At 48.1% G+C, this 57,671-nt stretch carries 45 protein-coding genes, 1 tRNA gene and 1 pseudogene (2 of these 47 only partly in view); 29 read left to right on the plus strand and 18 right to left on the minus strand.

Annotation, left to right across the window (positions count from 1 at the left end; all coding sequences use genetic code 11):
• A protein-coding gene (locus CWE09_RS11355) for an IS110 family RNA-guided transposase (protein WP_126804156.1) crosses the window boundary here: on the minus strand, window positions 1-676 show its 5' portion. Its footprint begins 368 nt before the window's first position; the window shows 676 of its 1,044 coding nt (coding positions 1-676); its start codon is at window positions 674-676; the stop codon falls past the left edge of the window.
• Window positions 677-845: 169 nt separating this feature from the next.
• On the opposite strand from CWE09_RS11355, the gene CWE09_RS11360 reads away from it, so the two are divergent.
• From CWE09_RS11360 to CWE09_RS11380, 5 genes are all read left to right on the plus strand, one after another.
• On the plus strand, window positions 846-1,199 hold the full coding sequence (locus CWE09_RS11360) for a hypothetical protein (protein WP_126804157.1): 354 nt from the start codon (window positions 846-848) through the stop codon (window positions 1,197-1,199).
• Window positions 1,200-1,228: 29 nt separating this feature from the next.
• Complete coding sequence (locus tag CWE09_RS11365) at window positions 1,229-1,471, plus strand: hypothetical protein (RefSeq protein ID WP_126804158.1); 243 nt, start codon at window positions 1,229-1,231, stop codon at window positions 1,469-1,471.
• Window positions 1,472-1,560: 89 nt separating this feature from the next.
• A complete protein-coding gene (locus tag CWE09_RS11370; RefSeq protein ID WP_126804159.1) occupies window positions 1,561-1,932 on the plus strand; it encodes a GIY-YIG nuclease family protein in 372 nt (123 codons plus the stop codon).
• A 171-nt stretch (window positions 1,933-2,103) separates the two neighbouring features.
• Complete coding sequence (locus CWE09_RS11375) at window positions 2,104-2,358, plus strand: type II toxin-antitoxin system ParD family antitoxin (protein ID WP_126804160.1); 255 nt, start codon at window positions 2,104-2,106, stop codon at window positions 2,356-2,358.
• Window positions 2,358-2,666, plus strand: a complete 309-nt coding sequence (locus CWE09_RS11380) for a type II toxin-antitoxin system RelE/ParE family toxin (protein ID WP_126804161.1) — start codon at window positions 2,358-2,360, stop codon at window positions 2,664-2,666. Before CWE09_RS11375 ends, CWE09_RS11380 begins: the two co-directional genes overlap by 1 nt.
• Here CWE09_RS11380 and CWE09_RS11385 read toward each other — a convergent pair.
• Together CWE09_RS11385 and CWE09_RS11390 are read right to left on the minus strand one after the other, a co-directional pair.
• A pseudogene (locus tag CWE09_RS11385) lies at window positions 2,639-3,675 on the minus strand (IS3 family transposase); the annotation flags it as partial. The gene CWE09_RS11380 and the pseudogene CWE09_RS11385 sit on opposite strands and share 28 nt — an antisense overlap.
• Before the next feature lie 469 nt (window positions 3,676-4,144).
• Window positions 4,145-5,365 carry a DNA cytosine methyltransferase gene (locus tag CWE09_RS11390; protein WP_126804163.1) on the minus strand — a complete coding sequence of 407 codons (1,221 nt, stop codon included), beginning with the start codon at window positions 5,363-5,365 and terminating at the stop codon, window positions 4,145-4,147.
• A 128-nt stretch (window positions 5,366-5,493) separates the two neighbouring features.
• Between CWE09_RS11390 and CWE09_RS14365 the strand changes: the two genes are divergently transcribed.
• The 6 genes from CWE09_RS14365 (at window position 5,494) to CWE09_RS11425 (ending at window position 10,184) form a co-directional block, all read left to right on the plus strand.
• A complete protein-coding gene (locus tag CWE09_RS14365) occupies window positions 5,494-5,700 on the plus strand; it encodes a helix-turn-helix domain-containing protein (RefSeq protein WP_420808000.1) in 207 nt (68 codons plus the stop codon).
• A gap of 17 nt (window positions 5,701-5,717) precedes the next feature.
• On the plus strand, window positions 5,718-6,827 hold the full coding sequence (locus CWE09_RS11400) for a restriction endonuclease, SacI family (RefSeq protein WP_126804164.1): 1,110 nt from the start codon (window positions 5,718-5,720) through the stop codon (window positions 6,825-6,827).
• A gap of 455 nt (window positions 6,828-7,282) precedes the next feature.
• A complete protein-coding gene (locus CWE09_RS11405) occupies window positions 7,283-8,041 on the plus strand; it encodes a hypothetical protein (protein WP_126804165.1) in 759 nt (252 codons plus the stop codon).
• A gap of 153 nt (window positions 8,042-8,194) precedes the next feature.
• Complete coding sequence (locus CWE09_RS11410; protein WP_126804166.1) at window positions 8,195-8,476, plus strand: type II toxin-antitoxin system Phd/YefM family antitoxin; 282 nt, start codon at window positions 8,195-8,197, stop codon at window positions 8,474-8,476.
• A 105-nt stretch (window positions 8,477-8,581) separates the two neighbouring features.
• Window positions 8,582-9,436 carry a DMT family transporter gene (locus CWE09_RS11420; protein WP_126804167.1) on the plus strand — a complete coding sequence of 285 codons (855 nt, stop codon included), beginning with the start codon at window positions 8,582-8,584 and terminating at the stop codon, window positions 9,434-9,436.
• Between the two features lie 208 nt (window positions 9,437-9,644).
• Entirely contained in the window at window positions 9,645-10,184 is a 540-nt protein-coding gene (locus tag CWE09_RS11425) for a GNAT family N-acetyltransferase (RefSeq protein WP_126804168.1), read from the plus strand.
• Between the two features lie 562 nt (window positions 10,185-10,746).
• Here CWE09_RS11425 and CWE09_RS11430 read toward each other — a convergent pair.
• Window positions 10,747-11,574 (minus strand): MipA/OmpV family protein, encoded by an 828-nt coding sequence (locus CWE09_RS11430; RefSeq protein ID WP_126804169.1) that lies wholly within the window; start codon window positions 11,572-11,574, stop codon window positions 10,747-10,749.
• Window positions 11,575-11,763: 189 nt separating this feature from the next.
• Here CWE09_RS11430 and CWE09_RS11435 point away from each other — a divergent pair, with 189 nt between their 5' ends.
• Window positions 11,764-12,345 carry a thioredoxin family protein gene (locus tag CWE09_RS11435; RefSeq protein WP_126804170.1) on the plus strand — a complete coding sequence of 194 codons (582 nt, stop codon included), beginning with the start codon at window positions 11,764-11,766 and terminating at the stop codon, window positions 12,343-12,345.
• Between the two features lie 43 nt (window positions 12,346-12,388).
• On the opposite strand, the gene CWE09_RS11440 is transcribed toward CWE09_RS11435, so the two are convergent.
• From CWE09_RS11440 to CWE09_RS11455, 4 genes are read right to left on the minus strand one after another with little or no spacing between them, the layout of a single operon-like run.
• Complete coding sequence (locus tag CWE09_RS11440; RefSeq protein ID WP_126804171.1) at window positions 12,389-13,030, minus strand: polysaccharide deacetylase family protein; 642 nt, start codon at window positions 13,028-13,030, stop codon at window positions 12,389-12,391.
• Entirely contained in the window at window positions 13,008-13,598 is a 591-nt protein-coding gene (locus tag CWE09_RS11445; protein ID WP_126804172.1) for a YkoP family protein, read from the minus strand. The genes CWE09_RS11440 and CWE09_RS11445 overlap by 23 nt, the downstream gene beginning before the upstream one ends.
• 16 nt (window positions 13,599-13,614) lie before the next feature.
• Window positions 13,615-14,949, minus strand: a complete 1,335-nt coding sequence (locus CWE09_RS11450; protein WP_126804173.1) for an MGDG synthase family glycosyltransferase — start codon at window positions 14,947-14,949, stop codon at window positions 13,615-13,617.
• A gap of 10 nt (window positions 14,950-14,959) precedes the next feature.
• On the minus strand, window positions 14,960-15,676 hold the full coding sequence (locus CWE09_RS11455; RefSeq protein ID WP_126804174.1) for a TVP38/TMEM64 family protein: 717 nt from the start codon (window positions 15,674-15,676) through the stop codon (window positions 14,960-14,962).
• Window positions 15,677-15,951: 275 nt separating this feature from the next.
• Between CWE09_RS11455 and CWE09_RS11460 the strand changes: the two genes are divergently transcribed.
• The 13 genes from CWE09_RS11460 to CWE09_RS11520 all read left to right on the plus strand — a co-directional run bounded on the left by CWE09_RS11460 (window position 15,952) and on the right by CWE09_RS11520 (window position 37,921).
• Window positions 15,952-17,574 carry a methyl-accepting chemotaxis protein gene (locus CWE09_RS11460; RefSeq protein ID WP_126804175.1) on the plus strand — a complete coding sequence of 541 codons (1,623 nt, stop codon included), beginning with the start codon at window positions 15,952-15,954 and terminating at the stop codon, window positions 17,572-17,574.
• Between the two features lie 194 nt (window positions 17,575-17,768).
• Window positions 17,769-20,333: a bifunctional diguanylate cyclase/phosphodiesterase gene (locus tag CWE09_RS11465; protein WP_126804176.1), complete on the plus strand. Its 2,565-nt coding sequence runs from the start codon at window positions 17,769-17,771 to the stop codon at window positions 20,331-20,333.
• A gap of 74 nt (window positions 20,334-20,407) precedes the next feature.
• Complete coding sequence (locus CWE09_RS11470) at window positions 20,408-21,130, plus strand: VC0807 family protein (RefSeq protein WP_126804177.1); 723 nt, start codon at window positions 20,408-20,410, stop codon at window positions 21,128-21,130.
• A 3-nt stretch (window positions 21,131-21,133) separates the two neighbouring features.
• Window positions 21,134-22,486 (plus strand): hypothetical protein, encoded by a 1,353-nt coding sequence (locus tag CWE09_RS11475; RefSeq protein ID WP_126804178.1) that lies wholly within the window; start codon window positions 21,134-21,136, stop codon window positions 22,484-22,486.
• Window positions 22,487-22,552: 66 nt separating this feature from the next.
• A complete protein-coding gene (locus CWE09_RS11480) occupies window positions 22,553-23,911 on the plus strand; it encodes a M28 family peptidase (protein WP_126804179.1) in 1,359 nt (452 codons plus the stop codon).
• Window positions 23,912-23,920: 9 nt separating this feature from the next.
• Complete coding sequence (locus tag CWE09_RS11485) at window positions 23,921-25,246, plus strand: MFS transporter (RefSeq protein WP_126804180.1); 1,326 nt, start codon at window positions 23,921-23,923, stop codon at window positions 25,244-25,246.
• Window positions 25,227-26,402 carry a sensor histidine kinase gene (locus CWE09_RS11490; protein WP_241974364.1) on the plus strand — a complete coding sequence of 392 codons (1,176 nt, stop codon included), beginning with the start codon at window positions 25,227-25,229 and terminating at the stop codon, window positions 26,400-26,402. The genes CWE09_RS11485 and CWE09_RS11490 overlap by 20 nt, the downstream gene beginning before the upstream one ends.
• Window positions 26,403-26,463: 61 nt before the next feature.
• Window positions 26,464-27,816 carry a response regulator c-di-GMP phosphodiesterase, NosR family gene (gene nosR / locus CWE09_RS11495; RefSeq protein ID WP_126804182.1) on the plus strand — a complete coding sequence of 451 codons (1,353 nt, stop codon included), beginning with the start codon at window positions 26,464-26,466 and terminating at the stop codon, window positions 27,814-27,816.
• Window positions 27,817-27,821: 5 nt separating this feature from the next.
• The gene (locus CWE09_RS11500; protein WP_126804183.1) at window positions 27,822-29,921 is read left to right on the plus strand and encodes an EAL domain-containing protein; all 2,100 of its coding nucleotides are present in this window, start codon (window positions 27,822-27,824) and stop codon (window positions 29,919-29,921) included.
• Window positions 29,922-29,947: 26 nt separating this feature from the next.
• Window positions 29,948-30,970 (plus strand): extracellular catalytic domain type 2 short-chain-length polyhydroxyalkanoate depolymerase, encoded by a 1,023-nt coding sequence (locus CWE09_RS11505; RefSeq protein ID WP_126804184.1) that lies wholly within the window; start codon window positions 29,948-29,950, stop codon window positions 30,968-30,970.
• 10 nt (window positions 30,971-30,980) lie between these two features.
• Window positions 30,981-32,354, plus strand: a complete 1,374-nt coding sequence (locus CWE09_RS11510; RefSeq protein WP_126804185.1) for a GntP family permease — start codon at window positions 30,981-30,983, stop codon at window positions 32,352-32,354.
• A 189-nt stretch (window positions 32,355-32,543) separates the two neighbouring features.
• Window positions 32,544-35,693, plus strand: coding sequence for an amidohydrolase family protein (locus tag CWE09_RS11515; protein WP_420808001.1), 3,150 nt, complete (start codon window positions 32,544-32,546; stop codon window positions 35,691-35,693).
• A 197-nt stretch (window positions 35,694-35,890) separates the two neighbouring features.
• Window positions 35,891-37,921: a methyl-accepting chemotaxis protein gene (locus CWE09_RS11520; RefSeq protein ID WP_126804187.1), complete on the plus strand. Its 2,031-nt coding sequence runs from the start codon at window positions 35,891-35,893 to the stop codon at window positions 37,919-37,921.
• Window positions 37,922-37,958: 37 nt separating this feature from the next.
• On the opposite strand, the gene CWE09_RS11525 is transcribed toward CWE09_RS11520, so the two are convergent.
• Window positions 37,959-38,891, minus strand: a complete 933-nt coding sequence (locus tag CWE09_RS11525; protein ID WP_126804188.1) for a LysR family transcriptional regulator — start codon at window positions 38,889-38,891, stop codon at window positions 37,959-37,961.
• A 78-nt stretch (window positions 38,892-38,969) separates the two neighbouring features.
• Between CWE09_RS11525 and aceK the strand changes: the two genes are divergently transcribed.
• The 3 genes from aceK to aceA all read left to right on the plus strand — a co-directional run bounded on the left by aceK (window position 38,970) and on the right by aceA (window position 43,814).
• Window positions 38,970-40,709 (plus strand): bifunctional isocitrate dehydrogenase kinase/phosphatase, encoded by a 1,740-nt coding sequence (gene aceK / locus CWE09_RS11530; RefSeq protein ID WP_126804189.1) that lies wholly within the window; start codon window positions 38,970-38,972, stop codon window positions 40,707-40,709.
• A 133-nt stretch (window positions 40,710-40,842) separates the two neighbouring features.
• Entirely contained in the window at window positions 40,843-42,432 is a 1,590-nt protein-coding gene (gene aceB, locus CWE09_RS11535; RefSeq protein WP_126804190.1) for a malate synthase A, read from the plus strand.
• A 47-nt stretch (window positions 42,433-42,479) separates the two neighbouring features.
• Window positions 42,480-43,814, plus strand: coding sequence for an isocitrate lyase (gene aceA, locus CWE09_RS11540; protein WP_126804191.1), 1,335 nt, complete (start codon window positions 42,480-42,482; stop codon window positions 43,812-43,814).
• A 652-nt stretch (window positions 43,815-44,466) separates the two neighbouring features.
• Here aceA and CWE09_RS11545 read toward each other — a convergent pair.
• From CWE09_RS11545 to CWE09_RS11580, 8 genes are all read right to left on the minus strand, one after another.
• On the minus strand, window positions 44,467-46,119 hold the full coding sequence (locus tag CWE09_RS11545) for a diguanylate cyclase (RefSeq protein WP_126804192.1): 1,653 nt from the start codon (window positions 46,117-46,119) through the stop codon (window positions 44,467-44,469).
• The gene (locus CWE09_RS11550; RefSeq protein ID WP_126804193.1) at window positions 46,112-46,501 is read right to left on the minus strand and encodes a response regulator; all 390 of its coding nucleotides are present in this window, start codon (window positions 46,499-46,501) and stop codon (window positions 46,112-46,114) included. The genes CWE09_RS11545 and CWE09_RS11550 overlap by 8 nt, the downstream gene beginning before the upstream one ends.
• On the minus strand, window positions 46,498-49,821 hold the full coding sequence (locus CWE09_RS11555) for a PAS domain S-box protein (protein WP_126804194.1): 3,324 nt from the start codon (window positions 49,819-49,821) through the stop codon (window positions 46,498-46,500). Before CWE09_RS11555 ends, CWE09_RS11550 begins: the two co-directional genes overlap by 4 nt.
• A 23-nt stretch (window positions 49,822-49,844) precedes the next feature.
• Window positions 49,845-51,296 carry a sensor histidine kinase gene (locus tag CWE09_RS11560; protein WP_198679776.1) on the minus strand — a complete coding sequence of 484 codons (1,452 nt, stop codon included), beginning with the start codon at window positions 51,294-51,296 and terminating at the stop codon, window positions 49,845-49,847.
• Between the two features lie 736 nt (window positions 51,297-52,032).
• Window positions 52,033-52,108: transfer RNA gene (locus CWE09_RS11565), tRNA-Phe, on the minus strand.
• An 86-nt stretch (window positions 52,109-52,194) separates the two neighbouring features.
• Window positions 52,195-54,108, minus strand: a complete 1,914-nt coding sequence (gene speA, locus CWE09_RS11570) for a biosynthetic arginine decarboxylase (RefSeq protein WP_126804196.1) — start codon at window positions 54,106-54,108, stop codon at window positions 52,195-52,197.
• Window positions 54,105-55,025 carry an agmatinase gene (speB, locus tag CWE09_RS11575; protein ID WP_241974365.1) on the minus strand — a complete coding sequence of 307 codons (921 nt, stop codon included), beginning with the start codon at window positions 55,023-55,025 and terminating at the stop codon, window positions 54,105-54,107. Before speB ends, speA begins: the two co-directional genes overlap by 4 nt.
• Before the next feature lie 41 nt (window positions 55,026-55,066).
• On the minus strand, window positions 55,067-56,080 hold the full coding sequence (locus tag CWE09_RS11580) for an ATP-dependent 6-phosphofructokinase (protein WP_126804197.1): 1,014 nt from the start codon (window positions 56,078-56,080) through the stop codon (window positions 55,067-55,069).
• A gap of 120 nt (window positions 56,081-56,200) precedes the next feature.
• Here CWE09_RS11580 and CWE09_RS11585 point away from each other — a divergent pair, with 120 nt between their 5' ends.
• A complete protein-coding gene (locus CWE09_RS11585) occupies window positions 56,201-57,253 on the plus strand; it encodes an Ldh family oxidoreductase (protein ID WP_126804198.1) in 1,053 nt (350 codons plus the stop codon).
• Window positions 57,254-57,262: 9 nt separating this feature from the next.
• Here CWE09_RS11585 and pdxH read toward each other — a convergent pair whose 3' ends face one another.
• Window positions 57,263-57,671 carry the 3' portion of a pyridoxamine 5'-phosphate oxidase gene (gene pdxH / locus CWE09_RS11590; protein ID WP_126804199.1) on the minus strand. It continues 236 nt past the right edge of the window, so only the last 409 of its 645 coding nucleotides appear in the window; its start codon lies off the right edge, out of view; it ends in the stop codon at window positions 57,263-57,265.

The following is a 57,671-nucleotide window of genomic DNA, read 5'->3' on the forward strand; positions in this document are numbered from 1 at the left end:
TTGTTTTTAGCAGGTAAAAGTACGCGGGTTGGTGTTTGATAGCTTGTTTTTCCAGAAACCATTCCACCTGACTGAGCTCCCGGTGGTAGCACTCGAGTACCGCCATATCGAGGCTGATATTTCGTTGTACAACGGAATCTGTGAAGGTGGTATTGAGTTGCTCACGAGCACCGACATTTTTTAGGTTGACCTTGTTGGACGGCAAATTGTATTGGCTGGTGGTGTTTACGACATGAGCTTTCATATCAGCGCCGTGGCGTACCAGATTGGTTCTGCGACGCAACAAGTCACGAGTTGCCCGCATATTGCGCGGATAGACATAGGCTAGTGGAAAGTTTCCACCGCGCATTAAGGCAGCAACTTTGAAGGAGTCCACGCTGTCATTTTTGGTTTTGCCGCCATGAATAGCCTTCATATATAACGCGTGGTCGAGAATAAACTCAATATCATGGTCGTCGCAAAAGTCAGCGATCCAGTACCAACAGTGCATGCACTCAACGCCGATAACAAGATCATCTGAGTAAGGCGTGATAAGTTCAATCAACGCGTCTGGTTTGGCGGGGATCTCCTTATGCAGGAGGGTTTCACCTTGCTGACTGATGATGCAAACATAAAGACTGCGGGCATGCAGATCGATTCCACAATAATGCTGATGGGTGCTATTGTAAAAGTTCATTGGGTCTTCTCCTTTTTGGTTTCGTCGCCTTCCAGTTTAGCCAAGCTGGCTAGACTGGGGAGAAGGCTCAATGAGTATCAAGGCCAATCACGGCGACAGCTATTCCGTTGCGGCTGCGCCTCCACTTCAAAGCTGCGGGTGTTGGCGGCGTTGTGTGTGAAAACAGAATATGACCAAATTCGACCCTGAATGTTTACGCGCCCTAGAGCACATGCAAGCTCCCGATCCTAGGTGGAGTGCTTTTGGGCACATCGAACAAAATGGTGTTGAATCAATTTCTCTGGAACGGAACGCGAAACCCATTCAGGAAATAAACTTAAATGATGAGGTTCCAGATTCTGTAGTGGTTCATTTTGAAACGGCAAAGAATCTTGCACTATTTGCTTGGCACGTATACCGGTTTGTTCCAGTCGCCGAGTTGCATGCGTTCATCTCAGTAGAGTTCGCTCTTAAAGAAAAACGGGTAACAAAAAGGCTTCATTTAAGAAGTTACTTCAACGCGCCATCAATAAGGGGTGGTTGACCAACGAGAAGTTTTCACGGTGGCAAAGAGTGGCTGAACGTCGAGCTTTGCAACATCAGGATAACGTGGAAATGGCTAAAGTGCTCGGCACAAAATTACCGGAAGAACCACAATACTGGGATTACTTAACAGTATTAAAGGAAAACATCCCTTTCTTTAGAAATACTTACGCTCATGGCAGTACCTGCATTTCTCCGTGGCCATACAAGCCTCTGGAGGATAGTGCAGAAATAATCAATCAACTTTATCCGTTAGCTCAGGTAAATGAGTAATTTAGGTTTTCTAACCGGAATATATCTAATCAGTAACGGCAGTCGAACCGATTCGTCGTGCTGTATCTTCTGTTTGTAGGAAATTGTATATGACTGAGGAGTTCGAGATCATAGCGAAGCTCTTTGCTAATTTAGAAGCCGCAAGAGCTGAGCCTTTTCCCAACCAGCGCAAGCAGCTTCTAGCGCCGACGAATAAATGCGTATACGTTGTGATCGATCCGGATGGTGCAGTATTGCATGTGGGGCAGACACCACGCGGTAAGGGAGGCCTGTATCAAAGGCTCAGGAATCATCTACAAGGACAGTCATCATTTGTTCGGGCGTATTTTGCTGGGGACGGCAGCCAATTAAGAAGTGGCCATAGCTTCAAATATATAGAAGTTGAGGATAGTCGACTCAGAGCATTACTTGAGTCTTATACAGTCGGTCGACTTGGCCCGGCACACCTGGGCGTTGGCTAGCATGGCGTTTCCGGACTATCCGTTTGCAGTGTAGGAGCAGGTTCTGGCTTTGAGGTGTGGGGTTTTGTCGCTGAACTCTAAGCACTGGCTTGAAAAACACCGTGTTGAACAGACAGGTAGTCGCGTATAGTATGATATTGTCATACTTCCACTGTATCAGGAGCATCGCTTATGAGCATGCATCGAAAAACCATCACGCTGACTGAACAACAGGACGGGTGGGTGAAACGCCAGATTGAGAGCGGTCACTTTGGTAATGATAGCGAGTATATTCGCGACCTTATCCGGCGCGACCAGCAAGCCCAGGAACGTATTAGTATGCTTCGGAACGCCCTTGTCGAAGGTGAATCAAGCGGCGAATCTAAGCCTCTTAATATATCCGCTGTTAAGGCAGCGGGCCGTAAACGGATGAAGGCAGCCAGATAGTGAGCAAGCTGAGCGTCACGCCAAAAGCGGAATCAGACCTTATCGGAATTTGGGTATATACCTGCGAAGAATGGAATGTGGAACAGGCCGATAAATATCTGGAACAGCTGGAAGCAGGCATGACACAGCTAATGAATCATCCGTCACTCGGCACCAACTATTCCCATGTTCTTCCGGGATATCGCAGATTGCAGGTAGAGCGGCACGTAGTATTTTATAAAGTGCTTGAAGCGGAAATTCTTATTGTTCGAGTGCTTCACGAGGACATGGTCTGTAGTGGTCAAGTAATATTGGCCACGGGTTTGTAGTTATTCCAGTACCGTTTCTCCGACTCAGATGGTGTTAATCCACCGTTGTACGAGTGCGGTCTCAATCGACAGTAATAACCGAGAATATAATCGCTGATCCGTTGCTTAGCTTCCGTAAAACTTCGATAGCCAGTGGTTGGTACCCATTCCGTTTTTAAGCTTCTAAAGAAGCGTTCCATGGGGCTGTTGTCCCAACAATTTCCGCGACGACTCATGCTCTGTGTCATTCGATAACGCCAGATTAATCGTCTGAATTTACGGCTGGTATAATGACAGCCTTGATCGCTGTGATACATCACGCCCTTTGGCTGTCCCCTGCGCTCAAACGCCATCGTTAACGCCTGACGCGTTAAGTTACTGTCTGGTGAATGGCTCATTGCCCAGCCAACTGGTTGTCGCGCAAACAAGTCAATAACAACAGCTAGGTAAGCCCAGCGGCTGCCCGTCCAGATAAAGCTGACATCGCCGCACCACACTTGATTGGGCGCCGTCACTGCAAACTGACGGTCCAATAAGTTTGGAATAGCGGCATGCTCTTGTGCCGCTTTCTTATAAGCATGCTTCGGTAGCTGGCAGCTAACCAGCTCTAGCTTCTTCATCAAGCGCCCAGCGCGATACCGTGTCAGCGTAATGCTGTGCGTATCATCATTGGTAATCATGTCAGCGACCGTTCTGGCGCCGGCTGAGCCATTACTTAAACGGTGCGCTTTGCGCACCAGGCTGCGAAGCTTGATAGCCTCTGGCGAGATACGTTTATCTCGTCGCTGCCAGTATTTAAATGTGCTGCGGTGGACGTCCAGTACCTCGCACAAATCTTTTACCGAATACCGGCGGGTATTGCTCTGACTCAGTCTCTCGATTAACGCGAGTGTTTCATGGAGTCCGACATCAACAGAGCTGAAGCCTTTTTTAATATATCCTTTTCTAACTCAAGGCGCTCAACACGCTTTTTAAGCTCGCGGATTTCCACCTGCTCTGGTGTCATCATAACAGCTCTAATCAGGTGGCCAAATTAACTATGCCACTACAGATGAAGCTCTTAGAAAAAGTGGTTCATTGACAAAAAGTCAGTTGAAAGAGTTGGTTGAAGATAACTAGTTAGGCCAAGAAGGGTGCATCCGAATTACAGACACACTTTGATTCTGATCTGGGGAAATCATTCTAATGGCGTCGCACTTATGCTCGATACAAACCAGTACTACTTTGGGGTAGTTAGTTGAATGCTTGAATAGGTCGAGAACCTTTTTGATGAGCGAGCCGAATCCCCAATCAAATGTTTATAGCGCACACGTATGCTTACCTGGTTAAAATAAGTCTTTTAATATCAATAGGATAATTGAGTGTGGCGAAGGATATCAGACACAGCGTGAAAGCAACACGAACATGCTCAGTTCTAATTCTTCGTTATTCCAATACTCTGATTCCATGTCTGGCCGAAACGAGGGTTTGAGAAAAAGAGTTCGCACACTATAAAAATCTTATGTGTCACTCGACTTCAAAGCTTGTGGCCCTTTTCCAGTTCCAGGATGATCAAGATGCTCTCCCAATAAATCATGATATTTTTCATGCACTGCCTTTACTGGTTGTTTTTTGTACGGAGCAGTATTCACTTTTGGTAGGAGTTTCAAAGGTTCTTTTTCAGTAATATTAAAAAATTGCCGCTTGATTTCTCTTCCCAGAATTTCTCCAATCAAACTCGGGACGGCATTACCTAACTGCCTTTGAACCTCGGTTCTACCGCCTAATATTTCATAATCGTCAGGAAATGTTTGAAAACGACAAAGCTCACGAGTGGATAGTCTGCGGTTCTTCCAATGGAAAGGGCCTATTGCGCTCCCCGGTTGAGCCTGTATCGTCCAAGATGGCTTATTCTTTGCGAGTTTTAAAAGAAAGCTCCAATATCGAGTACGCCAACCAAACAAAGGAAGCCCGTCTCCCCTGTTTGTGTGATGTAAATAGTTCTTTCCTTCAGGAATGCTTGGTAACAGATCAGCCCATTTCCCAGTTGCTGCAATATCTGCGTGATTTAAAGAATTTAGATCACCTATAGCATCCCAAGCAGTTCTCCAATTTTCCAAAGGAAATAAATCATTGTCGCAATCTTCTGGTTTTTTATGAGTTGGTATGGGAAATTTAAACTCTGCCCCATCTCTTGAGCCAATTATAAAAACCCTTTCTCTGACCTGGGGTACTCCAAAGTCAGCTGCATTAATAACGCCTAAATTAAAGTTATAGTTAGTACCTTCTTCTGAATTTATTTTGCTAATAATTCCTTTCAAAAGATCTATAGCTTCATCTTTTCCTTTATAAGTAATACCAAAGACATTTTCCATTAAGAATGCTTTTGGCTTTAAGTCCCTTAAAACTCTCAAATAGGCGGTGAGCGTATCAGCCCTAGGGTCATCTAGTCTTTTGGTATCACCTTTTGACCAGTAAGCTGCTTTCGAAAATGGCTGGCAAGGAGGCCCGCCTATTAATAGGCTTGGCTCTTCATTCGAAAAACCACCTACTTCAACTATCTCGCTGCTAGGTACATCGTGAATGTCGCGATGAAGTGCATTCCATTGAGGCCTGTTGTGGTTAATAGTCTCACAAGCCCACTTGTTAAATTCAACGGCAACAGTTGTTTCAAATCCTGCTGCTTCGAGACCCAGATCAAGACCTCCTGCACCTGTATATAAGCTAATTGTCTTGAGCATATTATCTATTTCATTTACCTTAGGAAGTTTTGTTACGGATGCTCGCAACTGCCGCGATCATAAACCTTTCCAACAGTACCAAGATTGTATTGAGAGTACAAGTGATTGAAGTAAAATTACGAGAACTGATGTCCGCCTACGGTAAAAAGAATGGCTGTAAGCTTACTTATCATGAGCTTGCGGAGCTTACTGGTTTGTCTAAGGCAACTTTGGAGGCTGTAGGCTCTAGACCGGATTACAACACTACTTTGGCTACGATAGACGCTCTTTGCTCATATTTTAATTGCGACATTCAAGATTTACTCGAATTCACGAATGAGTCTAAAGAACTATAAAAGGCCGATGTAAAGACATGACAATAAATATTGATCATTTACAAGCAAAAAAAATTCTTTTCAAAGAGTACCAAAATTCTCTTGATAACATTGAAGACACTATATCCATTGAGTGGACTGGACGGATTGAACGACTAACGGAACTATGTCCATATCGAAAAAGCTCAACGTTTGTTGCGGCCCTAGGCACTGCAATGCTGGCAAAAACTATCGACCCTGGAGTAGATGTATATTGTTTGCTCGAGCGTGATGGGAGCGATACATCGTATTCTGCCCGATCACTTGCTGATAACGTATGGGCTAAAAGCCGGGCTCTATTAGGCATAGATTTAGGGGCAAATGGAGCAAATCCACTAAACAATACACCTTTTATAGGAAAAGCAAGAATTGATGAAATTCGAAATGTTCGAAATAAGAACGGATACGCATTTCTAATTGAATGCCTAAACTTACTCGCAACATATACAACTACAGACGATGCCAAATCTGCTTTGCGGGGCTTTATAAATGTAAGAAGAAATGATTTTCAGTCAGTATTTAGTGTAGGTGAAGAGGCGGGCGACTATCTGGTCCTCCCTACTTTAATTGATGCTGTAGAGGAACTCATGAAGCTAGGTAGCGAAGAAGGACGCATAGCTCAATCCGTTGCGTCGGGCTGTCTAGCCGTATTATTCGGAAGTGACAATATTGATGTAGGTCATGTAAACGATCCAGATAGAAATTTTCCGCTAGATATTGCTATTCATTCCCCTAGCGACTCAAATTCGATTAGAATTGCAGTCGAGGTTAAGGATAAGCCTGTGGGCTCAGCGGAAATATTATCGAGCATTGAGAAGGCTAAATCTCTTGATGTGGATAACGTTGTATTCCTTGCGGTAAGTAATCGTCAAGTCATTGATCAGTATATTGAAGTTTATGAGCGAGCAAGAGATATGGGATGCAAGCTATCTGTCTATTTTAGCTGGGAGGAATTTATAAAATCCTGTATAACATTTTCAAGTGATAATGCCGTCTTAAATATGGCAAGCACATATCAAGCTATTGGAAACTACCTAACAGAACTTGGAGTGAGTCAGAATGCTGTATCTTTCTGGGAGGGTAAGGCAAGTAGTCAAAATAGCACATAACACCTATGAGCCTTCGTTCTGTCATTAGGCACTAGTTTTTATTGGCCGCCGCGTTAGCGGCCAATACCAAATCCCTGAGCCAGTGAGCCTGCTTCGTCTGTCATCGTTGGCTGTTGGTGGCTTACAGCAAACACCTATTGAGGCTCTCTTAGTGCGGTGGTTAACCACTGCCAAACCGGGTTGCTCCTTGCAGGTTGGTCTGGGGCACTAGACATTCATCGGTTAACCGGTATCTGTCCTAGTCAAAAAGCGGGTTACAGTTTCGTCCCAGTTAGTTTCAGGTTCAGCACCGGTGTAAGCGCACTCGTTCAGAGTAGTGATGCACGCCAGCAGAATGGTTTATCAAAGCGACTAATTTTTTAGTGGATGTAGAAATCGGGTTTGAAGCGCTTTATATAAATTAAGTAGGGTTTAGGGAAAGCCGGCGGCGTTAAGTGCCTCATATGGAGTGCTAGATGATGGAGTATGATTATGACGAAGACAATGAAAGGAAAAAGAGCCTCCTAATTCGTCTGGCTGATGGAAAGCCTGGATTGGCAGCGCGTTGGGGGCGATACGTTGGTATACGGCTCAGCAAGAACCTTGGTAGACGGTTAGCGCGTGGTAGGGTGCGTAGGGAAGCGAAAGAGAGTCAAAAAGCTCTTGTTGCCGCTCATGAGTCAGTGCTTTATGCCTACCGGGGAGCAGAGAGACTTAAGTTAAAGCACTCAATGGCTGTTCACCGCGTATCGTTATTTTTTTTGACTGCCAACCGAGACATTGCTGCAATCAAGGTTGATCTTCTGACTGCCAAGGATTGGTGGTTACGAAAATTATTGGCCCGAAATGTTGCACTGATGATGTATGAGTTGGATTTAAGCAAAGTAGCGGGTAAGGAGTTTCGGGAGGCGATTAATTACTTCGGCCCATCCAAGTATCGTCGACAGCGATTAATGAAGGAGCTTGAGAACGTTAGGAAAATTCAAGCTGAGTTGCACGAAGAGTTTCGCGAGATACGGAATAAAACCATAGCGCATCGTGATGCCGATGCCATGCATCAATATCGCTTGATCCGGAATATTGACGAGGTCAAGGTTGTGACGCGGGCAGGAGCTTATTTCAATGCAGCTTCGCCTCTTATCTCTGAGCTGACTGAATTAACTCAGATCGCCGGCGATACAAGGCATCTGATGAACCAGTACATAGGTAAGAAGATATTTAGGCAGAGACGCTAAGTGCTTTCATTTTCGCCACAGTGAGCTAAGTAGATCCCTGCACTTCAAAGCTGCGCGTGTTGGCAGCGTTATGTTTCACGCATCCTTACCTTGCCAATCCCAAGACTCTAACGTACATTCATAAGTACATTTTATTGTACGTAGGTGGTGGCCATGACAAGGGTTCGTGTTGACGAAGATATTCGACCTTTATCTGAATTCCGGGCCGGAGTTGCAAAGTTTGTGAAGCAGATTCAGGAGACGCGGCGACCTATGGTACTCACCCAGCGAGGCCGCGGGGTTGCAGTGCTGGTTGATGTTCAAGAGTATGAAAAGATGCAAGAGCGCCTGGAAGTGCTCGAAGAGGTGTACCGCGCTGAAGAGCAAATTGCTAATGGTGCAGGAATATTCCATGAAGATGCGAAATTGCGCATTTTGAGTAAGTTAACTCAATGAAAATAGTGTGGTCCCCGCTTGCGTTAGAGCGAGTGGAAAGTATTGCGCAACACATTGCCGAAGATAAGCCGAGTGCGGCATCGGCTTGGGTTGATGAAACATAAAATGCCATACACACGCATCATCGTGCTTACAATGCTAGCCATGATTGCTTTTGCCGCTAATTCGCTGCTTTGCCGGGCGGCGCTTATGCATACCAGCATTGACGCCGCTAGCTTTACGACTATTCGGTTGCTTTCTGGTGCAGTGGTGCTTTGGTTAATTCTGAGGTTCAGGCAAGGCACAGCGGCCGGTGCAGGCAACTGGCTGTCGGCAATAGCCTTGTTTGTGTATGCGGCTGGCTTTTCTTTTGCCTATATAAGTCTGCCGGCGGCAACCGGGGCTTTGCTGCTTTTTGGTGCCGTACAAACGACCATGATTGGCTATGGTATGTGGGCGGGTGAACGTTTGCTTAAACTGCAACTGATTGGCCTTGCTGTGGCTTTTGGGGGGCTTGTTGGCTTATTGCTGCCGGGACTTTCGACACCGCCATTGTTGGGTTCGGTATTGATGCTGGCGGCCGGGGTTGCATGGGGTGTCTATTCCCTACGCGGGAAAGGGTCAGGTGATCCTACGCGGGTAACCACGGGAAATTTTCTGCGTGCGGTTCCGATCACGCTAATCATGAGCCTGTTTATGTTGAACGGCGCATCGCTGGACATGGCTGGGTTCTGGTACGCCGTGGCGTCGGGTGCACTGGCTTCCGGGGTGGGGTACGCGATTTGGTACCGGGTTCTGCCTATGTTGAAGGCTACGAAGGCGGCTACTATTCAGCTGAGTGTTCCTGTGATTGCGGCTGTGGGCGGTATTATTATTCTGGGTGAACCAATAACTCTGCGCTTTGCATTGGCGTCTATCGCTATTCTCGGTGGCGTTGCGCTGGTTATCTGGCAAAAGCAACATACTGCCGACCGCCCGTAAGCGGCTCAGAGCATTGCGATGGATTGAGCCAGGACTCTGGTATCCTATGCTCGTTACTTCTGGAGTTGGTTGCCATTGCAGCTATATGTTTGTTTATTGGCGGTCTATTTGCGGTAGGTACTTTTCAGCAATGGTCAGTTCTGGGTAGAAAAAATGCCTGACAATACGCAGCTCGTGTGTGCTTTGCGTTACGCACAAGGAGACTCTGGTGCAGATTTGTGAAACGGATAGATTGATTGTAAGGCGGCTGTCCCTCGAGGATGTTCCTGCGTTGACGGAAATTCTCAGCGATCCTGAGGTGATGAAACACTCGGTTCGGGGCGTTTGTGATGAGGCCGCTACCCGGGAATTTATTGAGTGGTCCTTATCCTGTTATGAGTCGCATTGCGCGGGGCCATGGGCATTAATTGATAAGAAATCTTCTGAACTCATAGGCTTCTGCAGTGCCGGGCCAGAAATGGTCGCTGATGTCGAAGAAATAAGTCTCGGCTATCGGCTTGCCAGACGCTATTGGAATAAAGGGCTGGCATCTGAGGCGGCTAGAGCCGTTCTGAGTTATGTTTTTACACAGAAACTTTGCAAGTCAGTGGTAGTTATCATAGAGCCCGGGCATCCGGCATCGCTGAAGGTCGCTGAGAAGGCGGGTTTTTCCGGCTTTGATGAGCTGGAATTTTATGGTCGTGCGGTGCGTCTATACCGTCTAACCTCTGAGCAATGGGAAACATTGAATGACAATGACAGTAATTAAGCTAACGAAGTCTTTGAATACTCGGTTATATTTTGTGCTGATAATCATCGTTGTAGCTGGAGGTTATGGACTTTCATCTTATCCAGACGTTTACGATCATCAATTTGTGGGGTTTCTAGTATCTGTGAGTACTGCACCTTTTGCCCTCTTGTATTTAATCCTTAATCTGTTTCAGTATTGTATTGCTCCTAAGCACTTCACCTTGGACGTGGTAAATGGAGTACTTTACTCTGAGCGTGAAAAGGTAAATTTGAATTGTTCTCAGATTGTGAGAATAACCTATATCTTTAAACGGTTTTCATTATCTGTCATGCAGGGTAAGAAAAAATCAATAAAAACAGGGCTTGTTTATAGCGCTAATATTAATTTAGAAGATATTAGGAGTTATTTTATTAAGTCTGATAGGTTCGAGCTTTCAGAATATCATTAGTATGCGCTTAAAAATTCTCGACAAAAACGCACAGCGACCGGGCCACCACCATGTTCATGATGCTTCAGTTAGTAAACGGGCTCGTACGGTAAAGGTGAACATCCCACGCCCGGCAGGGCAAAGTAAACCAACCTAGAATACGTAAATGAACCCAATGCCTATTTCGGCCTCGTAGTTGCTGCGAGCGATGGGGCTAGAGCGAACCTCACTGCTAAAGTGTTCGTACAGTGCTTCGCCGTAAATCTGCCAGTTGTCGTTGATGTGGTGGCGATAGTTGAAATCGACTCCCACTGAGCGCAGGCCACTGCTTACCCGGGTTTCGTTCAACCCTGATGCCGCTGATTGCTGTGCGGTGATGCCGAAATCTTTATTGGCAAATTCGCTGTCGTGAAACACGGCCACTAGGTTCGCTTCGAGCCCGGAGCCGTCGAGTTGGTCACCGAAGCGGCGACCGACACCAAATAAGCCCAGGTTGCCGTTTTCGCCGGTGACCAAGCGGCCAACCAACCAGTAACGCCAGTCGGCACTGAACGCATGGCGTGCTTGTAATACGAGTTCCAGCCCTTCATCGCCGTCACCAAGGCCATCCAGATAGCCCTTGTCGGAATCACTTTCTTCACGGCCTTCCTCAAAGCCCACCAGAGCCTCAAGTAGCCAGGTATCAGCACGAAGGCCACGCCAGCCGATGGCTTCACCGGCAAAATAGAAAATGTTGTTCCCCCGGCGCCACTGCAATGCACCGGCAGGGTCGACTTCAAAGCCAAATTCGTCCGACCCTTCGTAGGCGGTTTCATATTCAATGCCAAGGCCTAATCCGAGCGCCCAGCCGTCTTCACCTCGGGTGAAGTCGTCCTGTGAAGGTAAAGGCACCATCGCTGTTCGTTCTTCTTGCGCTAAGGCAGTTTGAGATAAAAAGCCCTGTAGGAGCAGGACCGACAGTAAACTTGTGAATGTTTTCATGGTGATTTTTTCCAGTGTGCGCCCAGACACCAGGCGCCCGAGACTGTGGTTATTTTTTAAGTATACGAGCAATTCGGGAAAAGCGATCTTAGATTAGAGTTCTAATTTTAATGTCTTATTTGCTGTTTTCTTGCAAACTGTTTGAGCACGATATGTTTCGTGGCAATATGTTTGTCTTAGACGCAACTGGTGGTTCAACTACAAGGAACTTATGTACATGCCAAAAAACCTGAAAATGACCGAAGCCCTGGATTAACAATGAGTCTTGGTAACCGAATTACCGACAAATTAAACAGCATAGAAAACTTCATTGCTAAAGCTCCAGCTTACCTGTTTCCGGTTAAGATATTGGGCTGGATAGTATTATTTGCTGCGTTGATTACTACTAATTTTATCGCAATTTTTAAATGGCCTTTTTCTGCCATTTCCAAAAAGTTGAATAGAAAAGAATTGGTTGTAGGAGACCCTGTTAATGTAAGTTCAGCTGATGAGCTGCAAGAGCTGATCTCTGGGCAGGGCACTGTGTTAGTGGACTTTTGGGCGCAATGGTGTGGTCCTTGTCTGTTAATGGACAAGGCGATTACTAGCCTGGCAAAGGAGTATTCTGGCAAGGTGGTTGTGGCTAAAATTGATGTGTCTCTGAGCTCAAAACTCAGTAAGTTATATGCAGTAAGGGGTTTACCAACCGTTATAGTCTTTAAAAATGGCAGTGAACTAGTTAGAAAAAGCGGCTCAATGACTAAAAGCCAACTGAAAGAATTACTTAGATAATAATTCTGCTGTGGGATTTTGTGATGGTGGCTGAACTGCTGCTTCAGTTCCGAAAGCGTTTTTTTGTCAGGTGCGAGAGGCCACTAAACTCCAAGCTGGCTGCTTTGTCGGTGTTGAGAAAGCTCTGCAATGCGGTGAGGGTGGTCTCTGGTCGGTTGGTGTCTGGTCTGGCGTCGTGCATTAATACGATATCCCCTGGTTTTAATGCTGCGAGACGTCGGCTTACTCCAGCTAAGGTTCCCCATGCGCCCCAGTCGATAACGCTGCGATTCCACAACACGGTATGTAACTGTAACGCTCTGGCTTCCTGTAGGGTGGCTGGTCGGATGCGGCCGTAGGCGGGGCGGAACAGGCTGGGAGGGTTTCCGGTAATGTTGGCTAGCGTATGGTAGCAGCGGTGCAATTCTTCACGGGCTTCGGCTTGGCGTAACCGCCAGGGATGAGCGTGGGAGTAGCTGTGAATACCTATATCGTGTCCAGCCTCCGCTGTCTGGCGTACCAGCTCTGGATAGGCCGCACAGGCATCGGCGAGCACGAAAAAACTGGCTTTGATCTGATGCTGCGCGAGTATATCCAGTAGGGAGGGTGTAAAACGGGGATCCGGGCCATCGTCGAAGGTTAGATAGACCTGTGACTCAGACCGACGCCCCCGGCTGGTGATGTTAAGAAAACCGTTGGGCCACATGGGAGCGCTCTCCTTCGACGTTATTATGCAGCTGTGCAGGTGTTAGCCAGAACTGATGGGGTACTAGCTGACCATTCTGGTGAGCCTGCAGTTGCGGAAAAAGGGCTAACAACAACAGCCGGAAGTGCCAGTGCAATAGCTTCCGTCGCCAGCCTGCCGGCAACGGATGGCTCTCAAAGCCCACTTTGTCACCATGAGTTTTAAACCAGGTCACCCCTGTGATGGCTTTTATTTCATGGGGTGCGGTCTGGGTCTGCAGGTTCTCGCTTAGCCGTGCCATAGATTGTATGAGCGCTTTCCCAAAAGACCAGACCACGCGACGAGAGGAGGTTTTCTCACTGCGATCGTGTAACCGAGCCATAAAGTCGTTGTTAAAATGCAGCACCAGAATTGCATCACCCTCGGTCACTTGGGTTCCATCCCGGAATACCCTTGGGTCCCCCTGGTAGTACTGCCTTTTTATCAGCAAAAAATCATCAACCGGCTCTAGTCGATGCAAGCGACGGTAGGCTCTGTCGTAGCTTAGGTAACAGGTGTTCAAAAGTCGCCAGGCATATGATCTGAACATGATTTCAATCCCTGATTTACTGGTTAATAGTGGGCGCTGCGGTTGGGCTGTGCGAAGCCGGCAAGCGGGCGATAATACGCAGAGCGACCTGTTCTGCCGCATTGCGAAGACCTGTCTGATAGGCACGTTTTTGCATGGCAGCGAGTATTTCAGGTTCGGCGAATAAGTGTTCTAAGCGAGCTGATAGCTGCGCGGGCGATAGTTTATCTCCTATGCCTTGCTGTTTTAAAAACCGGATGTTATGTGCTTCCTGACCGCCCAGTGAGCAGGTAGCGAAGAAGGGGCGTCCACACGCCAGCGCCTCGCTTACTGATAAACCCCCGGGTTTGCCTACTACAACATCGGCTGCGGCAATAAGCTGCGCCATATTTTCTACCCAGTCGAAGAGCACTATCTGAGAAGGGTAAGTTTCCTGCAAAGCTTGCAAACTGGGGCTGCCAATGTCGACATTGCCGGCGGTGACTAGTATTTGCAGGTCATTTCCGGCTTTGCACAAGCATTCCAGGGTTGGCACCAGACCAATTCCATACTGGCCGCCGGTCACCAGCACGGTCGGCTTACGGAGATTTAATTTCAATGCGGCTCGTGCCTCGCTCTGAGACGGGGGATTATCGAATTGCCGGTCCAGAGGAATGCCCGTCTTATAGATACTGTCTGGGGGTACGCCCCACGCCAACAATTGATCGGCAACGGCCTGGGAAGGTACGCAATACCCATCGGTAGTCGGTTTTACCCACACTTTTTGCAGGCCATAGTCGGTGAGTACGCCCAGCGATGGGATATCACTGAACTGTTGTTTTCGTTTCAGTTGAGAAAACAGCGCAGCGGGGTACATTTGTGTGGCTACGACAACGTCAGGAGCGATATTTTCTACCCGTTCTTTCATGCGGTGTAACAGCACCGTTCGTATGAGCAGTAGTAAGCTGCGTAGCATGATTGAATAACTGCTTCTCTCGTCCTGGTTAACCAGCAAATGGACATAACTATTTAATAGCGCACTATCCAGATTATGTGGGCTGATAGGCAGCCAACGGGTCTGCTGGGGAAACCAGTGCCTCTGCTGGTCTGCTAAGAATTGTTTAATGCCTTCGTCTAAAGGGGCCTCGCCGCTGAGCTGTTGCCAGACTGCTTTGTCGAGATCATAAAGCTTCTGATAATAGTCCGGATAGTCCTGGGTCATTCGAAGATAACTACCCTTTACCGCTGCGGCGACTTTTTCATCCATCAGCGACCACAAATCCAGGTATTCGCAGCTTAGAGTTGGAAAATGGTCTTGTAACGCTTGCTCCACTGCATTGGCGGCACGAATATGACCGAAACCTAACTGCGACGTAAGAAATAATACTTTCATAGCTATGTCCTTATGAGCTCATATGACTGACCGACCTGGCATATTTGGTGAGTGCCAGTAAAACAATTGAAAAGACGATTCCCAGTCCGATCATGCTGTATTCCCAGGTGCCGAATGAGTCTTCGGCGCTGTAGATAGTCCGGCCTGCGACTCCAAAGTACACGAGGAGCAGAGTTAAGGGGGCGCTCCCCAGAAAGGTCCCCCACAGATACGATCGTAAGTCGGTGCAGGCCGCACCGTACAGGTAGTTATGAAGGCTAAAGGGAACCAGAGGGTTCACTCGCAATAAACTGATTATCCTGATGTCGCTACTTGTCAGCAGGCGCATGGATTTGGAGTGGGATGAAGTACGAAAGCAATCATGGCTAAGCCCCTTGCGATTAATGAAGTGACGTGTGATTAAGAAACTGATTAAAGCGCCAGTATTTACTGCTATAAGCGAGATGACTGAGCCTTGCCAGAAACCAAAAAACAGCCCTGCAGTTACCGCAAAGGGGGATAGCGGTGCCATCAGAACAACGGCCAGAGCATAGACCCCGATGAGTGTCAGGCTGGCCACCCAGCCTTGATTATCAAGCAGACTCTGCAATAGATCCTGCAATTGCTCGTTGGGAACAGTGAACATCAGAGCCGCTATGGTTACAAAAAAAACTGACGCTCCCACTAACTGCCAGCGCGCCAGTTTGGCCGGGGATATGCTCGTGTTACGAAAAAATATTTTTTGCATAAGGTAGTTCCGGTAATAATCTGTTTTTACAATGCACGGTGCTCTGCGGCTGGACTCCTAAAGCATAGACAGGGATCTTGGTCACTACCAATCAACGGGATTGTTTAGCGACAGGGAACCCCCCTTGAAATAACACCTCAAGTTTTTTTGTTGTAGAAAAAACACCCTGCGCCGATAACCTAACTGAACTGTAATGATAGTTCTTATTTTCAGTTACTTAAGCGCATTCACGTGAATCCGTTTCTTACATACTCAGGGTCTCAAGAGGTATCGCCATGTTCAGGAACATTAAGATAGGACTTCGCTCAGCTGTGTTTTTCACGGCTATTGGAGTTATTTTTATCATCACGGGGATTTTTGCGATTACCCAGCTCGAACGTATGTATGGCGAAACTGAAGAGATTGTGGATATTCGGGTTCCGAGCATGATGGCTGCTGCTGATCTGTATCGTGAATTCCTGAGAGTACGCCTTGATGCGACCAACGCTATTGTGGCTACCAGTCCGGAAGAACGGGCACCAGCCCAGGAGCGTTTAGACGAACGCTGGCAAGGGATGAATGACCAGATTAATGTATTTCGGGACTTGCTTCAGGACAGTCAGGATCGCGCTATTTTTGACAATTTTTTAGATACCCAGAGAGACTATCGAGCACTGGTTAACAACATTATAGAAGCTGCGGCGCAAGGCGACTCAGCGCAGGTAGCACGTTTGCGTGAGCAGCAAATCCCGCCTTTGGTGAACGAGATCAGAGATCAAATCGTAGAACTGACGGCATTGTATGACCAGCGCATGGCTGCCGACGTCGAGGAGGCGAATGCAATAGTTAATGCTGGGCGTCTGGCCATTATTATCGCTATTATTATTGCGCTTGCTTTAATGTCAGCCATGGCTGTAGTTCTGACCCGTAGTATTGTCAATCCTATGCGAGAAGCGGTAACGAATGCGCAGGTTATTGCTGATGGTGACTTGACCCGGGTGATTGAAATTGATGGCAAAGACGAAGCGACTGAACTGCTGACGGCATTGCAGGGTATGCAGCAGAATCTGCGTGATTCCATTCGCATGATTGGCGACTCTTCGGCACAGCTGGCTTCTACTTCAGAAGAGCTGAGCTCGGTCACTGAAGACTCAACCCGCAGTCTGCATGAACAAAGCGCTGAGCTGGAACAGGCAGCAACGGCGGTTAATGAGCTCACCGCAGCGATTGAAGAAGTGGCCCGCAATGCTCAGGACACCTCAGGAGAATCGGATGCTGCCGATAGCCAGGCACAACTAGGCCGTGAACGGGTAGAGACAACGGTGTCGACAATAGAAGGTCTGGTAAATGAAATTCAGACTTCGGCGAGCAATATCGAAACACTGGCAACAAAAGTGGATGACATTACCAAAGTTCTGGATGTGATTGGTGGCATTGCAGAGCAGACTAACTTATTGGCCCTTAATGCGGCGATTGAAGCGGCTCGGGCGGGTGAGTCTGGTCGTGGTTTTGCTGTGGTAGCAGATGAAGTGCGCGCCCTGGCGCACCGTACTCAGCAATCAACAAAAGAGATTGAGGGCATGGTGGCGGCGGTGCAGCAGTCGAGCTCAGATTCAGTAAAAGGTATGCAGTTGAGTTCGTCACAGGCCAATAAAACACTGGAGATTGCGCGTTCTGCAGGCGAAGCGTTGCAGCAGATTACCCATTCAGTGGCGCAAATCAGTGAACGCAACACTTCAATCGCGAGTGCCGCGGAAGAGCAGGCCCAGGTGGCGAAAGATGTGGATAAGAACCTGGTCAACATTCAGGATCTGTCCGGTCAGACGTCATCAGGTGCGAATGAGACCAGCGCGTCCAGTCAGGAACTGGCGCGTTTAGCGGGTGATTTAAATGAGCTGGTGAATCGCTTTAAGGTGTAAATCAGGCAGTATTTAAAATACGAAAGGTTAAAAAATGAGCGCCGATGCGCTCATTTTTTTTAATATTAACAATTTACTATATCTTTCATAATAACCCGAAGTAAATAGGTTGCTTACCGATTGTGGTTTCTGGATACTGTTACTATGACAATAATTGATAGTAAGTGTTAACTAACACCTTTCAAGCCGGATATATGACTCTATTGCAATTCAGCAGTAACACCATTGATTTAAGTCAGGCTTACCAGGGCCACCATGTCACGGGTCTGATTTTACTTTCCGTTATGACAGCGATTCTGGCTGCATTTGCCAGCTTTAGTCATATTGAACTTATGCAGCGCAAAAATAGTAGATTGGCTCGTCTTCCCTGGCACCTGACAGGTGCCTTTGCGATGGGGGTTGGTGTCTGGGCCATGCATTTTCTGGGCATGTTGTCATTCCGCTTGCCGGTTGAAGTGAGTTACCACCTTGGTTTGACGCTGGCTTCTATCATTCCGGCTGTGTTGGCCGGTTATGTCACGCTATATGTAATTGCCTATACAAAACCTGCGCTGACCACCATTATCGGTGGCGGAGTGCTGATGGGGTCCGGTATAGGCGCCATGCATTATATTGGAATGGGCGCCATGGTATTGCAGGCGGATCGCCTTTATCAGCCTGGCTGGTTTCTGGCATCTATTGGCGCGGCTATTACTCTTGCGACCTGCGCACTTGCTATACGGCCGTTATTGCGTCGCTATTTGCAGAATCCATTGTTACTGAACCTGGCGTCGTCGGTATTGATGGGACTGGCCATTGCCAGCATGCATTATGTAGCTATGCATGCGACCGTTTTTATGCCCTCCGAGCAGGTGCAGAGCGTGTTGCCCGGATTTGCCATGACAAGCGGTGGACTCATTGGTGCCGCTGCTGCTGGCGCTATACTGATCGTGCTTATGACTACTACGGCAGTGATTATGCGAATTCACTGGTACCGTGCTGAGCAGTCTTCGCAGCATTCAAAAGATCTGGCTAAAACGCTGCAGGATCGTATAGCCACTATTACTAAACGCGTACCTGGCATGGTCTACGAGTTACGTAAGTCCGCCAGCGGAAAATTCAGTTTTCCCTATTTAAGCGACGCCAGCAATGACATTTTTGGTATCTCACCGGCACAGGTTGAAAGCAATGCCCGTCTTTTACTGGATAAAATATATCCGGAAGATTTGCGGGATTTAACGTTTTCGATTCAGCACTCAGCGCAACACTTAAGTGCCTGGCAGCACGAATTCAGGGTGGTGGCGCATACAGGCCATAAGGAACGTTGGTTGTTAGGTAGCGCGATGCCAGTTCAGGAAGAGGATGGTGGTATTAGCTGGAGCGGTTTTGTCACCGATATCAGTGATCGCAAGGAAGCGGATGAGACCATTCACCATCTGGCGTATTACGACGCCCTGACGAATTTACCGAACCGACGTATGATGCATGATTATCTGCAGGATATGGTTGCTGACCACCAGGTTCCGGGGATTGCCTGTTATTTTGATTTGGATAACTTTAAACGTTTGAATGACACTATGGGGCATTCGGCGGGCGATCAGCTGCTGATTCAGATCGCCGAGCGCTTGCTGTTAATTTTGCCGCAATCTGCGGTGGGTGGACGCTTAAGCAGTGACGAGTTTTTGCTGTTGTTGCCCGGTCATAGTGAAGACAGCGACTTTCCAAAGCAGTTATTGCATGCTTTAAACCAGCCTTTCATGGTTCAGGAATATCCTTTTGAATGCTCGTTGAGTATTGGGGTCTGCTCCTTTGGTAACTCAAGTTTCGGTAACTCAAGCTTCAGTAAATCAAGCTTCAGTAAATCAAGAATAAGCGGCGAACAGGTGCTAAAACATGCTGACATAGCAATGCAGGAGGCTAAAGTCACGGGCGGTAATCGCATTTGTTTATTTACTCCCAAAATGCAACAGCGAGTTGAGCGACGTTACAGTCTGGAAGCGGACTTGCGGGAAGCCCTGGCACAACAGCAGCTGAGTCTGGTTTTTCAGCCACAATTGAATGCTGGTGGTAGAATTACTGGCTCTGAAGCCTTGTTGCGCTGGCAGCATCCCGTACAGCTAAATATTACGCCGGCTGACTTTATTCCTATTGCAGAAGAGACTGGCTTAATTGTGCCTATCGGCTACTGGGTGATAGAGCAGGCCTGCATTCAGTTAAAACTCTGGGAAAAATCAGCACAGACTTCTGCTTTAACCTTATCTATTAACGTAAGTGCCCGTCAGTTTTATCAACCTGGCTTTACCGGGGAGTTAATTCGTCGGGTACAGGAGAGCAAGATCGACCCTTCTTTGTTGATCCTTGAACTGACAGAAAGTCTGGTATTGGAGGATTTAGAAGATGCTCAAGCCAGAATGCAGCGGATAAGAGCTATTGGTATTCGTTTTGCAATGGATGATTTTGGTACCGGTTACTCGTCGTTGGCTTATTTAGCAGAATTGCCTTTTGATGAAGTGAAAATTGACCAGAGCTTTTTACGCGATGCGGGCGACAAAGTGGATGCCAGGGAGTGGATCATTATTGAGGCCATCATTGGTATTGCTAATCAGTTGCAGATGCAGGTCATAGCGGAAGGCATCGAAATTGAAAGCCACTATCTGAGGTTACTGGAGTATGGCTGTAATGGCTTCCAGGGCTATTACTTCAGCCATCCGCTGCCGTTGAATGAGTTTGAGAGACTGTTACTGCCAGCGTATTCTCATGAAAGTGTATACAGGAAATAGCACTGGTCAGTGCTATTTCCTCTGGCTGCCAGTGTTATACTCGGTTCCTTATTTTTTACAGGTAATGCAAAACTATGGCGCAACAAAAAACCGCTAAACAGGGTGGCTTTTTCAGCAACATGCTGTTTAACATACTGATTCCTGTTGTTATTTTAATGAAGTTCAGTGGGCCTGACGATTTAGGCCCGGCGCTGGGCGTGGTCATTGCTCTGGCTTTCCCTATTGGCTACGGGCTCTGGGACCTGCAACGGCGCGGCAAAGTGAATGGTTTTTCAATTCTGGGCATTATCAGTGTGCTGTTAACCGGGGGCATCAGTTTATTTGAGTTGGACCCTCAGTACATAGCTATTAAAGAAGCAGCCGTGCCTGGGGTTATCGGATTAGCGGTGTTTATCAGTCAGTACACGCGTTTTCCGCTGGTTAAAAAATTACTGATGAATGACCAGATAATGGATGTCGACAAAGTCTACTCGGCGGTGAAAAAGCGTGACAATATCAAGGCTTTTGAACGGGTATTAAAACAGGCCACCTGGCTGGTCGCGGGTGCATTCTTCTTATCCGCTATACTTAATTATATACTGGCCCGCATGATAGTCGTGAGCCCTGCGGGGACTACTGCTTTTAATGAAGAGCTGGGACGCATGACTGCGTTGAGTTTCCCGGTCATAGCCCTGCCCACTATGCTGGTGATGATGGTGGCTATTTTTTATCTGTTTTATAAGTTAAACAAACTTACGGGCCAGTCGATTGAAAACTTTCTGCATGGTCAGGACGAAAAAGTTAAGGATGATAAATAAGGCGTGATTTATCTGGAGCGCAAGGACGAAATTTCATTAAAACTGACCCGGGAACTGGGTCAGGCACCTGAGCACAGGCTGGATATGTACCTGTTTGTGCCTGGTGAGCTCGATTTAAGCCCCCAGACTTTGCCTGAGCAGGAATTCTACCTGCTCGGTCTTCATGTGAAAAGAACCTACTCCAGCCTGGCCCAGCTTGCACCTTTAGTGCAGAGTCGTTTGATCAGCCGGGCGGCAGGCCAAAGTGTACGACCCGACCCTAAATACCGCTTAAGCCTGAGCTTGTACGCATATCAGTACGCAAATGCGCTGGAGGCAGCGACTCGTCAATTACGTAATAGCGACGAGGTGTCGCGGGAGGAAGTGGGGGAACTACTGGAGTTGACCGCGACTATTCTCAAGCGTTTGCGACGCAATACACCGAAAGAAGAAAGTCTGTCGCGTTATCACGTCAACATTGATAACTATCTGTCCTGGTTAACTGAGCAACAGTTGCTAGCTTTAGCCATGAAACTGCCGTTTCAGGATGATCAGCAGGATTTGCGCGAACTTCTGATCAAAGTCGCCAAGCGTGAACACCGTCATCGTGAGGAGAAAGAGTACAACTCGTCTCGTATCAATGATGACAGTGCACGGATGTCGAATAAGATGCGCTTGCTACGGCGTTTGTTGGAATACCCGGTCACTTTTAAGCGTAAATCGGTAGAGCTCGGTGGTGGCGAACAAAAAGCGGTGAAGGCGCTGGTAACCGCGATAGTGATGACGGCGGTTTCATTTTTTGTTTTTGAAAGCCGGTTATTGTTAGGCGATATTACCGCCATATTCCTGCTGGTGGTAGCGGTAGCTTATGCAGCCCGTGAGTTATTTAAAGACGACTTACGACAGAAACTCTGGGCATGGCTACGTAAAGGACGGCCCAAATGGAAGCATACTTATATAGATGTTAACTCTGAACAGCCGGTAGGGCGTTCATTAGAGTGGTTCGATTATAAAGCATTTCGCGACCTGCCTGATGACATACGCAAAGCCCGTAAGGGAAACAGTCCCCAGCGGGGAGAAACAGTCCTACATTATCGCAATGATTCACGCATGTTACCGGCCCGCTTTTTAAGCGGTTATGCAGAAACCCGAGAGAGCATTATTCTCGATTTAGACGTTTTAATGCGCTTAATGAACCCCAGCACCCACAAGGTGTTCAAGCTTGAACAGGATGAAATTGTCGAAGAGCTGGTTGATAAACGTTACACCCTGAATCTGGTTGTACGGGATGTCGAAGGCGATGGTCGGGTAGTCCTGCAACGCTGGAAAATCATCATGAACTATAAGCGTATTCTGGATGTTGAATTAGCTAATTAGTTGCTGCTGCCAGGTTTTATAGTTTAGTGTTGGCTGCAGAAAATAAAATTGATACGGAGTGAGTCCATGAAATTATCAAAAAAGAGTCTGAATCTGTTAACCGTTGCTAGTCTGGCACTGGGCCTTGTCGGGCATTCAGCCCAGGCTAAAGAAATGGTCGTGAATGAAGATCTGGCTTATCACCTGACCGAGTCTCTGGTTACTCAGATAGGGCCTCGTATGCCAGGCACAAAAGCGGATGCGCGAACGGTAGAGTGGGCGGTCGATAAATTTGAACGTCTTGGTTATGACCGGGTATGGACCGAAGAGTTTGCGATGCAACACTGGCAGCCGGTCAGTGCATCTTTGCATGTGCAGGCACCTTTTAAGCAGGATTTAGTACTGGCTTCACTAGGACACTCAATTTCTACCCCGGAACAGGGCATTCAGGCTTCAGTGGTTGAGTTTGACAGCCTGGAGTCGTTGCGTGAAGCAGAGCCGAGCGACGTGGAAGGTAAAATCGTATTTATTAACCGGGAGATGGAACGGCACCCCAGAGGCGCCACTTATGGCCCGGCGGTCAGTGGTCGTTCGCAAGGGGCCGTAGTTGCATCTGAACTGGGCGCTGTGGCGGTACTTATCCGTTCTATCAGCACCAGTGATGATCGTTTTCCCCACACTGGCATGATGCGTTATCAGGACGGTATAGAAAAAATTCCAGCCGCGGCCTTATCGGTCCCGGATGCTAACCAACTGAGCCGTATGCTGCAAAGAGAGCCTGAACTGACGGTGGATTTTAATCTGCAGAATGAGTCTAAAGGTGAAGTCACCAGCCACAACGTAATTGCTGAAATGCGCGGCACTGAGCGTCCTGATGAGCTTATCCTTATCGGAGCTCATCATGATTCCTGGCATAAAGGCACCGGAGCTTTGGATGACGGTGCCGGTGTTGGCATTGTCATGGCCACCGGTGCCATGGTGCGTCAGCGTGGTGAAACTGAACGTACCGTGCGGGTGGTTCTTTTTGGCGCTGAAGAAATAGGTCTGGTGGGAGCCCGTGCTTATACCGATAAGCATGCGGATAATCTGCACAACCACATTTTTGCATCTGAGTCAGACTTTGGCGCAGGGCGGGTTTTTGCCTTTGATACTAATTTCGGGGAAGAAGGCCTGGAATTTGCCGATGAAGTGCATAAGAAGTTATTACCTTTAGGTATTCAACGTGGCCATAATAACGCCAGCGGTGGACCTGACATTACTTTCCTGCAACAGGAAGGCGTACCTGTTGGTCGCTTACAGCAGGACGGTACCGACTATTTTGACTACCATCATACCAATAATGACACCCTGGATAAGGTCGATCCTGCCGCTGTTAAACAGAACCTTCGGGCCTGGGTTATCCTGACTGAAGCCCTGGCGAACAGTGATGTGAACTTGCGTGACTAGGAGCACTTGATGAGCAATCCGGCACCTAAACGGGAGATATTTGCCTGGGCTATGTACGATGTAGCGAACCAGGCATATACCACCGTTGTTATTTCTTTCATCTATTCTGCTTTTTTTGTCAGTTATATAGTGCCGGATGACAGCTTTTTACAGGATACCTATTGGTCAATCGCTCTGATTGGCTCGATCCTGGTTGCTATGGTGTTGTCGCCGATTATTGGGCAGCACCTGGATCAGGGGGCCAGCAAAAAAAGGCTGCTGGCGATCTCAACTATTATCTGCGCGCTTTTTACCAGTTCGCTGTGGTTTGTCTCGCCAGGTGATGTCTGGCTGGGCGTAGTCCTGATTCTGATCACCAATACCGCCTGGATGATTGGTGAGGCTATTATCTCTTCGTTCCTGCCGGAAATTGCTAAACGAAAGAACATGGGTTTGGTTTCCGGCATCGGCTGGGGTGTTGGTTATATCGGTGGATTAATCAGTATGATACTGGTGACCCTGATTATAGTGACAGCCGACCCTGATGCTGAAACTGCGGCTTATATTAGCCAGAACCAATGGGCTATGGTGGCCATTTCCATATACTTTGTGATTTTTGCTATACCGACCTTTGTGTTACTTAAAGAGCGCCCCCCTAAACTTTCTCAACGGGTTCAGAAACAGGCCTGGTATCAGGCGCTGAACCTGGTGCAGTTGGGTCGTAGTCAGCCGGTATTGCTGCGCTTTTTCATGGCATTCCTGTTTTATATGGCGGGCGTGCAGACGGTCATTAAATTTATTGGCATATACAGTAGCGGCGAGCTGGGTCTTACTCAGTCCGACTTAGTGTCGGTGTTTCTGGCCACTCAATTCAGCGCCATGGCAGGGGCTGTGGGTTTTGGTTTTGTGGAGCATAAAATAGGTGCCCGGCCGACGCTGTTTGCTGTTATAGGTATCTGGCTGGTTGCCATTGGCGCTATGTATTCGCTCCCCTTCATGGTCGAGGCTTCCGGTATTGATGTAGCCACCCTGTTTCTGGGTGTGGCCTTACTGGCTGGTACCGGTATCGGTGCTATTCAGTCTTCCAGCCGCTCTTTAGTGGGGCAGCTTACTCCGGCGAATGCTGGTGGCAGTGCCTTTGGCTGGTGGGGTACCTTCAATCGCCTGGCTATGTTGCTGGCGACCACTTTTGGCATTGTGGCAGATATATTTGGCCGCCAATCAGCTCTACTCATGGTTCTCGGATTCTTTGTTTTGGGGGCTTTATTACTGGCTCGTGTTCCGCTTTCCGGCACTTTAGAGCAGCGCTATGCTGAAGATGAACAGGAGCGTGAAAATGGAAATCGGGAATCATGAACTACCTGCAGGTGTACTTATATTTAATCCGCAACAAAGCTCCATCATTAGCGCGAATGATTACCTCGCCGAGAAGCTAGGTTATAAATCGACAGCCCTGAATGGTCAGGCACTCAGCTGCATCATGGATGATGCTGAAGTTATCGCGTTGCCAAAAGAGGCAAGTCATAGTACTCGTATAAGACTGCAGGATAACAAGGGGCGCAATCATGCTTTTGTCGTTAGCGCCAAACCCCTGCAGGAAAATATGTGCCTGGTTTTGCTAGAGGAATCAGTGGAGTCCCAACTTAGTATTGAACTGGAACAGGATCGTGCTCGCTTACTGGCGGAGCAGACGCAGAAGAATGAATTGATTAGCAAACTCGAAAGCGTTAATGCGCAATTTGTACAGACTGAGAAAATGGCCGCTATCGGCCAGTTGGCAGCTGGTGTTGCTCATGAAATTAATAATCCTATCGGTTATGTGTATTCGAATCTGCAAACTCTGGCCGGGTATCTGGGTGATCTACGTCAGATTATTGAAGCTATTGACCAGGTTAGCGAAATAGAAGAGCTTAAAATCCTGAAAAATACTCTGGACTATGAGTTTATTCGTAATGACGTCAGCGACCTTATGAGCGAGTCTGCTCAGGGCATAGAAAGAGTGAAACATATTATCACTGCGCTTAAAGATTTCTCGCGAAGTGACGATGAAAAGACTGAGTCATCAGATTTGCAACAGGCTTTGGAAAGTACGTTAAGTGTGGTCTGGAATGAACTGAAATATAAAGCGGAAGTAGAAACTGATTATGGCGAACTACCGCTGGTGGAGTGCAATCTCGGCCAGATTAATCAGGTGTTTATGAATCTACTTCTGAATGCGGCTCAGTCTATAGATGATTTCGGAATTATAAAAGTCAGTACCCGCTCACTCAATAACCGGGTCGAAATACGGGTTGAAGATAGTGGCCATGGAATTGAGCCTGAGCACAGATCTCGTATATTTGAACCCTTTTTTACGACCAAACCTGTAGGTGAAGGAACCGGGCTAGGGTTACCTCTGGCCTATAACATTATCAAAAAGCACGGTGGCAGTATTGAGCTGGAGAGTACTCCTGGCAAGGGAACAGCGTTTACAGTGAGCCTGCCAGTCACTCAGCTTAAATCAGGCCGTTAATGTAGCAGCTAATGTAAACGTTAATGTAACACTCACTATTTTTAGTAAAAGGTGGCGCAGCATGGCCAAAGAAGTGACCGTACTCATAGTTGATGATGAGCCCCATGTGTTGAGTAGCCTGCAGCGCCTGCTGCGGCAGGAAGATTACCAATTACTGCTGGCAAATAGCGCGGCTGAAGCCTTACAGATTATGGAGGAAACGCTGGTTGATGTGCTGGTGTCAGACTCACGTATGCCTGAAGTTGACGGAACAACGCTGCTCACTCGGGTACAGAAAAAATGGCCTCGTTGCATTCGTATTCTATTGACCGGTTACCCGGATATTGACGACCTGATTAAAAGTGTTAATGAAGGGCACTTATATCGTTTTATCCAGAAACCCTGGGATGACGATGAAGTGCGCCTGGTACTGCGTCAGGCTACACGGCTGGCTTTTTCGGAGCGCGAACGGATACGCCTGACCAAGCTTATTCAGACGCGTAATAAGAAGCTGTCAGAAGTGAACCAACAGCTTGAGGCAAGCGTAACCAAGCGTACAAATGCATTGCGTAAAGCTATTCACTTACGTGATCGGGCCTATAAAAAGCTGGAAAAAAGTTACCATAACTCCACCGAAGTATTCGCGGCATTGATAAACCAGCGTCTGCCAAAAACCCGGCAAACCAATGACAAAATTAGCGCCTTGGTTAAAGCCTATGCAGAACAGGCCGGTTGGGATGCGAAACGTGTGAATGACTTAAGTATGGCGGCTGCTCTATATAATCTCGGAAAAGTTACCTGGACTGATGATTTGCTGATGACCCCAAGCGATAATTTTCGTGGCAAAGACAGAGATAAATATCGCGAGTATCCAGAGCTTGGTGAAAGTCTGCTGTTATCACTGGAGCCTCTGCAACGGGCCGCTTATTTTATTCGCCACCATCAGGAACGTTGGGATGGACGCGGCTTTCCGGATCAACTGGAAGGGGGCGATATTCCGGAAGAGTCACGCCTGCTTAAATTAGCTATTGATTATATTGAACTGCAACGCGGGATAATTCTGGATCGTATGATGAACCGCGATGATGCTTTGAATAACCTGGGGATCTACGCAGACCGGGTCTATGACCCTGAGATGTCTGCCCGTTTTATTGAACTGGTGCATGATAAAGCCCCCGACTTAGAACCTTTGCCAGAAGGCGTTATATTGTGTCGTCTTAAGCAACTCAAAACTGGCATGTTAGTAAAACGTAACCTGCTGACAGACAGTGGTTTTCTGTTACTCACTGAAGGCACAGTGTTGACTACAGGTATGATTGAGAAGCTGATGGGCTTTGAACGCACCCGTCGTGAGCACTACCATGTGCTGATTGACGTATCATCGCAAGACAAAGTGGCGCCTGACTCAGAGTCGGAACCACCGCAGGAGGACTGAAGCTGATGATGCGAATGCAGGACTTGCCGGAAGATATTTTCAGTAATGCTATGAGTGCTTCCAGCAATGCCCTGGTGGTTTGTGATGCGAACAATTCAGAGTTGCCCCTGGTTTATGTAAATCCAGCATTTGAAAAAATTACCGGTTATAGCCCCCAGGAAGTGATAGGCCGTAATATGCGCTTTTTGCAGGGGCCAGAAACCGGAGCTGATGAAATAGAAACCATTCGCAGATCCATTGAAACGCCCGCGGAAGTCAGGGTTACCCTCAAAAACTATCGTAAAGACGGTTCCTTTTTCTGGAACCAGCTTTTCATTTGTCCGGCACATAATTCCAGTGGAGAGCTGACTCATTTTATCGGCGTCATACGTGATGCCAGTAAAGAAGAAGAGTTATCCCGTAAGCTTGCTGACTATGACAACTATGATTCCCTGACCGGTTTGCCGAACCGCAAATTTTTGCAGGAGCGCCTGATTCAATGCGTTGAGCAGCCACGTTATCCGAATCGGGAACTGGCCGTAGTTTACCTCGATCTGGACGGTTTTAAGCCCATTAATGATCATTTTGGCCATAGCTTTGGCGATAGCCTGTTACAGGCGATGGCGACTCGTCTACTCGGCCTGGTTCGTGCCGGGGATACTCTGGCCAGGATAGAAAGCGATGAGTTTGTTATTTTGCTGCCTGATCTGGCCTCTGCAACCAGCGTGGTCGCAATTCTCGAGCGGATCTTGCAAGAAATAGCAGTGCCAGTGATTATGCGGGGAGTTGAAGTGCAGCTCTCCGCGAGTATTGGTGTCACCTTGAGTGAAAAGGCGCTACCGGATCCTATGGTGCTTATCCAGCAGGCTGACTTAGCTATGCACCAGGCTAAAAAACGAGGCCGCAATAATTTTCAGTGGTACAGCAGTGATCTGAATGCCTCAGTGACCGACTTTTTGAATATTCGTAATCATATGCAAAAGGCGATAGAAGGTAATGAGTTTACACTCCATTACCAGCCGAAATTTGATTTACGTAGCCAGCGGTGCAGTGGCATAGAAGCCCTTGCAAGGTGGCATCACCCTATTATGGGAGAAATCTCTCCTTCGCGTTTTATTCCGGTAGCCGAACAAACTGGTTTTATTATTTCTTTTAGTGAGTGGGCGCTAAGGCAGGCCTGCAAAGATTTTAAGATTTTGCAGAAAGCAGACCCTGAGTTACCTTCAGTATCCGTCAACATTTCTGTTTTGCATTTTTTGCGCGATAACTTTGTCGATAGTATACGGGAGATATTACGTGAGGCTGAATTCGAGCCTGCTTGTCTTGACCTTGAGATAACCGAATCAGTACTGTTATCTGACCCCGAAGATAGTATTAAAAAAATGCGGGCACTTAAGAAACTGGGGCTGAGCTTATCCCTGGATGATTTCGGTACTGGTTTTTCCAGTTTTAGTTATTTGAAAAAACTGCCTATTGATACGCTGAAAATCGATCGTTCTTTTATTGCTGATCTTACCCATGAAAAAGGCGATGCGGCAATTGTTCAGGGCATTATTTCGATGTCACACCATCTGGGCTTGCGGGTTGTCGCTGAAGGCGTTGAAAGCAAAGCGCAACTGAACTTTTTGCAGCGCGCACTTTGTGATGAAATTCAGGGGTTTCTGAAGGCTAGGCCAATGCCTTTGCAAGCGATTGAATCTTTTATGAGTCAGTACCGGCAGCAGGTTGAGGTGGAAAAAGAAGCAGATATTATGCTGCCTGTGGTGTTACTGGTGGATGACGAACCCAATGTGCTGCGCTCTTTGCAACGCTTGCTGCGACGCGATGGTTATCAAATACTAACCGCGGAGAATGCAGAACAGGCATTTGAACTGCTGACGGAGCATGACGTCAATGTCATAGTTTCCGACCAGAGAATGCGCCATATGAATGGTACTGAGTTGCTGAATCATGTGAAGTCGATGTACCCCTCTATTGTTCGTATTGTATTATCCGGCTATATGGACTTAAAATCAGTAACGGCTGCTATTAATCAGGGGCAGATATATAAGTTTCTGACTAAGCCCTGGGACGATAAAGAATTGCGCCAGGTGGTGCGTGACGCGGTGCACCTGAATCATAAATAAGAATTAAAAATAAGCAGGAGTCTGCGATGCGTTTTTTGTACCTGACCGTTATTGGCCTGTTAGCGGCCTGTAGCAATAGTGAGCCCGTAGAACCTACGGAATCAGGCTTGCCCGTTCTTAAAATAGATCCTTTTAGCCTTACCGTATCGGGTATTTCTTCCGGTGGGTATATGGCACAGCAGCTTCATCTGGCACATGCTGAACGAGTAAAAGGTGCTGCTATTATTGCAGCGGGCCCTTATGACTGTGCGCAAGGGTCGCTGGGTGTTGCGCTTTCTGAGTGCATGGGAAACCCGGAAACCCCGCCGTCGGCCAGCCATCTGCTGGACCGGGCTATGAAAAGAGCTGAAGAGCGAAAAATTGCTTCTTTGGGTCAGGTGCAACGGCACCAGGTATGGCTGTTTCGTGGTCAGCAGGACACTACAGTTGGTGCGGATGTATTTGCCAGCCAGGTAGATTTTTACCGGGCTTTGGTTGCTCCTGGCAATCTGCATGTGGAAACAGAGCAAAATATAAATCATTTATTTCCGACTCTTGATTATGGTACCGACTGTAATGTCAGCGAACCGCCTTATCTTGGAGCCTGCGGTTATGACGCGGCGGGCGAGTTGCTAAAGGCATTATATGGTTTTGCGCATGAACCCAGTGAGCCGGCGCAAGGTGAACTGATTACCTTTAATCAGCATCAGGCCGCTGGAAAGCATAGCAGAACACTGGCTGAAGACGGTTATGTATATGTACCTGAAGATTGTGCTGAGGGAGCTTCCTGTAGTTTACATATCAGTTTTCATGGCTGTAATCAGCAAGGAGAAGAGGTAGGTGATGTATTCGCCCGGCATAATGGACTGAACCGCTGGGCAGATAGCAATCGCCTGGTGATTCTGTACCCCCAGGTGGAAGCTAGTAAAGTGATGCCGATGAACCCTCAGGGATGCTGGGATTGGTGGGGGTATACCAATACAGCTTACGCGACTAAGGATGGCGAACAAATTCAGGCGGTGATCGCGATGGTAAGGGAAATCGCGGGCATTCAGATGGACGACGAGTAAGGAACTTCAGATGTTAGGTAATTTAGGCCTTCTGCTGGGACTAGCTCTGCTTATTGTACTGGCACTGCGCGGCATGAATATTCTAATTGCCGTCCTGCTTTCGATTCTGCTTATTGGCGTCACAAACAACATGGCCATGGCGGATGTTTTTCTGCAGTATTTTCCCTTTGGTTCTTCAGGGGCCTTCTCCTTTGCCGGTAGCTTCTTTTTACTCTTTTTATGTGGTGCTATTTTTGGTCGCATTATGGCTGCCAGCCAGGCTGCAGGTAGTATCGCTTTAGCTATTACTGGCTGGCTTGGAGTCAAACGTGCCTTACTGGTAGCTATGCTGGTGTGTGCTTTGTTGACCTACGGCGGTGTGGTTGTCTTTGTGGTGATATTCACCATGTATCCGCTGGGGGTCACCCTAATGCGTGAGGCCAATATACCGCGTCGTATTTATGCTGCGGCTATCGCACTTGGAGCCGGTACGTTTACGATGACCGCACTGCCGGGAACACCTTCAATTCATAATGTAATTGCGGCTAACGCTCTGGGTACGGATCTGTTTGCTGGCGGTTGGATAGGTTTATTGGCCGGTGTTTTGATGGCGGCGCTGGGTATGTGGTATTTACAGCATGAATGGAAAAAATCATTGGCACGGGGCGAAGGCTATCAGGCTACCGAGCAGGACCAGCAGATGCAAAAACTGGCCGCCTCGGCAGGTAAAGTCCCAGACTGGCGTTTGTCACTGATACCTATAGTGATAGTACTGGGTATCATTGTACTGCCTCGTATTCTGATGCTGAGCGGTTTAACGGGTAGCGATTGGGCCTCAGCCGTGGTTGCCTTTAACCTCGCGCAGCCAATTCTTTGGGCGAGTATGGCGCTGATAGCCGGGGCGTTATCCTGTTTGCTGCTGTTTCCACCAGTACGCAGAGGATTCTCGAAAACCCTGGGGCAGGGCGCTGATGATTCCGTTATGCCATTATTAAACACCGCCGCTGTGATTGGTTTTGGTGGCGTGGTTATTCAAACAGCGGGATTTCACCAATTCGCTGAGTGGTTGCTGAGTCTGAACATGCCGCCTCTGTTATCTGTCTACGTTTCGGCTAACCTGATTTCCGGCGTGACGGCTTCCGCTTCTGGCGGCCTGCAAATTTTCATGTCTAGTCTAGCGCCCGCTTATCTGGAAGCTGGGGTGAGTGCTGAAGTTCTTCACCGTGTTTCAAATCTGGCTGCGGGCGGTTTGGATGCATTACCGCACTCTGGGGCTGTAATTGCGTTGCTGACGCTCATGGGGCTGACTCATAAAGAAGCTTACAAAGATATTTTTGTGGTTTCTGTGCTGGTGCCCCTGGTTGCCGGGTTGGTGGCCATTGCGGCATTGGCTGTGTGGCCGTGACACCAGGCGAGGTTAGTACTCCCTGAAGGCATGTTGATCGCCTTTAGTCTTGCCTGGTTGTTAACTGGGCGTGCTGCGCTGGACACGCTGGGTTGAGTGACGTAGAAATAGGCTCTGCTCATATTACCAAATTATTACCAACAGCAAAGGATTAGAATGAAAATAACAAAATCTATTGCAGCACTGGGAATGGTTGGCGCGTTAGCGTGCTCGGCCTGTAACAACAGTGCAGATGCTAATGACAATGACAGCTGGTCTGTCAGCGACCCTATGGGTGAATTCACCAGCGTTGAGATTAATACCGACAGCGGCACCTGGATGAGTGTCGATATCAGCCCGGATTCAGAATATATTGTGTTCGATTTACTGGGCGACATCTACCGTATGCCAGCAGATGGTGGCGACGCCGAGTTGTTGCGTGGTGGTATAGGCTGGCATATGCAGCCGACCTATAGTCCTGATGGTAATTATATTGCTTTCACCTCAGATGAAAATGGTGGCGATAATATCTGGGTCATGAACGCTGATGGCAGTGACGCTTATGCGGTCACCAATGAAACTTTTCGTTTACTGAATAGCCCCGCCTGGAGCCCGGATAGTAACTATCTGGCAGCGCGTAAGCACTTTACCGCACGCCGCTCACTGGGAGCGGGTGAGATCTGGATGTACCATCGCCGTGGTGGTAGTGGCGTGCAGTTGACTGAGCGCCCTAATGACCAGAAAGATTTGGGCGAACCTGCTTTTTCGCCTGACGGCCGTTATGTCTATTATTCTCAGGATGTGACCCCAGGACCTGTCTTTGAGTATAGTAAGGATTCGGTTTCCGGCATTTATGCGGTGCGCCGTTATGATTTAGAAAATGGTGAAATTGATACCGTAATATCGGGTATGGGTGGAGCTATCCGGCCTACACCGTCACCGGATGGACGTTACCTGGCCTACGTCGCTCGCGATGATTTCCAAAGCTCGCTTTATGTACAAGACATGGAAACAGGTGAAAGCCGTAAGCTGTATGACGACTTGAGTCGTGATATGCAGGAAACCTGGGCCATTCATGGTGTCTATCCGCATATGGGCTGGACTGACGATAGCGAAGAACTGGTGTTTTATGCCCGTGGCGGCATTCACCGGCTGAACCTGAATGACGCAAGCGTCGCTCAGGTACCTTTTTCGGTAAACACGCAAAAACAGGTGCAGCAGGCACTGCGTTTTCGTCAGCCAATAGAAGAAGATGAATTCGATGTTCGTATGCTACGCCACACTCAGGTTTCACCTGATGCGGACCAGGCAGTTTATGATGCTATGGGTCATATATATATACGTGATCTACCAGCCGGCGAGCCAGCTCGTCTTACCGGGCAGAACGAGCGTTTTGAATTCTTCCCTTCATATTCCCGTGATGGCCGTCATCTGGTGTATGCAACCTGGCACGATCAGGAACAGGGTCAGATTATTGTCCGGGACCTGGAAACGGGGGCAGAACAGATACTGGCAACTGGCAAGGGTAAATTTGTTGAACCGGTGTTTGCGCCCGATGGCAATGCGGTAGTGTACCGTAAGATTCGCGGTGGTTATCTGAGTGACCCTGTACACAGTGTTAAGCCAGGTATTTACCATTTGTCGCTGGACAGTGATGAGCCGACTTTCCTGACAGCGCATGGTTCTTCGGCTCACTTTGGTGACCGTTCAGATAAGCTGTATTACACCGCTCAAGGGCCGGAACTGCGTGAAATTAATATTGAGGATCAACAGCAGCGTACGCTTTATACCTCAGAGCATGCCACTGAATTTAAAGTGTCTCCGGATGGTCAGTATCTGGCCTTCGCTGAGCGCTTCCGGGTGCATGTAACGCCTTTTGCGTCTCGTGGCTCAGCTATTCATATCAGCCCCAGCGACAATCAGTTCCCGATTGAACAGCTGTCGAAGCGCGCAGGCGACAATATTTCCTGGGCCGGCGATTCCAGCAGTCTTTACTGGACCTTAGGCCCAGAGCTTTATAGTGCATCTTTGGACGGTATCTTTGATATTCGCGACAACGGTGAACTGCAGCTAGTTGAAAACGGCACGAATATTGGCTTTAGTCAGTCGGTGTATATACCTGAGCAAAGTTTTGCGTTTACCGGCGGTACTGCGGTAACCATGAACGGTGACCAGGTGATTGAGAATGCCGTGGTATTGGTAGAAGGCAATAAGATAACAGCGGTAGGTAGTTATGGCGAAGTGGATATTCCTGCGAATGCTGAACGTATCGACTTTACCGGTAAAACCCTGATCCCAGGGCTGATTGATACCCATGCCCACGGCGCTCAGGGTGAAAGCCAGATTATTCCACAGCAGAACTGGAATCTTTATGCTGGACTTACTTTTGGTGTCACAACTATTCATGATCCGTCAAATAACACGGCGCAGATTTTTACGGCCAGTGAAATGCAACGGGCGGGTCACATTGTAGGGCCACGTATATTCTCTACCGGCACTATTTTATATGGTGCTGCAGGTCCAGGTTTTACCGCCCATGTAGACAGTCTTGATGACGCACGTTTTCATATTGAACGTTTGAAAAAAGCGGGCGCGTTTTCAGTTAAAAGTTACAATCAGCCACGTCGTGATCAGCGTCAGCAATTTATTCAGGCTGCTCGTGAAATGGAAATGATGGTGATGCCTGAAGGTGGTTCGCTGTTCCAGCACAATATAAGCATGGTGCAGGATGGCCATAGTGCGATTGAGCATTCGATTCCGGTGGCTGAAATTTTTGATGATGTGCTGCAGTTCTGGCGTCAGACAGAAACTGCTTATACGCCGACTTTAGGGGTTGCTTATGGTGGTATCTGGGGAGAGAACTACTGGTATGCACAGAGCAATGTCTGGGAGCATCCGCGACTGAGCCAGTATGTTCCTGAACGCGTTCTGCGTCCGCGGAGCATGCGTCGTGAAGTTGCTCCAGAGCACCATTATAACCACTTCAATATTGCAGCCGGTGCAAAAGCGCTGCAGGACGAAGGCGTGCTGGTAACAGCAGGTGCTCACGGTCAGCGTGAAGGCCTGGCGCAACATTGGGAAATTTGGATGATGGAGCAAGGCGGCATGAGTGCTCATCAAGCCTTGCGTACAGCCACTATAGACGCTGCTACTAGCCTGGGCATGGAGCATGCTATAGGCTCGATCGAGGCCGGTAAACTGGCTGACATGGTGTTAGTGGAAGGTAATATCCTGGAAGACTTGCGAGTGTCGGATCGCGTTAGCCATGTCATGGTTAATGGTCGCCTGTTTGATGCTGAAGAGATGCAGGAACTGGGTTCAGATGTGCAACCGAGAGCGCCTTTGTATTTCGAAGATTAAAAAGCGCTGATTACTACTCGATTAAAAAGGCTGAAGCTTAAACTTCAGCCTTTTTTTGTGCTTCGATTCAGGATTCTCCAATTCATGTCGATATATAAATCAAAGAGTTCTGATTTTTAGTCTTTGCAAAGAGAGATGGCTGCGGTACTTTGAATAGAAATTAAATCCTGGATTAATAATAAAAAAATGGCACTACTATGAGCTGGTTAAAAAAATATCTGGATAAAATATCGACACGTATTATCGCTGGTTTTATTGGTGTTGCTTTATTGGTAGCTGTTACCGGAGGGGTAGGGCTGACCTTTATTAATGACTTTGAGCGTACCTTGCGCCATGTCAGTGAAACCACGACTCCTACCGTTACTACTGCGGCAGAATTGAAGAATTCGATGTTCGAAGCCAATGCTTTGGTGGGACGGGCTTTAACTACTGTTTCTATTAATGACCTCACTTTATTGGCTGAGGATTTTGAAATTGCCAGTGAAGTTTTTGCTGCCAGCTATCGTCGCTTACAGGAGCTGGTTGATGACCGGTCGCTGGAAGAAGTTTTGCTTGAAACCGAGGCTGCCCGGATAGCTTTTGAGCAGGAAGCCGAAACAGTTTTTGATTACCAGCGTCAAACCATCGCGAATGGGGTTGAAGTCAGACGGCGACTGAATGATTTTGATCGTATAGCTGCTTTTTTGACGGGTGAACTGGGCGATGTGTCTTTTCATGCGGAACAAATGCTGGAAGACATTGAGCTGACGACCTCCGCTGTTAACTTGCAAAGCCTGGTTATGGAAATTCAGTATCTGACCCGGGATTTACTGAATCAGGACTCACCAGCCACAGTGATCCCATTACGGGAAGAAATAGAGCAGGTGTTTGAGATCTTCGACTACCCGCTGGAGCGACTGGCAGCGAGCGATGATACTGTTGTAAGTAACAGTGTTGAAGAAGTCTCGAACCTTCTGCGAGATTGGCAGCAGGCTGCTCTGGGACAGGGACAGTTAGTGGATACCTATATTCAGCAACTTGATATTCAAAGTACAGTGCAAAGCTCAATGGACAGTATGGCCGATGAAATCATGACGGTGACTTTTGCCCTCGATGAAGTGGAAAGTGCGGCGCAGTCTCTTAATGACGAGGCGTCGCAGGGCGCACAGGACTCGGTCAATCAGGCGTTCTGGATTATTGCTGTAGTAGTAGTGGCTGGTTTTGTATTGGCTATTCTGATGGGCTTATGGGTGACCCGAACCGTGACCCTGCCCCTGGGTGGAGAGCCGTCACAAATGCGCAATATTGCAGAGCAGATAGCTGCTGGCGATCTGCGGGTGGATAGTCAGGGAGGCGAAGTTGGCGTGTTATCAGCCATGCTGAGTATGGCTGATAAACTGCGCGATTTACTGGCGGATATTACTTCGGCCAGCGAAAAACTGAACACTGCAGCTAACAACACTAACCGCGTTGCTGAAGACGCCAATGAGACAATACAGCAACAGGAACAAGCGATTGAACAGACCGTAACTGCAATTACTCAGGTGGTCGAAACGGTCCAGGGTATTGCAGATTATGCGGCTTCAGCGCTTGAAACCACTGGTAAGGTACAAACCCGAACGGAAGAAGCGGACAAGGCCTTTAAGCAAACCGCAGAAGCAATTCAGCAAGTGGCGGAAGAAGTCGAGCGCGCGGCCACTGTGGTACAAAGTGTGGAAAGTAAAAGTAACGAGATCGGAACCGTGCTCGAGGTTATTGAAAATATAGCGGAGCAGACCAATTTGCTGGCGCTGAATGCTGCGATTGAAGCGGCGCGTGCGGGTGAGCAGGGGCGTGGTTTTGCGGTAGTTGCTGATGAGGTACGATCGTTGGCGCGCAAAACCCAGGACTCGACGTTAAACATTCAGAATATTATTGAGAATCTGCAAAAAGAAACTCGCGGTGCAGTTACTGTCATGAATAGCAGTCAGAAACAGGTATTGGCTACTTTGGATAAATCTTCGCAGGCTTCATCAGCGTTGAATGTAATCCGCGAGTCTATGCAGGAGCTTACCGGTATAAATGATCAGGTGGCGACGGCGTCGGAAGAGCTGGCGAGTGTGACTCATGAAATTAAGAGCAATATTGATGAAATAAGCGGTATGTCGTCGCGGTCAGCGGAAGGTTCAGTTGAAATGACTCAGGCCAGTGGCGAACTGACCCGGGTGGCTGACAGCTTACGTTCATTGGCGGCACGTTTTACTGTGTAATTGTTTACTGTGTAATTGATGACGCCGCGGCGACTGATTAAGCCGCGGCGACGTCAGCAATCAGCTGGCGGAACCAGCGATGGCCATCGTCGTGCTGTAGCAGCGGGCTCCAGATCATTTTTAGCTCTATAGGGGGAATAGTAAAAGGAGGTGTGCGCAGCACCAGATCCGGACTGTCCTGATACAGGTTCGCAGCACGGCGTGGCAGCGTTGCAACAAGACCTTCTTTGGCCAGATACATGGCGACATGGTAGTTGCGGGTGAATACTTTAATGCGCCGTTGATGACCCAATCTATTTAAAGCCTCATCTACCCAGCCAAGCTTTTGCACGTCATTTGGATCCATGCCAATGCCCACGCCAAAACCTGTTTTGCTCACCCAGCTGTGACCTGCTTTGAGGTATTCTTCCAGCGTGTAATTATCAATCAGCGGATGCTCTTTATGCAGTAAACACGCAAAATCGTCTTTCCAGAGCAGTTTTTGATGAAAAGACTGGGGCAGCTCGTCAAAACGATTAATAGCAATATCCACTTTACCGTTTTCCACATCGTGAAAGCTGACGTCACTGGGTGTCATCAAATCTATAGTGACATTCGGTGCCTGTTCGCGTAACGCGCCAAGCAGGGGCGACATCAGCGTAGAGGCGGCATAGTCGGACACCATAATGCGGAAAACCCGGTCGCTATCCGCAGCAATAAAGGTGCGCGAGGGCTGAATAACCTCTTCAACGGAGTACAGAATATGGCGTACCTGTGCCTGCATCTCCAGTGCCCGTTCGGTTGGCATCATGCCTTCGCTGGTGCGTACCAGGATAGGGTCATTCAGTAGCGTACGCAGGCGCTTCAGGCCATTGCTCATAGCCGGTTGGGTAATGTTGAGCTGTTCTGCTGCGCGGGTTACATTACGTTCCCGTAACAGGGCATCAAGGTAAACCAGCAGGTTGAGATCGATATTGCGAAATTGATTCATCGGGTGAATTATCTTTCGTTTATTAAATAAGTATGGTGAATTATAGGGTGCCTGAAATAAGGATAAAAGACAAAGACTATGGTCACGCAGACGAATTCAGCTCAACGCATTGCCACCCTGATTCTGAAAGGGTTTCAGCATCATTACCGATTGTTTCAGGAGATTACCGATAAGGCTGGCGAGCGGTTTCAGAACAGAGACTGGCAAGCGGTGCAGGCAGCGGCGCGTGAACGCATCTCCTTTTATGATGTAAGAGTCAGGGAAACGACCGCCACGCTGCAAAAACATTTACTGGACGAACATCTGGATGAACCGTTGTGGGCGCAGGTGAAAATTGAGTATACCGACCTGCTGGCCTTTCATCCTCAGGCGGAGCTGGCTGAGACCTTTTATAACTCGGTATTTTGTAAGTGCTTTCACCGGCGCTACTTTCATAATGGTTTTATTTTTGTAGAAACCACTATTGATGATCGTATTCCGGTACCTGTGGCAGCAGAATACAGGTCGTATTTTCCGGTAGAAGAGGGTATTCGTTCGACTTTGCAACGTATTATCCGGGATGCGGGTTTTAGTGCGCAGTTCGCGGATCTTGAGCTTAATATTGAGCAACTGGTGCAGGCCTTTAGTCAGCAGACAGCACAGCAGTCTCTGGCGGCGCATCAGTTACGTCTGGATGTATTACGCAGCCCTTTTTACCGTAATAAAGCGGCTTATGTTGTGGGTCGCATTGTAACCCGTAAAGCGCATTACGCTTTTATTGTACCTGTGCTGGTCAATGCAGAAGGCCGCTTGTATCTGGATGCTCTGATCACCGACAACAATCAGCTGAGCATTATTTTCAGTTTTGCGCGGGCTTATTTTATGGTTCAAACCCATGCACCTTCAGCGTTAGTGCGTTTTTTGCAAAGCCTGATGCCGCATAAAACCCTGGCTGAACTCTATTCAGCTATAGGCTTGCACAAGCAGGGTAAAACCGAATTTTATCGTGAGTTATTGCATCATCTGGAACGCAGTGATGATCAGCTAATTGCGGCGCCGGGCATTCGGGGGCTGGTGATGATGGTATTTACGTTGCCCTCTTTTCCTTATGTTTTTAAAGTTATTCGCGATAAATTTGGCAGCAGTAAAGACTTTGGCCGGGAGACGGTATTAAAACGTTACCAACTGGTAAAACGCCATGATCGGGTCGGTCGTATGGCGGACACTATAGAGTATTCGAATGTAGCCCTGCCCCGAGCTCGTTTTTCAACGGACTTACTGACTGAACTGCAAAACAGTATTGGCAGCTCTATGGAAATAGAGAATGATTTTGTGATTATTCGTCATTTGTACATTGAACGGCGTATGACACCTTTGAATATCTTTTTGGAATATGCCTCAGAAGCAGAAACGGAAGCGGTCCTGGATGACTACGGACAAGCGATTAAAGATATGTTGGCAGCGAATATTTTCCCGGGAGATATGTTGCTTAAGAACTTTGGCGTGACCCGCAGTAAGCGGGTGGTTTTTTACGATTATGATGAAGTTCAATACTTAACCGAAATGAATTTCAGAACTATACCTAAGGCTACCTCAGAGCAGGACATGCTGGCTGATGAACCCTGGTATTCGGTAGGTCCAAATGATGTGTTTCCGGAACAGATAGCAACCTTTGTTTTTCATGATCGCAGACTGAGAGAGATTTTTTTACGTAAGCACCCTGAACTTATTGAAGCGGGTTATTGGCGTGAACAGCAGCAGAGCATTGCTGCCGGGGAAATAGCTGATATCTTCCCTTACCCTTCCACAATACGCTTTAACAAACTTTGCGCAGACTAGTATAAGTCTGGCTTATGCTCTTTATTCATTCACAAACTAAATGATTGCAATATAAATCATAAATTACCATGATGAACTAATTCGCTCTAAGCTGTGTCTGTATTAACAGGCAATCAACAACTTGGGTCGGATTATGAGCAAAGCTTCACTTCAGTTTACGCAACCTTCGGATAACGCAAGCGAACAGATATTCAGCGAGCAGGCGAAAGACTTCCTGGCTGAGCTGGTACAGCAGTTTGCACCCGCTGTGGATCAGCTTCTGAGCACTCGTGAAGAAGCGCAGAAAGCATACGACAGTGGTGCCTTACCGGATTTTGATCCGGCAACGGCAGACATTCGCAACTCAGACTGGCAGGTCGCCCCTGTTCCTAAGGACTTGCAGAAACGCCGCCTGGAGATCACCGGGCCGGTGGAACGCAAAATGGTTATTAACGCCCTGAATGCAGATGTTGATGTATTTATGGCTGACTTTGAAGATGCTCAGTCGCCAACCTGGCAAGGCATGGTGCATGGGCAGCTGAACCTGCGTGATGCCAATGCCGGCACTATCAGTCTGGATGATGAGAAAAGCGGTAAGTCATACCGCTTGCAGGAGGATCCGGCTTTGCTTATCGCAAGAGTGCGCGGTCTTCATTTACCGGAAAAACATATACAGCTGGATGGCAAAGCCGTACCGGGCGCTCTGGTCGATTTTGCGATGTACTTCTTTCATAACTACAAACAGCGTCTGCAAAATGGCAGTGGTGTGTATTTCTACCTGCCTAAACTACAGCACCATAAAGAAGCGGCCTGGTGGTCAGAAGTCTTTCACTTCACCGAGCAGAAATTTGGTCTGCCGACCGGCACTATCCGCGCCACTATTCTGATTGAAACTTTACCTGCTGTGTTTCAGATGCATGAAATACTGCACAGCCTGAAAGAGCATATTGTGGCCTTAAATTGTGGCCGTTGGGACTACATTTTCAGTTACATCAAAACTTTGCGTGCCCATCCGGACCGCATTTTGCCCGACCGTCAGTCAGTGAGCATGGACAAACCTTTTCTGAATGCCTATTCACGACTACTGATTCGAACCTGCCATAAGCGCGGTGCTTTAGCTATGGGGGGCATGGCCGCTTTCATTCCAAGCAAAGATGCGTCTGAAAATAAGAAAATACTGGATAAGGTACGGGCAGATAAAGAGCAGGAATTTGGCAACGGCCACGACGGTACCTGGATAGCCCATCCTGGTTTAGCTGAGACTGTGAAAGCGGTCTATCAGAAACACCTTGGCGATAAACCTAATCAGCTGGACGTTACCCGTCAGGATGACACCGAGATCAGTGCTGAGCTGTTGTTGCAGCCTTGTCCTGGAGAGCGTACCGAACAGGGTATGCGCACTAATATCCGGGTAGCGGTGCAATATATTGCGGCCTGGATCTCCGGCCGTGGCTGCGTACCTATCTACGGTTTGATGGAAGATGCCGCCACCGCAGAGATTTCACGGACTTCAATCTGGCAATGGATTCAACACGAACAGCCACTCAGCGATGGCCGGGTTGTCACTAAGAGCCTGTTTGCAGACATGCTGGCTGAAGAAGCCCAGGTTGTGCGTACTGAAGTAGGCGAAGAACGCTGGGCCAGTGAAAACTTCGATAAAGCGGTGAAACTATTTAGCAGCATTACCACGGCTGACCAGTTAACCGAATTTCTGACCCTGCCGGGTTATGACTTATTACCTTAATTATTACCTTAATTATAAACTTGATACAGCAACAACAGGATACCATTATGAGCACTACTAAAGACTTTAAAGAAGCCGTTCAGGAATTACAGCAGGACTGGGACACCAATCCGCGCTGGAAAAATGTAGAACGCACTTATAGCGCTGAAGACGTCGTTCGTTTGCGTGGTTCAGTGAAAGTGGAACATACGCTAGCCGCACGTGGCGCTGAGAAACTATGGCGCTTAGTGAATGGCGAAGCGCAGGAAAAATTCGGTAAGAATTATGTCAACGCGCTGGGTGCTCTGACCGGTGGTCAGGCTGTTCAGCAAGTCAAAGCAGGCTTGCAGGCTATTTATTTATCAGGCTGGCAGGTTGCGGCTGATAATAATACTTCAGGTACTATGTACCCGGATCAGTCCTTGTATGCAGTGGATTCAGTACCGGAAGTGGTAAGCCGTATTAACAACTCCTTTTCCCGCGCTGACCAGATTCAGTGGGGCAAGGGCATTCATCAGGAAGACCCGACCTATATTGACTACTTCGCTCCAATAGTAGCTGATGCTGAAGCCGGTTTTGGCGGTGTGCTGAACGCCTATGAGCTGATGAAAAACATGATAAAAGCAGGTGCTTCGGGTGTGCATTTTGAAGACCAGCTGGCGTCAGTGAAAAAATGTGGCCATATGGGCGGCAAAGTACTGGTGCCGACTCAGGAAGCGGTACAAAAACTAGTAGCTGCACGTCTGGCTGCGGACGTTGCTGGCGTGCCAACTTTGTTGCTGGCGCGTACCGATGCGAACGCCGCTGACTTGCTGACCAATGATGTGGATCCGAACGATCAGGACTTCATTACCGGTGAGCGCACCGCTGAAGGTTTCTATCGGGTGAAGCCGGGCATTGAGCAGGCGATTTCCCGTGGGCTGGCTTACGCACCCTATGCTGACTTGCTGTGGTGTGAAACCGCCAAGCCGGACCTGGAAGAAGCGCGTCAGTTTGCTGAAGCTATTCACGCTAAGTATCCGGGTAAACTGCTGGCTTACAACTGTTCGCCGTCGTTTAACTGGAAGCGTAACCTGGATGACGACACTATTGCTAAGTTCCAGCGCGAGCTGGCGGCAATGGGATATCGCTTCCAGTTTATCACTTTAGCGGGTGTACATAACATGTGGTACAACATGTTCCAGCTGGCGCATGACTATGCCCGTAACGATATGTCTGCATATGTGAAATTACAGCAGGACGAGTTTGCCGCTGCGGACAAGGGCTACACTTTTGTATCGCATCAGCAAGAAGTGGGAACTGGCTACTTTGATGATTTGACCAATGTGATTCAGGGCGGGGTTTCTTCTGTAACTGCACTGACAGGTTCAACCGAAGAAGAGCAGTTCAAAAGCGCTGGTTAACCCAGCCTTAGCTTTAGCTCTCTAAAACCGCCGAGAAGGCGGTTTTTTATTATGCGTAGGGCAAGTTCCACCTGCCGTGGTAGCACTCCGCGTGCATGATGTTGGAAGGGGCTGTTGACGGTTGGTTGGCATCGCATGCATTGGCAGGTCTGGCCGGCAGGCTGAGCCTGCCCTACGCGAAATTTGGCAGCGGCGGTAGGGCAGGTTCCACCTGCCGTGGTGGCGCTCCGCGTGCATGATGTTGGAAGGGGTTGGCCGGCAGGCTGAGCCTGCCCTACGCGAAATTTGGTAGCGGCGGTAGGGCAGGTTCCACCTGCCGTGGTAGCGCTCCGCGTGCACTATGTTTGGAGGGATTGGTGACGGTTGGTAGGCATTGCATGCATTGGCAGGTCTGGCCGGCAGGCTGAGCCTGCCCTACGCGAAATTTGGCAGTGACGGTAGGGCAGGTTCCACCTGCCGCATGAGCGCTACCGGGTGGCAGAGGGGTTATACCCCTGAAGGACGCCGCAAGTACATCCCTGTAGGCTTGACTCGCGCATCCCTGCGCTCGACACCTCCAGTCGCAACGCCCTCAGCCACTCTCCGCGCTCAATCAAGCTTAATAGAACCCGCGCTCGGAACCGCACAGGATGAGCTGAGAATAAACCCTGCCCTAAGGGGCTTGGGTTACCCTGTTGCGGCCATTGTTCTTAGACTCATACAAAGCGGCATCGGCGCGCTCTGTTATTGCCTGGGCCGAGGGTGATTGCTCATCATCCGGGACCACAACCACGTATCCAGCCGACAGGCTACAGCTAAAGACTTCACTGCCGGCAATAAATTGAATAGCAGCGAATCGCTGTCGAATGTCATCTAGTATCGAATGCGCTGCATCGTGATGGCAAGCGGGCATTACTAGCATAAATTCTTCGCCGCCATAGCGACCGACATGATCGGACTGGCGTAAGCGCTGAGTAAGTAGCGTTGCTAACGAGGCTATCACGGTGTCACCTACCGCATGGCCGTAGCTGTCATTAACGCGCTTAAAGTGGTCGATATCGAGCATACAGGAGCAGAGGGTTTCTTTACTGCGATAGGCGCGCGAAAGTTCATTACTCAGGGCATCTTTGATGGAGCTGTGTTTTAGTAGTCCGGTTAGGCTGTCTTTACTTATCAAAGCCTGCAGTTGACGGGCTCTTTTAATGCGCAGTCTTACGGCTGCTATTAATGATGCTGCACTTATTGGCTTGGTCAGGAAATCATCTGCGCCTTTTTCAAGTGCGGCTGTTTGGCGAACATTATCTGCTTCAGATGACAGATATACGATCGGCATCGACGCGTAAGCATCGAACTGCCGAATCAAGGAGGCAACCTCCATGCCGCTATATTCGGGCATATATAAATCAATCAGAACCAGCTCAGGCTTGTGCTCCTGAATCGATGCGATGACCTGGGTTGGATCTGTCAGGTTAACAACTTTCATGCCCGCAGATTCGAGGTGGGCTTTATAAAGTTCTGCGAGTTCTGTGTCATCGTCTATCAGTAGCACGCGCTCTGGGTTGAAATCACTACCGAGGTGATATTCTCGAATCAGGTTAGCTAACCGGGTTGTATCAACGGGTTTTTGCAGGTAGGTAATGGCACCTGCTCTGACGGATTTGATGCGCGCTGAAAAATTATCAAATGACGACAGCATAATCAGCCCGGCCGAGGATAGTTCGATTGAACTGCGCTCCATATACTGGTAAAAATCAAGACCTTCGCCAAGGTTGACGTCAGCAATGAGAAAGTCTGGCTCACCGGAACTTAATGCAGTTTCAAGCTCAGAAAAGAGGCTGAATGTTCGCACGTCAAAGCCGAAGCTGACCATTTTCTCAGAAAGTTTGTTTAACAGGCTTTTATCGTCGTCGAACAGCCATAAGCAAGGCGCTTTTTCACTGCCGCTTTCAGCATGGAGTTGCTTTTCACTTTTAGGCTTAATAGGCGACGGGCTGGTATCAGATTCGGGTTCAATGCTCTCAACATGTTTTGTAAGTTCGCTGAGTAACTCTTGCAAGCGCAGCATACGCTCAGGCGTCATTTTTGCTGGATCTTCACCTATTTCATTTAAGGTATGCTCAGCGGCTCTGCTGAGAGTTGTAATTTGGGGTAAACCAAAGCTGCCGCCGGACCCTGCAAGTTTGTGCAGATAACGATTCAGGCTAGCAAGTTGTGCCACATCCGCAGCGCTTTCGGCTTTAGCCAGCTCTACCGGTAAACTTACTTTAAGTTGCTCAATGTAGCTGCGCTGCATGGCGGCTAGCTTGTTTTTAGTTGACTCAGTCATGCTGGGCTTGCCTCCAGCAATTCATGACATCATCGGCGAGCGTCATCGGGTCAAAGGGCTTTGTGATGACATCACTCGCTCCCATGCTCATCAATCGGGTAATTTCCTGAGACGAGGCTTTTGCAGTAATAAATACGACCGGAGGAAGTTCGTCGCCCAATGACTGTTGCAAAGCAACTAACGCCGAGGGACCATCCATCTGAGGCATCATGACATCGAGTAGAATAAGATCAGGTTGTACCGAAGGAACCTGTTCTAAGGCCTCAGCGCCGTTATTGCAAAGGTGAACCTTAAAGCCGCCAATATCAGAAAGCGCCATTGAGGCGATCATTTGAATATCCTGGTCGTCTTCTGCGTATAAAATAGTTAGCGAAGTCTTCAAAATTCGTTCCTCTTTGGTTGCTTAAGTGCCTGATAAAGAGTTTCCTGTAGGTCGATACTCGGCAGATCTGTCTTTAAAAGTGCATTGTGAATTTCAAAAGCGGTGGTGTGGCTCAGATCCTGGCCAGATAAAATTATAATGGCTGCATCAGGATTACTGGCTTTGATATCAGGAATAAGTCTGGTTCCACTACCGTCCGGTAAACCAACGTCGAGCAAGACTGCATCAAATTTGGACTCGCGGATAAACTTGCGCGCAAGTTTGCAGGTTGCAGCGTGAGTCACTTTGAAATTATTTCCCAATATTGAGCTCACCACTTGACTAAGATCATTGTCGTCCTCGACGTGAAGCACATGAAAAGCTTCCTTTTTACCAGCAATGCGATTAATAACTTTGGTCAGCATGCTTTCCGATACCGGCTTGAGTAACCAGTCGAGCCTTGCGCTGCGATAGTTTTCAGGAGCACTGCCACTCATTTCCTGCCCGGAAATTATAATCACTTTACTCTCAGCATTAAGGTCGCTGGCGCGTATTTCGTGCAGGAAGTCGAGGCCTTTGCCGTCGGGCAGATTTAAATCCAGGCTAATAAGTTCAAATGCCTGGGTATGTATGCTTTCTCTGGCAACACTGACGGTTGTCGCTGTCTGCACATGAAAGCCATGGCCAATGTAAATCTCAGCCAGCACTTCACAGGTGTCAGGGTCGTCCTCTATTACGAGTGCATTGCGTAAGCTGTCGGCTGTAATAATAGGTTTACTGACGATATGGAGTTCGTCTTCGTGCTGCACAGTGAGCGGTAAGTCAAAATAAAAACAACTTCCTTTGCCTGGGGTAGAGACAAAGTCAATTTGCCCTCCCATGGCTTCGATAAGTTCTTTAGTGATGGCTAAGCCCAAGCCTGTGCCGTTGGTGGCACGGGTGTCAGATGCGCGTGCCTGCTGGAAACGTTTAAATATTTTGTCTTTGAAATCGTCTGGAATGCCCAGGCCATGGTCCGTGACCATGACACGGACAAAACCCGGCAGGCCGACCACATTGATATCTATGGAGCTATCAGCCGCGGAAAACTTGAGTGCATTAGATAACAGGTTGTTCATGATTTGATGAAAGCGCTCTTCATCGACCTTGACATATGTTTTATCGACTTCAAGGTCACTGGTTTTCAATTGAATCTGAATGTTTTTCTGTGTGGCGTACGTGCTACTATCGTCAATGGCACTTTGCACCAATGGAACCAATGCATGGGAATCCAGCTCAAAGCGCATGTTTCCGGAAGCTAGCTTTTCGAAGTCAAGTAAGTCATTAATGAGGGTCACCAATCGCTTACTATTGTTATTTGCAATGGTTAACATAGATTGAGCTTTGGGGCTGATTTCACCAAGTCGGCCCGATAATAGTAGTGAAAGCGCACCAGCAACAGAGGTGAGCGGGGTGCGTAATTCATGGCTGACGGTTGAAATAAACTGACTTTTCATTTCCTCCAGTTCCTTACGCTCACTGATATCTTCAATGATAGACCAGATGAGTTTTTGCCCTTCAAGGTCTTCTATTACCACACCATTGAGTAACACAGGATAGCGAGTGCCGTCTTTTCTAATATACTCTTTTTCAAAAGGTCCGTAGCGCCCTTTACTGAGCATTGACTCAAGCATTTCCTGCTCTTTGTCATAATATTCAGACGGTGTCAGGTCAAAGTAGCTTAGTTCCCTAAACTGCTCTTCAGTATAACCACTTGGTTCTACTAATTTAGCGTTGCCGTCCAGGAACTTTCCTGTTTTAAAGTCATTTAAAGCAATACCCACCGGGGACAAATCGAACAACGCACGCAAGCGCGACTGCTGAACCGTTGATTCTTTCTCAGCCGCTAATTCATCAGTAACATCCAGAGCTATCCCTAAATACCCGCTGACATTGCCGGCTTGATCATGGGTTTTTGATAATTTCAGTAGCACTTTTATTTTAGAGCCGTCTTTACGCACATAAGTCCAGTGCCGATGACTGAGCTCAGCTGAGTCAACTGCATACTGGAAGAACTCAAACGAAGGGCCATTTGTAATGGGTAATTGCAGGTTTTCTGCAACAGACGTTAATTCAGCGACGTCGTGAAATAACAAGGGTGTTTCTTTCGTTAACACCTCTGACTCGCTATAACCAAGCATATTCTGTGCACCGCGGTTAAAAATACGAATAGTGCCGTCAGAGGCGGTGGCAATTATTGCCACATCAACGGCGGCCTCCATTACCGCGCTCAGGGTTGAGGCCAGTGCTGCGGACTGCTCAGCAACTTTTTGCTGGCGATGCACCGCCTGCAGCTTGCTAATAAGGCTTGCAATGTCGTGGGCAAAAATTACTTCAATCGGACTCCAGCTGCGTCGTTGGGTGCGCGACTCTATACACAGACAACCCTCAAAGCCCGATTCATCTCTGATCAGCACGTCCAGCAAAGACAAAACTTGTTGCGGTGCTAGATAATCCTTGACCAATGAATCAAGCACCGCATGTTGGGTAACATCTGCGGCGACCACTTCACTGTTTGCCTTTAAATATTGCCAGTATTCTGGTTGGTCTTGCATAGCCAGCGTTACACCACTGGAATAGGTGTCACTGAGCCGCTCGTACTGGCCGTTGCATTCTATTGTATCCTCGTCTTGTTTTAACCAGATACTGGCTGTTTCGGTATCGAGCGCTTCACAGCAGGTTTTAACAATAAGCTTGAATTGCTCGTTCAGAGGGAAGTTGTTCATCTGTACCTGAATAGCAAGATCAGCTTTTGCCTGATTAAGGGAGGCCTGATACGCAGCCTCGGTGCGTAAAGTTTGTAGCTCTGTAAGTTGCAGTTTCAGGGCGTCGGCAGCCACTAAACTTTCTACTGAGTGAGCAAGGTCGGTCAAAAAATCCAGTTGTGGCTGGTCAAGATCCCGCGGCTTGGTGTCAATAACGCATAAAGTACCTAAGACATGCCCTTCCGGGGAGTGGATCGGAACCCCAGCGTAAAAGCGAATATGAGGCTCACCAGTGACCAGAGGATTATTGATGAAATCTGGATGTTCAGATGCGTTGTTAACAATCAGTGGCTCACCTGAGTCGACAGGGTACTTGCAAAAGGCGTATTCTCTAGGGGTTTCACATACATCAAGCCCCTGTTTAGATTTAAACCATTGCCGGTAATCATCAACCAGGCTAATCAATGCGATAGGGACGTCAAAGACTTGTTGTGCTAAGCGGGTGATTCTGTCGAAGCGCTGCTCCGCAGATGAATCTAAAAGCTCAGAGTCCCATAAGGCTTGCAGCCGTTGTTGTTCTTTGTCAGAAGTTATCATTGAACTCACCTTCTTATTCGTATCTACGGTTTTTTACTGTGCCAGTCTTTATTCGGCCAGCTTATAGTCACTCGGGTACCCTTGGCTGAGTCACTTTCTATAAGTAATTGGCCATCAAGCAATGCGATAACCTCTTTGCATAATGCTAACCCCAATCCAGTGCCACCTTGTTGTCGGGTATCACTGCTATCATGCTGACTAAAATGCTCAGCGTCTGAAGAAATAAATTGTTTGGGTATGCCTGGACCGGTATCGGTAATGCTTATCGCAATTTTATCGTTAATTATTAAGCTCAATTCAACGCTGTCGTCTGCGCTACAAAACTTGGCGGCGTTATCTAATAAATGACGTAAAACTTGTTCCAGTCGTTGCGAATCAGTACGTAGTTTATAACTTTCATCTTCGGGGAGCTTGATCGAAAAATGCATACGCAATTGCTTACATTTAGACTCGTACTCTGCCGCTATATTTTGCAATAAGGAAATAAGTTCGACTGTTTGTATTTGTATTGGGAGCAGCTGATTGATGGCAAGGTTGTAATCGAGAATATCTAAAATAAGGCGGTTCAGGCGCTGTTGATGTTCATTGGCCGCATTAACCAGGATGGTACGCTTTTCAGTTGAAAGGCCGGGTTGACCCAATAAGGATAGAGAACCTTGCAATACAGTAAGCGGGGTTTTTAGCTCGTGGCTGACTGACGCCAGAAATTGAGACTTCATTTGTTGCGCGCGACGTTTTTCTGATTTGCGGGATTTTACGTTTATATAAAGCCAATAACTTGAAGTTAAGATAAATAACCAGAACCCTGCTAATGCAACACGAGCAGAATAAAGTGCAATTGGTGAGCCTGATGTAGCGGCTTCTAATTGCCAAGAAGTGTTGGGTAAAGGGACATCCTGTGACACTCGATAACGGGCAGTATCGGCTGTCTTTGTTTCATTTGAATAGAAAGTTTCACCTTCGGAATTACGAATGCGAATGCTTGCATCGTAAAGTTCAGCTTCGCGCTTAATGCTTGAAAGAATGGAGCTAGCTTCAATAATAGTGCTGACCAGGCCCCAGTAATGACCGTCGACAAAGATGGGATGCCGATATGCGAAAGCTTTGCCCCCCTGAACTAGAGTAATTGGGCCTAAAAACTGGCTTTTACCCGTTATCATAAACTGCTCTATCGCTGGCCACTGGTCTGGAATATCCTGGTAATTTATGCCAATGGCTTCTTCGTTACCCTCGAGTGGAAAAATAAACTGTAAAACATTATCCGGGGCGACACCGATGTTGCGAGTATGGCTGGTGTAGTTAAAAAGTGACTCAAGCCAGCCCGACAAAACATCGTTATTAACACTCCCTTTATGGCTTTGAATATAACTGCTGATGCCAATGGAGATATAAATAGGTTCGCTCAGCTCATTTAATATAAAGCTGTTGAGATTTGTAGCGACCTGGTGAAGTTCACTTTCGTAGCTGCTTTTCAACCAGACCTTATAGGGGAAAAGAAGGAGTTCGGTTATTAATAGGGTAAATAAGAGAATAAAGCCGAGCGGCAAAAATTTCATTATTAATTAGCATCGCTATGAGACTGTTTTTCGAGTATACAAAAACCATGCGGGTAAAGTATATATTGTTTGCAATAATTGACGAAGCAACGCGGAAGCGAGTGACTTCCAATGCTGAGTAATTGAAAGCACATTGCAACGACTGCTGTTGAACCCTGCGGAATTGGGAAAGGCAGCGTAGTGCAGGTTCGACCTGCCTTGGTAGCGGTCCGCGTGCATGATGTTGGAAGGGGTTGGCCGGCAGGCTGAGCCTGCCCTACGCGAAATTTGGCAGTGACGGTAGGGCAGGTTCCACCTGCCGTGGTAGCGGTCCGCGTGCATGATGTTGGAAGGGGCTGTTGACGGTTGGCATGCATTGGCAGGTCTGGCCGGCAGGCTGAGCCTGCCCTACGCAAGATTTGGCAGTGACGGTAGGGCAGGTTCCACCTGCCGTGGTAGCGTTTCGAGGGCACAAAAAAGAAAACCCGCCAAGAGGCGGGTTTCTCATTTAATAATGGTGCCCGGAGGCGGACCAAATCGTCGGGAACGATTTGGAGGCACGGCGCGAAGCGACGTGGACCCCGAAGGGGAGAGCCACATGGATGTGGCGAATAATCGAAGATGACGCCGGGGCACAAACAAAAAAGCCTGTCCGTATGGACAGGCTTCCTTAATATGGTGCCCGGAGGCGGAATCGAACCACCGACACGAGGATTTTCAATCCTCTGCTCTACCGACTGAGCTATCCGGGCGTGGGTGCAATTAAACGCAAATCCGGCTTTCAAGTCAACCGCTTTTTAGGCTTTTGCGTTTGATTGCTCAGGAAATGCCCGTTTTACTACTTTTCAGTACGTAAATAGGTGCTTCCCTGTAAACACTTTTCATAAAAATCAGTCCAGCGGACCCCTTCCCGGGGCGCGACATTGCCTTTTCGAATTTGCTTATCAACGGCTTTTTTGACCACTTTAGCCATGTAATCCGTGTTGTATTGCATGGTTTCCAGCACTTTAGCCGCTGAATTACCAGGAACGACTTCTTCGATATAAAAATCACCGTCTTCGTCATCATGTGAAAAAACATGCACTTCCGTCAGGCGGCCAAATAAATTGTGCATGTCGCCCATAACATCCTGATAAGCACCGGTTAGAAACATACCTATGTGATACCCCTCGTCCTTGCGTAAATCATGCATAGGTATATTAGGAGTCACCTGAGTGCCTTCGATGTAATTATTGATCTTACCGTCGCTGTCGCAGGTGATGTCCGCGATAGACACCCTGACCTTAGGTTCTTCATGTAAACGGCTTACAGGCACGATAGGAAGCACCTGACCTATGGCCCAGGTATCGGCGGCGGACTGAAATACTGAAAAGTTAGCCAGATACTGGCTGGCCAGTACATTCTGCAGGTCTTCCAGTTCCTGAATAACATAGTTATCAGTATCTAGCGCCTGGTGAATGTCACTTAGAATTCGCCAGTACATGACATCAATTTTGGCAATTTCACGTAAATCCAAAACCCCGAGTTTGAAGGCTTCATAAGCACTTTCTTTCGTACTGGCGGCATCGTTATAACGCTCTTGCGGGTGCAAGTCGTTGCCTTCACCTATCAATTCACGCATGTTGCTAACCAGTACATGCTCACTGGCATCTGGTTTGATATCGAAAGGTGTACCTGCGGCTTTTATTTCGCCGACTACATTGGTAACCACCATACTGTGGTGAGCCGTTAATGCACGACCACTTTCACTGACCAGGTTGGGGTGGGGAACTTTCTCCAGGTCACAAATCTGTTTTACGCCATAAACGACATCCGCTATGTACTCTTCAGTAGAATAATTGCGCGAGGAGTCGGTAGTAGAGCTGGTACCGTCGTAGTCGACACCCAGTCCACCACCTATGTCCAGATATTCCAGTGGAACACCTAATTGTACTAACTTGGCGTAGAGGCGAGCACCTTCGGTAACCGCTTCTTTAATTTTACGGATATCAGAAAGCTGACTGCCGATATGAAAATGCAGTAGTTTCGCCGTGTGCAGCATGTCATTTTGCTTCAGGTAATCTATCGCATTCAGGATCTCAGCAATGCTCAGACCAAATTTGGCACGCTCACCACTGGAGCTGGCCCATTTACCCTGGCTTTTCACCATCATTTTGCTGCGTAGACCGATCAGGGGCTCGATACCGAACTTCTTCGACAAGCCAATCAGCATTTCCAGCTCACTGAACTTTTCGATCACGACAATCATTTTGCGTTGCAAACGACGGCCCAACAGGCCTAATGTCAGGTAGTCTTCGTCTTTATAGCCGTTCAGTATGGTCAGCGCTTCCGGGTTTTCGTTATAGGCCATGACTGCCATTAGCTCAGGCTTAGAGCCCGCTTCAAGACCATAGTTATAGGGTTCACCGGCGTCTATGATTTCTTCTACCACTTCCCGCATCTGGTTAACTTTTACCGGATATACGCCGACATACTGGCCTTTATATTCCGCCTGCTCGATAGTATCGCGAAAGGTTTCGTTGAGAATTTCTACCTGTGAGCGCAGGATATCCAGAAAACGAATAACCGCAGGAAACTGAATGCCTTCAGAAATCATTTCCTCAATCACTTCTTTCAGATCGATAGTGACTTCCTGATCTCTGTGATTGGGGGCAACCTGAATATTGCCATTCTCACCAATTGAATAATAACCGGCACCCCAGCGATTCACGCCATAGAGTTCTTCGGCGTCGTCAATGCTCCACTCGTTCATTCCTGACGTCCTTTTTGCATTGTAATTAACAGTTCGCGTGCAATTTTGGCGGCGAACACATCTGAATTGCCGGTTGGATCTATTTTGGGCGACAACTCAACAATGTCGCATCCCACCAGGTTACGTTCACCTAACAACTTTATAAGGCTGACAAAGGAGTGAAAATCTTCTCCGCCTGGCTCTGGTGTGCCGGTGCCAGGTAAAAATGACGGGTCAAAATAATCCAGATCCAGAGTCAGGTATATTGGGCGGTCCCGGGCTATGGCCGTTACGCTCTCAAGAAAATCCTTGCGCGAGGTGCGTACCGTCTTATTTTCATGCATCCAGCGGTATTCTTCACGAGTACCAGAACGAATGCCGTATTGGATCAACTCATGATCAGGCCCGAAATGGTCCAGTACACGACGTATAATAGACGCATGTGAGAAATGATAACCCTCAAATCCGTCTCTTAAATCAGCATGCGCATCCAGGTGTAACAGAACCAGATCTGGATATTGTTGCAGGTATTTAACGATAGGGGCATAAGAAACCGAATGTTCCCCGCCCAGGGTCATGATGCGAATATCCTCGGCTGCCAGGTCGACTTTGCTAAAAATGCGGTTGAAATCATCGCAGGCATGTTGCCACTGTGCTTCTACATCGGCCTTATCGCCTAACTCAAGGTTGCCCAGGTCATAAAAGGTAAAATCCTCGAGATCATAATCCTGATAAGGCGAGTAGGCTTCAATATCCTCTGAAATTGAACGCAGTCCATCAGGTCCATGGCGGGTGCCTTTACGAAAGCAAGCTGTGCCGTCGAAACCAAAACCAACAATATGGGTGTGGCCAGGGTACAACTGACGGGCAATATCAGCGCCAAAATAAGCCCGAACCGGCTCGCTTAAACTGACGTTAAAATCGATTGGGTGCGACAAAATAATATACCTTTATTGATGACTTTAACCTGAGGTCGCAATTATGCGGATTCACGGGCATCATTTGAAGCAAAATTTATTTGCTGTAGACCAAGCTGTAAGTCAACCAGTCTTTGATCGAGCGGCTTGTCTCGCTGAAAAGTCAGATGCAAAGGAACCTGGACCACGTGACCCTGTTCAATGCCAATCATAACAGTCCTGCTACCATCGAGTATGGCATGTACTGCAGATTGTCCTAATTGCATGGATAAAATGCGATCCTGAGCATTGGGTCTTCCGCCACGCTGAATGTGACCTAGTGGCGCGGCGTGACAAGTAACACCGGTAGCCTGGCCCAGCGCCCGACTAAGCTCGTCAATACCTCCTGGCCATAGATTCTCGGAAACTACAATAATATAGCTGCTATCCGGGTAAGCTTTTCGAGCCCGCCGTATGTTATCAGCCAAATCAGCGAGCTTTGGCTGAGGTTCCAGTTCAGGCACCAGCATGGCTTCAGCGGAGCCAGCTATAGCCGCGTGCAAACCAATGAAACCAGCGTGGCGGCCCATGACTTCAATCAGAAATACCCGTGCCATGGCTTCTGCTGTTTCCCGGATACGATCAATAGCCTCCATGGCGGTATCGACAGCGGTGGCAAAACCAATGGTGGTATCTGTACCTGCTAAATCGTTGTCGATGGTACCTGGAATGCCAATAATCTGACCCTGCCAGAACCTGGCCAGATGGCTGGCGCCGCGAAAGGAACCGTCGCCACCGATAACAATCAGGGCACCGACACCATGTTGGTCGAGCACCGTTGCCGCCTGTTTAGCAATCTTGTCCTGTTTAAATTCAGGAAAACGCGAGCTCAGTAAAATGGTACCGCCGCGCTGGCTTACCAGGCGCATGTCGTTAGGTCTGAGGGGTTGATTCAGGTCTTCTACAATGCCTCGGTAACCATGACCAAAACCTATAACTTCAAGATCATTCTGATCCGCTGTCATGACAATCGCCCGAATACAGGCATTCATTCCCGGAGCATCACCACCGCTGGTGATGACAGCTATTTTTTCCATCGAAGTTCCTAGTTTGTTAATTTACTTTTTACCAGCTTAACTAAAGCAGTGCTGCTGACCAAGCTCCAATTAGCAGTTACACTTAGTTTTTACAGCCAGTTTGCGCAAAACGGGAAAAAAATGAAAAGATTCAGTTATCCAAGCTTGCTGCAGTTTGCCTATACCTGCCTTGAACATGCTGGGGCAGATAGTGATGTGGCGCAGGCCTGTGCGACTTACCTGCTGGAAGGTGACTTGCTTGGTTTTGACACGCATGGGATTAAGCGACTGTATTATAATTTAGCGCAACTACGCGATAAGCATAGTCGCGGTCACGGAGAACCCGAAATTATAAGAGACAGAGCTGCTGTAGCGACCTGGGATGCGCATTTTTTACCAGGCCCTTACATAGCCGCAAAAGCGGTTGAGGAAGCCTGCTATAAGGCCAGACATGCTGGTACTGCAACTATAGTGGTTCGCCGCTGCCAGCATGTGGCCAGTCTGGCGGCCTATTTGCGTATTGCTACCGACCAGGGTTTTGTTATTAGCCTGATGGCATCCACTCCCGCACAGCGCAGCGTGGCTCCTCACGGGGGGAAAGCTGCCGTATTTTCGCCCAATCCTTTTGCTATTGGCGTACCGACACGGGAACAACCAATGTTGCTGGACATCAGCTTTTCAATGACAGCTGCCGGGAAAATAAAGCAGGCCTATGAGCGCGGTCAACAATTACCCTGGCCTGCGATTATCAAAGCTGACGGGAAATTATCGAGTGACCCGGCCGATTACGTTGAGCAAAAGGATGCGGCTATTTTACCATTGGGAGGCGCTGATCTTGGATACAAAGGTTATGGTTTATGCCTGATGAGCGAAATATGGACTATGGCGTTAGCGAATTATGGCCGGGTGCAGGGCCGCTCTGATGGTGAGAGCAATACCTTATGTGTGCAGATTCTTGACCCAGCCGCTTTTGGTGAGAGTGAAACTTTTTATGACGTAACTGAAGAGTTGCTGGATCGAGCGCGTCGCTGTCCTCCGATTGACCCGCAAAACCCTGTGCGTATTCCAGGGCAGCGCAGTTTAGAACGGCGTGAGCAACAATTAGCCTCAGGAGTTGAACTGGATGATAGTATTCTGACGTTGTTGGCCCAGTGTGCTGAGGAGTTTAATGTACAGCTGCCTGGTCCCCTGTAGGCCAAGAATTCATGGCTGCAGGCGCTGGATGTTCCAGTTTCGCTCGCTGTCTAGTTGATAAGCAAAGCGGTCATGTAGACGTGAAGCCCGCCCTTGCCAGAACTCGATATACTCAGGTCGGATTAGGATCCCACCCCAGAATGGAGGCAGAGGTATAGTATCCATGTTGGCAAACTCTTCTTCGCGCGCCTGATACTGAGCATCTAAGGCCTGACGATCCGCCACGGGCTGGCTTTGAGCTGAAGCCCATGCAGCAATCTGGCTGCTACGGGGGCGGCTGTGAAAATATGCCTGGTTATGCTCTTCACTCAGGTACTCAGCTTTACCTTCAATAGTGATCTGGCGCTCCAGGGGCAACCATGCAAAGTGAAGGCTGCAGTTAGCATTCGTTTCTATTTGTTGCGCTTTTTTACTGTTC

The organism is Aliidiomarina minuta (genome assembly GCF_003987145.1).
GTDB classification, from domain to species: Bacteria; Pseudomonadota; Gammaproteobacteria; order Enterobacterales; family Alteromonadaceae; genus Aliidiomarina; species Aliidiomarina minuta.

Coding starts and splice junctions, on each gene's coding strand:
- CWE09_RS11360 (WP_126804157.1), top strand. CDS start 846: ATGACCAAATTCGACCCTGAATGTTTACGCGCCCTAGAGCACATGCAA.
- CWE09_RS11370 (WP_126804159.1), top strand. CDS start 1,561: ATGACTGAGGAGTTCGAGATCATAGCGAAGCTCTTTGCTAATTTAGAA.
- CWE09_RS11375 (WP_126804160.1), top strand. CDS start 2,104: ATGAGCATGCATCGAAAAACCATCACGCTGACTGAACAACAGGACGGG.
- CWE09_RS11390 (WP_126804163.1), bottom strand. CDS start 5,365: ATGCTCAAGACAATTAGCTTATATACAGGTGCAGGAGGTCTTGATCTG.
- CWE09_RS14365 (WP_420808000.1), top strand. CDS start 5,494: ATGTCCGCCTACGGTAAAAAGAATGGCTGTAAGCTTACTTATCATGAG.
- CWE09_RS11400 (WP_126804164.1), top strand. CDS start 5,718: ATGACAATAAATATTGATCATTTACAAGCAAAAAAAATTCTTTTCAAA.
- CWE09_RS11405 (WP_126804165.1), top strand. CDS start 7,283: ATGATGGAGTATGATTATGACGAAGACAATGAAAGGAAAAAGAGCCTC.
- CWE09_RS11410 (WP_126804166.1), top strand. CDS start 8,195: ATGACAAGGGTTCGTGTTGACGAAGATATTCGACCTTTATCTGAATTC.
- CWE09_RS11420 (WP_126804167.1), top strand. CDS start 8,582: ATGCCATACACACGCATCATCGTGCTTACAATGCTAGCCATGATTGCT.
- CWE09_RS11430 (WP_126804169.1), bottom strand. CDS start 11,574: ATGAAAACATTCACAAGTTTACTGTCGGTCCTGCTCCTACAGGGCTTT.
- CWE09_RS11440 (WP_126804171.1), bottom strand. CDS start 13,030: ATGTGGCCCAACGGTTTTCTTAACATCACCAGCCGGGGGCGTCGGTCT.
- CWE09_RS11445 (WP_126804172.1), bottom strand. CDS start 13,598: ATGTTCAGATCATATGCCTGGCGACTTTTGAACACCTGTTACCTAAGC.
- CWE09_RS11450 (WP_126804173.1), bottom strand. CDS start 14,949: ATGAAAGTATTATTTCTTACGTCGCAGTTAGGTTTCGGTCATATTCGT.
- CWE09_RS11455 (WP_126804174.1), bottom strand. CDS start 15,676: ATGCAAAAAATATTTTTTCGTAACACGAGCATATCCCCGGCCAAACTG.
- CWE09_RS11460 (WP_126804175.1), top strand. CDS start 15,952: ATGTTCAGGAACATTAAGATAGGACTTCGCTCAGCTGTGTTTTTCACG.
- CWE09_RS11465 (WP_126804176.1), top strand. CDS start 17,769: ATGACTCTATTGCAATTCAGCAGTAACACCATTGATTTAAGTCAGGCT.
- CWE09_RS11470 (WP_126804177.1), top strand. CDS start 20,408: ATGGCGCAACAAAAAACCGCTAAACAGGGTGGCTTTTTCAGCAACATG.
- CWE09_RS11480 (WP_126804179.1), top strand. CDS start 22,553: ATGAAATTATCAAAAAAGAGTCTGAATCTGTTAACCGTTGCTAGTCTG.
- CWE09_RS11485 (WP_126804180.1), top strand. CDS start 23,921: ATGAGCAATCCGGCACCTAAACGGGAGATATTTGCCTGGGCTATGTAC.
- CWE09_RS11490 (WP_241974364.1), top strand. CDS start 25,227: ATGGAAATCGGGAATCATGAACTACCTGCAGGTGTACTTATATTTAAT.
- nosR (WP_126804182.1), top strand. CDS start 26,464: ATGGCCAAAGAAGTGACCGTACTCATAGTTGATGATGAGCCCCATGTG.
- CWE09_RS11500 (WP_126804183.1), top strand. CDS start 27,822: ATGATGCGAATGCAGGACTTGCCGGAAGATATTTTCAGTAATGCTATG.
- CWE09_RS11505 (WP_126804184.1), top strand. CDS start 29,948: ATGCGTTTTTTGTACCTGACCGTTATTGGCCTGTTAGCGGCCTGTAGC.
- CWE09_RS11510 (WP_126804185.1), top strand. CDS start 30,981: ATGTTAGGTAATTTAGGCCTTCTGCTGGGACTAGCTCTGCTTATTGTA.
- CWE09_RS11515 (WP_420808001.1), top strand. CDS start 32,544: ATGGTTGGCGCGTTAGCGTGCTCGGCCTGTAACAACAGTGCAGATGCT.
- CWE09_RS11520 (WP_126804187.1), top strand. CDS start 35,891: ATGAGCTGGTTAAAAAAATATCTGGATAAAATATCGACACGTATTATC.
- CWE09_RS11525 (WP_126804188.1), bottom strand. CDS start 38,891: ATGAATCAATTTCGCAATATCGATCTCAACCTGCTGGTTTACCTTGAT.
- aceK (WP_126804189.1), top strand. CDS start 38,970: ATGGTCACGCAGACGAATTCAGCTCAACGCATTGCCACCCTGATTCTG.
- aceB (WP_126804190.1), top strand. CDS start 40,843: ATGAGCAAAGCTTCACTTCAGTTTACGCAACCTTCGGATAACGCAAGC.
- aceA (WP_126804191.1), top strand. CDS start 42,480: ATGAGCACTACTAAAGACTTTAAAGAAGCCGTTCAGGAATTACAGCAG.
- CWE09_RS11545 (WP_126804192.1), bottom strand. CDS start 46,119: ATGACTGAGTCAACTAAAAACAAGCTAGCCGCCATGCAGCGCAGCTAC.
- CWE09_RS11555 (WP_126804194.1), bottom strand. CDS start 49,821: ATGATAACTTCTGACAAAGAACAACAACGGCTGCAAGCCTTATGGGAC.
- speA (WP_126804196.1), bottom strand. CDS start 54,108: ATGAACGAGTGGAGCATTGACGACGCCGAAGAACTCTATGGCGTGAAT.
- CWE09_RS11580 (WP_126804197.1), bottom strand. CDS start 56,080: ATGGAAAAAATAGCTGTCATCACCAGCGGTGGTGATGCTCCGGGAATG.
- CWE09_RS11585 (WP_126804198.1), top strand. CDS start 56,201: ATGAAAAGATTCAGTTATCCAAGCTTGCTGCAGTTTGCCTATACCTGC.